Below are 56,510 nucleotides of genomic sequence, written 5' to 3'. Positions count from 1 at the left end.
CGCTCCTCTTAATGCCAATATACAATAACCCTTTCATTATAATGTATAAGCGTAAAATATTTAACAATTACCTATATGGTAAAAATTTCATTTCATTTTAGTTTAAAACGAAAAAAGAGCACTTTATTAAGTGCTCTCGTGACGAGATTCATTTTGTAACGACTATTTTACAAAGAAAGGAACGCAGAATATTATATGCGCAATCAGTTAATTGAGTGCTTTTTACAAACAAAGAGCAGCTAGCAAAAGCTAACTGCTCAATACAAGGAGATACAGAGAAAAACTAAATGGATTTTGGCATACAGCCTATCAACATTATGGACATAATATTAAGTTTTATTCGAAGGAATTCATTTTTTATAAATTAGATTATGATAGTCGATATTCTCCATATTGACCAGAAAAGAACCAAGAATTCTAGTGAAATTCCAAGTGTCCTTTTCCTAGTTTTTTGAAATTCTTTTACTAAATAGCCGACAGCACTAATTGCTATAAGAATGAAAAGAATAAGTTCAAGTGTAACTGGCATTTGATCTACTCCTAATCCTTTATTTTAATTTAGTATATAACGATTATAAGATATTTTTGTGGCTAATGGTGAAAAATTAAACAAAACAATCTCTATATGAAAAAAGGTCCTGTTGTCTCCAACAGAACCCCTTCTAAAATGGCAAAGAGTAACTCTTACCTTACTCTTTGTTTATATACTACAGGAGTGTTAATCGAAATCCAAGGCTCCTTATATTGAGAAATAAAGAAGAGTCATTCTAAAGAATCTTATCATTGTTATAAGTAAAGGAGCAGTTAGCCAAAACTAACTGCTCATCTCCAAGGGGGAACAAGGAGAAAATCTAATGTCATCTATATTATTGACGGAATATTGAGTTTTATTCAGGGGTACGGAAAAGTTTTCTTTTTAACTTAATCCATATCCCACAAACAAAATAATGGCTAAAAACACGGATAATGAAAATGTCAGACTGACTGTTATTATGCTTCTGAGCATTGCTTTCCAGTTGTTTATTTTAGAGAACCCTATCATACCAACAAAAAAAGTTCCTAGTGTTAAAACTAGCAAAACGAATAAAGGATGAAAATATATTGTATTCATAATAGATTCATTCATTTTAGGTGACCATACTTCAAGATATAAAAAGAATAAAGCGACACAAACAAATGAAAAAATAAAAGACCAGAAGTTTATAGTATGTTTCATGATTGCCCCTTTATTAATATGATGTTTTTTACTAAATTTTAGCAAATTATAAATAGAATTAAAACAAAATAATCCTTTTACGAAAAAAGGCCCCGTTGTCTCCAACAGGACCTTTCCTAAAATGGCAAAGAGTAACTCTTACCTTACTCTTCCGCTATATAATACACAAAATACTTAAAAATTTGTAGAACAAGAAATTCCAATATAATTATTTGGATATATAAAATAAATGTGTTTTAACGGAATTGAACATCAGGAATTAAATTACAAATGTTGATTTATCAATGAATATCAATGGTGGGATAGAAAGTGACGATTAATAAAGTAATATTATGATAATAAAATATGAAATATTGCATATTTAATTGAAGTAGAAAGCGAGGAATAACAATGGGACTAGGGAATCGCGGAATGGCTTTTGAGAAGCTTATCAATTTATCGAATGAAATGTATCAAAGAGGGAGAGTGGCGCTTATAAACAAGCGTCCGACTCCTGTGAAGGTGCTAAAAAGTAAAGGTGGCCGTGTATTAAATGGATTCTATGAAGCTAAAAGTACAGTAGACTATGACGGCGTGTATAGGGGACGAGCTATCGCATTTGAAGCGAAGTCTACAGAGAATGCTACACGATTTGATTTAAAGAACATTGCGCAGCACCAGTTAGATTACCTGGAGAAGGCAGAGAAGATGGGAGCAATTTGTTTCTTCCTTATAGAGTTCAGTAAGGATAAGTCAATATTTGTAGTACCACTATCAGTCATTCAATCTTACGTAAGGATGTCCCATCAACCGAAGGGCAAGAAGTCTATACCAAGAGCAGACTTTGATATTTATGGATACTTAGTAGAACAGACAGAACGAGCGCCAGTTGATTACTTACAATACATTGATGAAGTAGTAGCACCAGTTATGTTTGATGGGATGATTCAATTTGATCAGGACCATAAGAAAGTAGCAAATAACATTGAAGCAGCGAAAGGGAAGATGATCAACAAGAAACGTAATTTATTAAAGGCTTAATGGATAGCGGAACCATGCAGAGTGGGTGGTGGGAGCTTCTCGCTATGAATGGTTCACTTATTCAACAAAGAGATAGTAAAATTTCACGTACCTGATGTGAATGTAAAAAGACAAATTCAGAAATAGGGGGATTCCTTCATGGAACAATTAGCATTCTTACCAGTAATGGACAAAGAAATGGAGAAGAAGATGCAAAAGGAAGTTGTCAGCATTCTAAAAGAATACCGCGCTTTAAAAGCACGTTTTGAGAATGAAGTGGAGCTACAGCAAGAGGGAATCAGTCTGTTTCCAGAGATAAGGGATACAAGACATGTGAGTAATATTAAGTTTAAGCAAATTGAGAAAGCACTAAAATACGTATTGGATTATGACGAGGCTGAGATTATTAAAATGAAGTATTTGAATGGAGAGAAGTTAAAGGACAGTTTTATCTATAATGAGTTATCAATGAAGAAGGATCACTTCTATAATAGGAAGAAAAATGCAATTCGAATGATTGCTACTTCATTGGGGATGATTTGAATATAAGGGGTTTTATTGGAATGCTTTCGTGTTATTATTAAAATGTAATATATAATAAAATAGATGTACAGTGTTAATAATTTAATACTAAAAATATGGAGGATTACTAGTGAAGGCGAACTTAGAAACGGTAACAAGATACTTACAGAGTAATGAAGAAGTAATTTCTACACTTTATTGTGCGATAAATCTTGGTTATATTAGTAGATCTGGAATTTTAGCTGCTACAAATAAAAGGTTATTGTTTTGTGCTGACTATATGTTTGGAAAAGGCCTTAAATGGGAATATGCATACACTGAGGTGAATAACTTCAGTCATACAAATGATATAGTTTTAGAGATGTCTAGTATCCCTTTTATCAAAAAAATAACAATGGATTCCGGTGATGATTTTATTGTATTTGATAATTTTTCTACCCCATCAAAAGTGAATTCATTTTATGAGCTAGTTCAATCAAAGATATAATCGTTAAGGAAATGTTATCTTTTTGTTTTACTTAATAGCAAGATTCTTTTTAAGAAAGATGCATCTCATGAAAAATGGGGTGCTTTTTTTATGGAATGAAAAACATCGACAAAAAACCGATAAAATAAGGGGAATTATGCAAATGAAATCGACGGTAAAGTATAGGTACAAGCCCTTTGACAACCGTATATCGAAGAGGATTAGTACACCTATAAGTGAAACGTTCTTATGCGAGAATGTCACGGTAACGTATACCGCATAGTAGGGCGGGCAAGGCGGTACGAACCCGCGTTAAGACGAGAAAACCAATGAATGTATAAAAACGACATATTCCAGTGTGACGGGTGTGAGATAACTCGCATTCGTCATGCTGTTTCTATTATATTTACCATTCAGCTTAGAGGATGTCCTGCTCTCTGGGTTGATAGTGAATATAAGTCTATTACTCTGTTATGCCGGTTCTTGAAAATGGAAATGGGGTGGTTGTTCTTGACTGAATGAACATCGCGTTTCTGGTACAAGGTTGTATACGTGATCTCGTACATTAGTAATTACTCACGATTCTTATTAATGACTAAAACGGGGGCAAAGAGTTCCACTCTTTGTTTGAGCCAACTCTACGGAGTATAAACGAGAAGGTTGCGAGTGATCTTGACCTTGGGAGATCAACTTCTTCCTTTGGTTTTTATTTCTCTCTATTAGATAGGTTAACTATGAGTAAATTAATAAAACATATTTTTTGTATTATTTAATACAAGTATATATAATTATATTGATATTTGTATATTAACTAGTTAAAAATGGGGAAATAAAAATGAAGATAAAATTTGCTGTAGTTAAAGATGAAAATTTTGATTTTACTTTATTAGAAACAAAATTGCTAAAAACTTTTAAAGAAGTGGATAATGTAGCAATAGTTGAAAAGGTTGAAGATAAAATTTTTGAAAAAGATGATGTGCCAACCCATTTAACGGAGATTACTATTAATGTTACAGGAAAGAATATCGGATATAGATCAGTTTCAGCTAGTATATTTATTGTTCTAGAAAGTCTATCAATGAAGCTATTCAATATTAATATTAGTATACATTAAGCATCCATTATGGATGCTTTTTTCTTTGTTATATAAAAATTACATATTAAACATATATTTATACGTTTTGTTCCTACACATTAAGGAATAGTAATAAAAAGATGATACCGATGAAACCGTATAAAAACAAAAAGAATCCTAAGATGGGTAGTTTTTTATGAAAGCCGAGCATAATAAACCTCCTTGGGTATATAAAGGATTATAATATATTGTTGGTCTATTTAGAATAGTAACCATGAATTGGATGGGATTATGGATGATTAAACCAATAGTAATTATCGTAGGCGCTGCTGTGATCTGGGTGGCGTCTTGTTTGTTGTTAAGGAAAGATAAGGGGAAAATAAAAAAAAAGAGCTAATGACCTCTTTTTTGAGATGTGGTAATTAATCGCAGATTGGTATTCCAAGCACTCTTAGAGCTAACGCCACTTGAAGAGAAATCTCCAATCTAGCAATTTCAATACCAGCTACTGAGAGAACTAAAAAAGGTTGTCCATTTACAAACACTACGCAACTATCCATGGTTACGCCTCCTTTCTAGTAATCTACTATAGTATATATATAAATTATTAATATGTAATAGTTTGATTAATGGGTTTAATATAATTGATAGATTAGCCCATTTAAACAAAACAAACGAACACAATGAATGAAAAAGAAAAGCAAGAATCAAATGATTCCTGCTAGGTGGAAAGCTGTGATTAATTGACTGATAGCTGCGACGAACTCAGGTGAAATACTCAGTTCTAAATTTTTAGTTTTAAATTTCATTTCCATAACCTCCTTACGTACTGATAGGCGCATTAGCTGAAGATTTTTGGGTATTCAAGGGTATATACATTGGGAAATTGATAAAGTAACACGGAAATAAGAATGAAAAACAGATGGTTAATAACGTCCCAATTAGGTCTACTCTTTTAGGATTTGTTTTGTTCACATTTTAGACATAATTTAAATCCTTGTTTTATAAGTGCTTCAATGTCCTGTTTACATGTACGGAAAATTAATGGTATTATTAGCTTATAGTTAATTTCCGGACACTTATACGGACAAAGGGGAGACATTAGATGATTCTTGGGTATGCTCGTGTATCTACACAGGAACAAAACTTAGCAAGACAACTCAAACAGTTAAATGATTATGGATGTGATTATGTATTTGAGGAGAAAACAAGTGGGGCAACAACTGATAGGCCAGAATTATTACGCATGTTGGACAATTTACGTGAGAGTGATGTAGTCGTTGTTACTGATCTAACTCGAATTAGTAGGAGTACTCAGGATTTATTCAAGCTCATAGAAACAATTAAAGGAAAAGGTGCATCGATTAAATCGATAAAAGATACTTGGTTAGATACAACAAGTGAAAATCCATACAGCACTTTCCTACTTACTGTCATGGCTGGTGTTAATCAGTTAGAGCGTGACCTAATTCGAATGCGACAAAGAGAGGGTATTGAACTAGCCAAAGAACGTGGTGTTTATAAAGGGCGCCCCAAGAAATATGACGATGATAATCCTAATATGGAACATGCTTTAGATTTACTTGCGAACCGAGAGACGAATAAGTTTACAGTAAAAAAGATATGTGAAGTTACTGGTGTAAGTCGCACGGTTCTTTATGAAAGAGCGAAAGAAAAGGGAGTTATGTAGATTTTAAAGTAGCCAATCCGCTGCTTTTTTATTTTGCATAGAAAAAGGAACCATAATAGGCTCCTTAATTCGATTCAGAAGTTGTGTAGTTCTTCTTGATGATATCTTTTATGTTAATAATTAAGGATATAAGGAATCCAGCAGCTAGGATACCGTTTACCCAGTAATATGTATTTCCTGATGAAAATTTGTTATAAAAGGAATCGACATTATAATATAATAAGCCTGCTGAAATAACGGTAGAGATTACTAACGTACCAAAACTTTTCATATTTTTCACTCCGTTTCTGAAAAATTAGATTCTTACAAAAATTATACAGCGAAATTTATAGATTTAAAATGAAATATAAAGGAATTCCCGTGAGTTGGGGGAATATGCTAGGCAGCGAATCCGCTGCTTTTTTATTTTATAAAGAAGCATTTTAAACATTTCTTATAGTGTTGAATACTTATGTAAATATGGAAAACAGATTTGGTTCTTGGAATGAGGGATCGATGTGGATATAACACATATTATGGCGAGGATAGTGGTTAATGGGAAAGATCTTTCGTTTACTTCAGTTAAGACAACTGCATGGATTAATGGACCTGCGAATGATTTAATTGTTACGACTAAGCAAAGGGTGGATGAGCTTTATCGGTTTATGTGGTCACGGGTGCCAGTTATGCTAACAATGTATTTCCTACAAGGGGCAGACGTAATGAGATTTGCTAGGGTTGCAGGAGTTGATGAAAGCATAACGGGAGAATATATATATCATTTTATTTGGTGATAAAATGAACTTAAAGTAGCCTAACAGCTGCTTTTTTATTTTATAAGGAAAAAAGCCCTATCCGGGGCTAGATACTTTTCTTCATGCCGCATTTACGGCATTCTCTTAAATAGATGAAATTTTTAACGGAACTTTTGAATGCGGTATTTCCACAATTATCACAGCGACCGCTGATTTTGTCAGGATGTTCTGTGTATGTGTATATCTTGCTTAGATCGTACTTTTGTTCAGGTTGTTTATTCTCCATTCGTTTCACCTACATATCAATCTGAATTAATACAGCTTTATCATAATAACATGAAGCGTTCATATAATGGATGTTTTTTTATTTTGCAAAAAAAACCTGCAAACCTGCAGATTCTCTTGATAATGATTTATGAAGTAAGACCCGAAAATATAATACAATGATTTGAAAATGAGTTCAAGAGTGTTTGGTGGTTTAAGCCACTCTATAATCTTTGTTTTTAAGCTTTTTTCTAATATCCATAAATCCTATAATCATTATCGCCATGCATATTAACTTAAGCCAACGAACCTCCTGGTGGTACATTAGCCCAGAGAAGAATTCATAGGCATATAACAAACCGACAATTGGAAATAGCCAAGTCATAAATTTCAAATCTTTTAGATGAAACTTATAATTATTAATTTTTTTCCACATATGTATCAACTTCTATTGTTATGAGGTTCTGTAGTTTTTCTTTTTGAAATCTCGCACGTTGAGGATAAGGAATAGAAGGAAGATAACAGCTCCGATGCCATTAATCCAGTAGTATGTGTGCCCTGTTGTGAATCCGTTATAGAATTCATAGGCATTCCAAATTACAAGAAGTACTGAGCAGACAGTAGAAATCATTAATGAGCCAAAACTTCTCATGATTTTCACCTCGATTCGAATTTTTAAAACTTATTTATAATTTTATATTTAAATGAAAGGATTTACAAGAATAGGAATAAAAAAGAACCCGCTGGAGTTCGGGTCCTTTTCAGAAGTGATGATGTATTCTCGGCTTGGGAACTGAGAAAAACACAAAAATATAATACATCGAGTTTTAGAGAATTTCAAGACCGAATTAGGGATTACCGCGAGGTGGTGAATATAGCTAGGAAACGAAGCTTAAATTGTGAAGTGAATAATTTGTTACTACATTTTGATTTTTACAAAAAATAACCATTTCCTTCAGATTTCAAGAAGGTTTTACAAAAAAATACATAGAAGTATAAATATATGGTAATGAAATGAGTCGAATTTTCATCATGACGGATATCCAGAATATGTTCATTTCAATTTACATGAAATACACATAGAGGAGAGCGATTATGAAAAGGAAAATTGGTACAGCAGTTGTAAGTTTATCTGTTTTAGGATTTGGAATTTTTGGTGTTACTCACGGAAATGGCGGAGGAATTGTTAAAGCTGACTCTGTAGGAGATCATGGAGGGGCACCATCTTATACTCATGGAGAGGGATGGTCTCCGAGTTATGCACATGGACATACAGGGGGAGCGCCGTCCTATACTCATGGGCATACAGGAGCACCAGTTTATGGATATGGAGACTATCCAGCACCGGCCTATAACGTAGGAGATACACCTGCACCTAAGTTAGAAGCTGATGGAGATCATGGCGGAGCACCGGCTTATACTCATGGACATTACCCTGCACCGAAGTTAGGTTCTGAGGGGCATACAGGAGGGGCACCTGCTTATAACGTAGGAGATACGCCTGCACCCAAGTTAGAATCACATGGAAATACTGGAGGAGCACCTGCTAACACAGAGCCTGGTGGAGGAATTTAACTAATTCTAATATGAAAGTTGTAAGTTTTATATAGAAGAAAAAGACTTTGTAATTTACAAGGTCTTTTTTCTTTGTAAAAAAGTTATTCGAAGGAAGAAATGAACGAGTTTCTTCCTATTATATAGAAGGTGGTGGGTGATATGGAGTGAAACAAAAACACGAGTTAGCTCAAGAAGATTACATGCAAGGTATGAAGTATAAAGAACTGGCTGAGAAATACGAGGTCAGTATTAATACAATTAAGTCCTGGAGAAAAAGGCATGGTTGGAATCGAAAAGGGGTGCACCCAAAAGATGAAAAAGGATGCACCCAAACCAAGAAAACAGGTGCACCCATTGGTAATAAGAATGCAGTGGGTAATTCGGGTAACAAGAACCCTAAATGGGGTAATAAGAATGCTCTAGGGCATGGCCCACCAAAAGGAAACCATAACGCTATGACGCATGGATTGTTTAGGAAGATAATCCCGAGTGACGATCCGCATGCAATGGAATTGCTAGATGAAATACAAAACCATACTGAATTAGATATACTATTCCACTCTATTCAACTGCAATACTTCAATATCCTTAATTCACAACGTATTATGCATGTTCGCAATCAAAACGATATGTCAAAAGAGATGATTAGCGAATCACTGAATGGAGACGCGTACACAGTGCAGTTTGCATGGGATAAACAAGCTAATTTACTTACAGCTTATTCGCGCGCTATGACAGCGTTATCCTCTATGATTGAGAGGTTCGATAAGTTAGCAAATGCTGATGATGAGAGACGATTGAAGTTAGAGCAGATGAAAGTTAACATTGAAAAAACAAAAGCTGACACTGCACGTATTAAGGGGGAAGATGGCGATGAGTACGAAGATGATGGTTTCAAAGAAGCGCTAGAAGGCAAGGTAGAGGAAGTGTGGGATGGCCATGACGACGATTCCGAAGCGTAAAAAGAAACCTGCTCCATTCAAATTTAAGCCATTCTCCAAAAAGCAGCTGAAGGTATTAACCTGGTGGAAGCCTAACAGTCCCGTTAAAGATTATGACGGGATTATTTGCGATGGTTCTATTCGTGCGGGAAAAACAGTATCGATGGCTCTTTCCTATGTTATGTGGGCAATGGAATCATTTGAAGGTGAGAACTTTGGTATGTGTGGTAAAACGATTGGATCACACCGTCGTAACGTTATAACGCCACTTAAAAAGATGCTGAAGTCACGCGGGTATAGGGTTAAAGATCATAGAAGTGAGAATATGCTTACCGTTACTAAAGATAGTGTAACAAACTTCTTTTATATTTTTGGTGGTAAAGATGAAAGTTCCCAGGATTTGATCCAAGGAATCACTGCCGCTGGCATGTTTTTTGATGAAGTGGCACTTATGGTACAAAGTTTCGTTAACCAAGCAACAGGCCGTTTGTCTGTAACTGGTTCAAAAATGTGGTTCAACTGTAATCCGGCAGGCCCGTATCACTGGTTTAAAGAGAAGTGGTTGGATCAAAAGAAAGAAAAGAATCTACTGCACCTTAAATTCTCCATGGATGATAATTTGTCATTAGATGAGAAGACGAAAAGAAGATATCATCGCATGTATAGTGGCGTATTCTATCGTAGATATATCAAAGGTGAATGGGCAGCTGCTTCTGGACTTATATTCGATATGTTTGATGAAAATAAGCATAAAGTTCCTACGATTCAAAGGGAGTACGTTGAATATTTTGTCTCTTGTGACTATGGTACGCAGAACGCCATGGTATATGGATTGTGGGGTAAGTGCATCGAAAAAGGTGAAGAAGTATGGTACAAGGTGAAAGAGTACCGTTATAGCGGTCGAGAAACGGAAAAGCAGAAAACAGATCAGGAATACTACGAAGACTTTGAGGGATTTGTAGGGGATTTGCCAATCCGTGGTACAGTAGTTGACCCGTCCGCTGCTTCATTTATAGCTTTGCTAGTTAGAAACAAACGAAAAGTATATAAGGCCCGAAATAATGTCAAAGAGGGTATTGGTAATGTCGGTGTTGCGCTTAACACGGGCATTATTTATTTTAACGACTGCTGTAACGAAACATTTAAAGAGTTCGCTTCTTACATATGGGATGAGAAATCAGTTGAACGTGGTGAAGAGAAGCCACTGAAAGAGAATGATCACCATATGGACGAAACAAGATACTTTGTTAATACAATTATTTACGGACTGCGTAAAAAGAAGAAAAAGAAAAGAGGTGAAGCAGCTTAATGATGAATAAAAGGAAAGTTAGTGCCAAAGTAATTAAGGCGACGGGAACAAGTGCTCAGGTACTATCCCGCCAGCAAGAGAGTGAAAATGAGAAGTATGCTGTAAATGAAATCATTGAACCACCTTATAGAATAGAAGACCTACAGCAGATTAGAGAAAATAGTACGATTCTTGGTCAATGTATTGATGCGTACAAGCGTAATATAGCTGGGTTTGGTCATGAAATGAAGTATAAGCAGGATGATAACAAAGAAACTCCTGAAATGAGGGCGGAGTGGACGTTAGTTGATACTGAAATTATTCCGTTATTTAGCTTCGAAAAGCCATTCAAGGAGATTCTTGAAACAGGCATTGATGATAAAGAGACGACTGGCAATGGTTATATTGAAGCGATTCGTAATTTAGAAGGAAAGCCTGCTGAATTAATAAATATGTTACCGCAGTACATGCGAGTGACTCGTAAAGATGATAACCCCCAAGAAGTTACATACTTAATTAACGGAAAAGAAGTCAAAAGAAAGAAAAGGTTCCGTCGCTATGTACAACGAGTAGGATCAGTAGATACTTATTTCAAAGAGTTTGGCGATCCGCGTTTCTTAAATAAAGAGACTGGTGAGTTTTCCGATGTTTCGTTAGGAGAGAAAAACGCTACCGAAGTCATTCATTTGAAGATTGGTAATGGACCATATGGCATTCCGCGTTGGGTATCGCATGTTGTACACATGGTAGGGGCTAGAAAGGCAGAAGAATTAAACCTTCGCTATTTCAAACAAGGTAGGCATATTCCGATGGCTATATTGCTGAAGAATGGCATTTTATCAGAAGAAAGCGAAGCTGCTCTTACCGATTATGTTTCAAATGTCGAAGGTGAAGATAATCAACATAAATATCTCTTACTGCAAGTTGAAAATGCAGATGAAGGTGTAGTTGGTGATACACAGCCAAACATTGATATAGAGTTGAAATCACTAGCGGATGTATTGCAAAATGATGCCTTATTCCTTGAATACGATGAGAAATCACGCCAAAAGGTACAATCAGCATTCCGTTTGCCAGATGTATATGTTGGTTACATTAGAGACTTTAACAGAGCAACTGCTGAATCTGTGCGTGAGATTACAGAAGAGCAGGTGTTTGAACCTGAGCGTAACAGCTTAGAGTTCATCATTAATAACGTTCTTTTGCTTCCATATGGATTAAAACACGTATATGTGAACCTACGTAAGTCAGAAATTAGTAACACGGAAGATATGGTTAAAACCGTTGAGGTATTGGCTGATAAGGGCGGTTTAACATTCCGAGATATACGTAATATCGCTGGTAATATGCTAAATAAAGAGTTCTCTGACTATGATATTCCTGAAGCAGATCAACCGGTTGCTTTAGTTTTAGAAAGACGTCGTAAAGTAAGTGGTTGGCAAAAAGGATTAGGAGAAACTCTACAGAAGTCAGCTGACAGCAATTCAAATGAAGAACTAGTCAATGTAATGAAAGACCTACGTGACTTACTGGAGTCGATGCAAAATGCAGAAGATTGATAAGCTCTTAGTTTCTCTTAATGAATGGATTGCAAAGGCTGATACGGATGACTTTATAGCTTCATTGCCTGCTGATTTAGAAGTATTGGACATGTTACCAGGATACGTTGAGGAATTTGAAAAAGAAATTGCTAAACTGCTTCGGAAACAGAAGAAGTACCTTGTTGATGGAATTAAGAACTATACGAAAAAAGATGCTGTGGAGAAGGAGATCAAGATAAAGGACATTATTGACTTTGTCACTAGTAGCCTATTTGGGGCGGATACCTTTGCTAAAAGCCTGAGCAAAGCAGCAAGGAAGTTTCTTGATTACACGATGAAAGATATGACAAAAGCTTTTATGGATGCCATTGACCCGGATATCCAGTTTAATATCTTTTCAAAACGAACTACAAAGTGGATTGATAGTTGGTCGGATGAATTAGGTAAGATCATGAAAATTAATTCTCACAAAGCAGTAGAGCGGATTTTAAACGAAGGATTAGAGAAAGGGAAAGGTATTCGTGAAATAGCAGGAGAGCTTGCGAAGCTTCCGGAATTCGACCGTAAAAGAGCGAAGAGGACAGCGCAGACTGAAGTCCTTGCAGCATGCTCCGCTTCTCAATTTGAATCATATTGCCAATCCCCCGCTGTTACAGGGAAGAAGTGGCGTCATAGCGGTGCAAAGAATAACCAGCCACGCGATAATCATGTTGCGTATGACGGCACAACGGTTCCGGTAGAGGAAGAGTTTAAACTGCCCGGATCTGGTGAGAAATGTATGTTTCCTCGTGATAGTTCGTTAAGTGCGAAAGAAAGAGTGAATTGCAAATGTGTTCTTCAGCCTGTAGTAGATAACAACATATTAGGGCTATCTGAAGAAGAGAAGCAGAAGATTAGGGAAGAAACTTTGAAGGAGTTGAGTAGAAAATGAAGACTTCTAAAACTATGCCGATTCATATTTGAAAGGAGGTGAATAGAACAGATGACAAAGCGAAAATTGAAGAATCTACAAGTCTCACACGTTTCTTATGTAAATGCAGGTGCAAATAAACGTGAGTTCTTTTTAACTAAATCTGATGAAAAACCAAACTTTGAAAAAGAAGTACGCGTTATCAAGTCGGAAGATGAAGAGAAACGTTTAGTATATGGAATTGTTTATGAACCTTGCGTTTTAGACAGTCATAACGATTTCGCGGACGAATCAACTATCGAAAAAGCAGCTCATGAATTCATGTTGAAATATCGTCAAATCGATAAGGACCACGATTTCCAAGCGGGTGTTGGTGAAGTTGTAGAATCCTATATCGCTCCTGCTGATATGGAAGTGAATGGTGAGACTATTACAAAAGGTACATGGATACTTGTCACTAAAGCAACCGAAGAGGTATGGGAAGCAATCCAGAAGGGTGACTACAAAGGTTATTCTTTAGCGGGAATCGCTGAAACAGAAGTAATTGAGGAAGAAGTAACGAAAACTGAAGAGAAACAAATGAAGTCCTTCTTCCAATTGTTGAAGGGCTTTTTTAGTGGAGAAAACGTTCAAAAAGGCGAGGTTAGGGATAAATTTAACCAGAATAAACACCGCCGTGATGTTAACGCCTCGTTCTCTGCATTAGAAGATACTTTCTATCAATCGTTATGGAATGCCCCTACTGCTGATGCTATCGACTTAGATCGTATTGAAGCAGCCGCACTTGAATTTGTTGAGATTATCAATGAATTGAAGGACACAGAAGCAGTTGTAAAGGCATGGGAGGAAAAACCTGTTGTATCTCTTGCTGAAGAAGTAGAGAAAGCAGCTAAGAAAATCAGTGTTCCAAACATGGGAGATATCGACGCTGCTATTGAGTCATTAACAAATCTAAAAACACGCGTCACACCTTCAATGGAAGGCGCAGAGAGTGAGGGAAACCATATGGAGTTTAACCAAGAACAATTAGAAAAAACATTAACTTCAGCAGTAGAAAAGGCTGTTGGTCCAATTAAGGAAGAGTTAGCTACTGTTAAGAAACACCTTAATCTCGACGAGGAAAAAACAGAAGAAGATATTAAGGTGGAAAAAGCTGTTGAAGCTGCTACTGCTCCTTTACGTGAAGAGATTGAGGCATTAAAGAAATCTCAAGGTATTAGTAACCAGCAAGATACTGATGTTATCGAGAAAGCAGAAGTTAAAAAATCTGTATGGAATGGCTTACTGTAAGCCTGAAGGAGGAAAATATATATGACACTTAATAACAAAACAATTATTGAAAAAGCGGACGTTACTCTTGCCACATTAGCTAGTGGTGGTTTAATGAATCCTGAACAAGCTGATACATTCTTACGTATGGTGCAAAATTCTCCTACTATTCTAAAGGACTCACGTTTTGTTCAAATGGCTTCAGACACACTTAAAATTGAAAAAATCGGCTTTGGTTCCCGTATTCTTCGCCCTGGAGTTGAAGGTGTACCTTTAAAAGACTCTGATCGCTCTGCTCCATCAACTAGCACAATTACGTTAAATGCTAAAGAAGTAATTGCGGAAGTGCATATTACTTATGATACGTTGGAAAACAATATTGAGGGCGGTAATCTTCAAAATACTATCATGCAGATGATAGCAGATCGTGCTGCATTAGATATCGAAGAGCTAATTTTAAATGGTGATATAGCGTCTACAGATTCATATTTAGCTTTATTAGATGGGATTCGCAAACAAGCAACTTCGCATGTTATAGATTGTGCTGCAGGTGCATTTACTAAAGATGTATTTAAGAAAGCCTATAAAGCTGTTCCTGCTAAGTACTTACGTAACCCTAAAGACTGGAAGTTTTACACATCGCATGGTTTAGAAATTGAATGGAAAGACCAAGTAGCGATGCGACAAACTAACTTAGGGGATGTTTCACTCCAAGGTGGTTTAGCTTCTGCTTATGGTGTTCCAGTAGAGGGAATTGCTATGTTACAGCCATATAATGATGGAGAAAATAATGTATCTGATATTTTATTAACTCCGCCTAAAAATATTGTGACAGGTATGAGCCGTAATATTCGAATTGAGGTAGATAAGGATATTCGCTCTCGGAAATTCATTATTGTTTTAACTGCGAAGGTTGATGTGAAGTTCGAAGAGGAAGATGCAGTTGCAAAAGTTATCAAAGTTAAGGAGTGATGACTTTTGAATTATTACGTTAAATTAATTGTTGGTAAAACATATGACGTCCATGAACGTCTATTTTTATTGGACCAAGAAGAGAAGGTTACAAAGAAAATCTATGATTATCTAAATGGTAATGAACAATTTGAAGTTCGAAAAGATGGTAGTAAAACTAAAGGAGAGGAGTGATAAGTATGGCACTTATTACTCCTCAAGAATTAATAGATTACACTGTACTGCCTGAAGTGAAGAAACGTCCTGTTCCTCTATTGGAGCAGGACATACTTGAGGCAGATACAGAGATTTATAATCTCTCTAAAATGGATTTTACGGATAAGACGAAGCATCCTGAAGTTCCAGCAGAAGTGAAGTTAGCTTGTAAGAAGTTAGCCCAGTACTATGCGTATATAAACACTGATACGAATGCGATGAAGGGGATTAAGTCTGAAAGTGTTGGTGGTGGAGACTATTCTTATACAAAGGATAGCTCAAGTATCACTAAACCTGATGTGCTTAATTTATTAAAGGGATTTATACCTAACTCAGGTAAAAGGAAAGTCACATTTAAAATGAGGACGATTTAATGTCTCTACCAGGATTGATGGTTCACGAATGTGATATTTACCATTTACAGAAAGCAACAAAGCCAGGTAAGTATGGGCAACCAGGAGAAGAAGTGTATTCATACAAGGATACTCCTGATATAGCAGAACAAAGCTGCTACTTTATAGAAGGTACCACTGCTTCTGTACAATCAGTACCAAACCAATTAAACAACCAAGAAATCAGAGTGTTGTTTATGCCAGATGCTGGTGTTAAGCATAATGATAAAGTAATCAAAAAAGATACGAGAGTAACTTACTATATACGCAATCCATTTCCAGTAGTACATCCACTTACTGGTGAGGTTTCACATATAAAGGCCACTGCGGAGAGGAAGAGTGAGCCATGGCTAGCCAAATAACAACTAGGGGATTCCGTGAGTTCAGTGCAAAGTTGAATCGTATGGCAAGCGGATTAGATCGGAACGTTGCGTTATGGCTTGAAGCTAGCGGATTTCAATTTCTAGAAGAGGTTCAAAATCAAATCATTTCATTAGCAGTTGTAGATACTAGGCTTCTTTTGAATTCATTCACAAAAGGAGATGGAGAGAACGTATGGCGCTCTTCTGACGGTGGGTTGATACTTGATGTGGGGACTTCGGTTTCTTATGCTAAGGTCGTGAATAACGGACATCAACAAGTTAGACGATTCGTTCCAGGAAGATGGGAAGGCCATAATTTCGAGTATGATCCACATGCACCTACTGGAATGATGCTAACTGCTAAATTCATAGAAGGCCGTCCTTACTGGGATAATGCAGTTGCTATTTATGAACGCATGTTTCAACGTTCATTTGACCGCCAATTTAAGCAATGGGTACAGAATGGAGCGAGATAATTATGTATGAGCAAATACATGGTTCTATGAAAGCTTTTGTATACGACAGTTTACCTGCTAATACATTTGCTTATCATGATCAAGTTCCAGAAGAACTAGTTATTCCATCGGTATATTATCCGGTTTTATCTATAAATGATGATAAAACTTCAAAAGATCATTACACCTTACTATACACAATGGTAGTAAGATTTTTTAATGCAACGACAGATAAGGCAATGCAAGAAGCAGAAAAGGTTGCTAACAAAATCAGAAGTAACGGTTACACAGTACATCTGCGAAATGAAGATGGTAGTGAATCGTTTGAAACAATATATTTTCGGAGAGTAACAACTGCTCCAAGTGGAGTTGGCTCTGCGCAACTAACAATGATTTTTGAATATCAACAAGCCTATGTAAATTAAGGAGTGTGAAATATATGGCTGAAACACCTGGAACAGTTAAGAACAAAATGTACCGTGGTGATGAGTTTATTATCGCTGCCAAAATAAAGGATCAGACTAATCAATCTGTATTAGTAAGGCCATTTGACCAAACCGAAGACTCTCATAATATTGAAGCTGATGAAATTGAAGCAGAGTCTAAAGATAGATCGTATTCCGATTATGGAAAAAGAAAAGAAACTCGTTCGTTCTCTTGTACGCTAGCAGAAGGGGACCCATATTATCCTGCTGTTAAGGCTGCCATTAGAAATGGTGAATATATGGAGATTTATGAAATTAATATGAGAACGAAAGAAGCAGAAGCTGGTAACTATATGATTACTTCTTTTGAACGTTCTTCATCTAACGGTGAATTTGTTTCTTATTCAGTGGAAGTGAAATTATCTGGATCTGTAAGAACAGAAACACTCACAGAAATTCCTAAAGGTGCAGGTCAGTAAAGGACGGTTTTTACCGTCCTTTTTAAATTTGAAAATAACATCCAATTAAAAGGAGATTGATATAAATGCGTTTTGAAATCGATAAAAAGGAATACGAATTAAAACTTACTTTTGGAAACATCTATGAATTAAATAAAAAATATGAGGGCGGTTCAAACGAAGTTGTAATGGCTTGTATGCAAGGAGATTTAGAGTTGTTTGTTGATGCTATCTACTTCGGATTAATGCATACAAAAGAAGGCTTTACACGAGATAAAGTCATGGAGAACATCGAAAAACAATTTGAAGAGGGAAAAATCTCTCAAGAATTCATTGAAGAACTTTTAAATGAGGTGGTAGCAGAAAGTACATTCTACCAAAAGACAACAAAAAAGTTGAGAAAACAAATGAAGAAGCAGTATCTAGCCAAGAATCCAGAAGCAGCGGAGAACCCAGAGATGATGGAAATGGTAGAGGAAATGTTCGGGAAGGTAGAAGAATAAGAGAATTTACCCGAGAGGACTTAGATAAAATTCAACAAGATGGGTTTAGATATTTAAATTTATTGCCTAGAGAGGTTATGGAGCTTACCCCTCGTGAATTCGAAAATTTGATGATAGGTCGGAATGAGCAACACCTTGATGAGTTGCAAACAAATAGCGTGTTTGCACTTATGATGCGTGTAGCCTATCATCATGACCCTAAAAAGAAATTGAAACCATCTGATTTATTCGACCGAAATAAGTTGAATGGAGAAAACAATCAAGATTTAACGATAGAAGAAAAAATGCAAAAAGCGCAAGAACATATGCAGTTCTTACAAACTCTCAACTTCAATTAGAAAGGAGGGAGGGATTTGACCACACAAGAAGAATTAGTTGTTCAGTTTAGGGCTGAAACTGATCAAATGCGTCGCGAGATTCAACAGATGCGTCGTGAAATGAACGATTTTGTTACATCAACCAGTCGAAGCTCTAGAGAATATCGACGTAGCATTGAAAATATGGGGAATGCTAACAGTGAATATAGTCGTAGATTACGGCAAATGAAATACGAACAACGAGAAGCTATGAAGCCTCATATTGAAGAGCTAAAACGAACTAAACTCGCTTATTTAGATGCTGCTATGAGTATGGCAACATACTCTGGTAGCGCCCAGGATTTAATTGCTCAAGTTAACAGAATTGGTAAGGCAGAAAAAGCTGCGAATGATGAAATTATGAGACTAGACAGAATGAAACAAGCTAGTATTTTGCAAACCATCGGTATGTTGAACAATATGTCTACAACATCAAGTAAACTACAAGGTAATTTACAACGTATGGGTAATCCATTATACAACGTTTCTAGAGGTGCTTTGGCCGCGACTAATGCAATGGAACGATTAGCGAATAGAAGTAGTGCTGCGCAGTTAGCTTTAGAATTTCTTGGGCCTACTGCGAATATGAAGCAGTTAAATGATCAAATTCGTATTATTAACCAATCTGTTATGGGAATGGGACAAGCGTTTTTAGTCGTTGGTGCTGGGGCAGTTATGTTTTATGGCAAATTGCATAAAGCCAATATGGAAATGAACCCTAAATACGCAAAGGCATATAAAGACATGATGGAGTCACTTACTGAAGCTTTACAGCCAATGAGGGATGCATTTGCCGCTTTAATGATACCTATTTATAATTTTGTTAACACAATGGCAAAAATGGTCATCGCATTTAACGAAGCACATCCTACTTTAGCAAAATTCATCCAAGGGACAATGATGTTAGTTCCAGCCTTAACACTCCTATTGCTGCCATTAGGTGCAGGAATGGGATTATTAAAAGGGTATAGAGCGGCGTTTGCTGCTTTATGGATGATTATTAAACCGGCAGTAATGGTGTTAGCCATGGCGAGTCCTGTAGCATGGGCGTTAGCAGCTGCGATAACAGGCTTAGCTTTAGGGTTTACTTATGCTTATAAAAATATAGAACCATTTAGGAACGCAGTAAATAACGTGATAACCGTTTTTAAAGCGTTTTGGCAAGTTTTACAAGGAAATAGTGATGGTGCAGCTAGTATGCTCACTTCACTAGGAATGTCACCAGAGAATACTAGAGCGATCATATCATTTGGTGAAACAGTTCGAGGGGTAATTGAAACAATTAAACAAGTTTTTTCAGGCTTTGCAGTATTCATGCAAGGCATTTTTGCGTTGTTCGCAGGTGATGAAGAAAACGGAACAGCATTATTAAAATCGTTAGGGATGAATCAGGAAACAATTACAACGGTTGTTAATACTGTATCGTCTATCAAGCAGGCAATAAGCGGATTTTTAAGCGAAATCTGGTCCTTCATGACTGCAATCGGAACCCAAATAGCCCAGTTTTGGCTAGAAAACGGCAGTCAGATAAAACAAGCCTTTTCCGATTGTTGGTCTGTAGCGAGTGAAATAATAAAATCGGTAATGCCGATTTTAGTCGCAGTTTTCCAATTTGCGTGGCCGATTATTAAAGAGATTGTGATTGGAACGCTAGAAGCGATACGTGATTTTATACAAGGAATTCTAAAAGTTATACTTGGAATCGTGAAGGTTTTTTCATCCCTTTTTACCGGCGATTGGGCTGGAGTGTGGGAAGGGGTTAAGGAAATTTGGTTCGGAGCACTAGAAGCGATTTGGGGTTACCTGCAATTATGGGGTGCTGGGCGAGTCCTAAATTGGCTTGGTAAATTTGGAAATGACATAGGTCGGTTATTCGGTAAATTTTGGGGAGATATAAAGAAAATTTGGAATGATGCCCTTGCAGATTTATATGTATTCTTCGGTTCAAAATTAGAAACTATAACCCGTCTAGCGCAAAGTTGGGGCGGTATGTTCAAAAATTTCTTTGTTGGAATTTGGGACGCTATTATAGGCGGAATACAAAATAAAATGAATAACGTGGTTTCGGCTATTGGGTGGATACTAGGGCAAGCAGTAAATACAGTCCAGCGTTTTGTAAGTTACTTTTTCACGATTGGCCAACAAATGATTTCTGGTCTTATTAATGGTATTTACAGTTATGCTAATAAACTTATAGACCAGGTTTTTAATATTGGTCGTTCCATAAAAGATACTATTACCGGATTCTTCCGTATCCACTCTCCTTCACGTGTGATGAGAGATATAGGGGTATACGTAGGTCAAGGTTTAGATCAGGGAATGGATAGTATGATAAACCCTCTAGTACGTACTGCGTTAGATATGGCATCTGCTGTTAAAGATGGATTTTCAAGTTTGACAGATTCAATTCAGATGGGTGATATTCTTCCTGGTAATGTAGTAGCTCCTGTGATTCCTTCAATTTCAGGAAGTTACAATGCCCCGTCGTATGTAACTGGTGTTAATTCATCGTCAGATTTCGGGCAACAAGCAATGATTAACTCCCAATCAGCTAATGTCGCAAGTCAAAATGATACTAGATTAGTGGCATCTGCAGTTAAAAATCTAGGTGACAAATTAGATAATCTACAAGTTGTTATGGAAGGTGAAACAGTAGGGCGTATTGTACGGCCTCATGTAAATGAAGGGAATGCAGTCGAAAACACAGTAAGGAGGTATTTCTAATGGACGCACAAATCACAAGAATAAATGGACAAACTATGAAACTATCTGACATAAACGTTCAGGCGCAGGACTTCCGTGTGGGATCGATTGAAATGCGTCCTACCTATATAGATGTAGAGGGAGCGAACGGAAGAATTAGCACAGGATCTACTTATGGGGTAAAGACTATAACCGTACCCTTTTATTTTAAAGCGCAGGATTTACTAGATGTAGCAATAACGCGAGATAAACTATTTGAAATGATACTTAGTACAGAACCTTTCTATATTCGCGAATTACGACGATTAGAGTATCAAAATGGAGATAATCTAATTGTTAGTGGCAAACGATATAAAGTAAATATCTCCTCTACATTCGATATAGATCAGCAACTCAAATATGGATTTGGTGAATTGGAATTTGAAACAGCAGACTTGCCATTTGCTGAATCGATTGGTAAGTCATCAGATATTCAACGTGATGGAATTAGCCCAGGGAGTGGATTATGGGGAGCAGGTATGGGCATTATCAGTGATCCTGCGTCAAGGATATATAAACATAAAGCTCTATCAGGGCAGCGATTTCAAATTTTCAATCCTGGTAACATTCCGGTTCATCCTTTTGAACAAGAATTAAAAATAACAATTAGTGACGTAGCAGGTAGTACAGCGGGATTTATACTTAAGAATCATACAAATCTTAGCACAGCAACAATAACGTCAGCTTTATATATTACAGACACCATTATTTACTCAGGTCCGAATATAGGTAGGAACGGGTTATCCTTTTTAAGGAATACAAAGAAGGATTTCATTGAGCTTGTACCAGGGTGGAATACCTTAGAAGTGTTTAATTGCACCTCAGCAACGATAGAATTTGATTTTAGGTTTTACTACAAGTGAGGTGATTTAATATGTATGTACGTGATTTAGAAAATATAGAGTATATCACACATATAACCTATCTAATTGAAGAAGAATTAAATGGGAATAGCGTGTTTTCTGCAAAGATACCACCTAATAAAGTGAACTTGATATATCTTAATAGACTCTCAGAAATGTGGACTTTAGTTGATGATAATGAAACGGAATATAAAGTTGTTTACCTGAAGAAGCAGGGTGAAGGGCAAACGTTAACTGCTGAGATTAAAGCGGTACCGAAATTTTATGATGACTTCGACAGTGGCCGTGTGTATGAAGAATATAATCAATCTTTTACTGCGAATGCTTGTTTTGCAACCATTTTTAGTGGAAGTGGCTATGCTTATCAATTGAATGGAAGTTACAACTCATTACAATGGGAAGGATTTGGTGGTGGGTCTACCCGACTTGAAATGTTTAAAGATGCATTGAATCGTTATGGGGCAGAATTTAAGGTGCTCGGAAAGGTTGTAACCATTGAACCTCAAATAGGATTTGACTTAAACGTCATGTACCGCCATAGATTGAATGCTTCTAATATAGTTCAAGAAGTTGATGCATCAGGGTTTTGGACATACGCTAAAGGTTATGGTGATTTTACAGAAGAAGATGGATGGCAAGGTGCTAAATTGATTCGTGAGTATATATCACCACTTGCAAGTATCCCTGGAATCGGAGTGCGTCACGCTCCACCTTTAAAAGACGGTCGTATAAAATTAAATGCAACAATGGAAAGCAGTTTAAAAAAGATTGTGAATGAAAGTTTAAAAATTAGCGTAACTGCTGATATACAAGATTTAACGAAACAGAAATACCCGATTGCTCAGAGTGGACTTGGTGATCGGGTATTTCTTATTGATGAAAGAATTGGGTTGGATGCAGAAGTACGTGTTGTAAATCGGAGTGTATTACGTGATTGGCGTGGTAATATACTGGATATTCAATTAACCTTTGGGAATCAAGACATTACCAAAAGGTATCAGTCTAATTTAGATCATGCCGCTAAAACAATTAATGATTTGATAGAGGGGCGAGAAAAGCTCCCAATCAATGCGATGGCAGAAGAGGTTGCAAATATCACGAGTATGATTTTAGGCGTAACAAGTGAATTGGATATCACGCCACAAGGGTTAATTGCGAAGGATAAGAACAATCCCAATTATGTTGTAGTTTTGAATAGTGCTGGATTAGGTGTAAGCACTGATGGAGGAATGACCTTTAGGAACGCGATTACAGGCAGAGGTATTGTTGCAGAACGGATTTTAGCAGGAGAAATTAAAGGTTCTACACTGCGTACTGATAGTGGATCTAACTACGTTCACATCGAAAAACAATTTATACGCTTAATGGAATCAAATTTAACACGAATGTATTTTGGTTATTACTGGAATAAAAATGGAAGAATGCAACCTACAATTTTACTTCATGAGAATATTGATACTAGTAGATTTTCTGATGGAACATTAACAATCTCACAACAAAATCTTGGAAGTTATTATACGGGAAGTATAGGAATAGCAAAAGGGGAAACAGCTCCCGGCGATACGTATTATCCAAGTACGCTTTACCTCAATTCAAATGGAAATACTCATCTATTTGGAGACAATAAGACAACAGTTACCGGTGAAATGGGAATAGATTTTCGTTCATTCCGACAGGTAAGTACTTTTGCAAGTCTTATCCGTTTAGAGGCTTCTGGTAGCGCGGATATTTTATCCGGAAATCGTTTATTTATAAGGGGAACAAACGGAATAACATTCAATACTAGTAGCTTCGTAGAATTTAATTCTCAAGTAAGTACACAAGGAGTAAATATTGCTGGTAATGGCCCGGACGCTTTAGGGACTATCAAATATATGAACGGAAGTAAAGGATGGGGTGCTTATCTTCACATAGGTTCACAAGGATGGGCATTTATTAACATTTCATTATAGGAGGTATTTATGACATATCAATACTTAGGAGTAACAGTAACAATTTCTGAAGACGGTTCAGTAAAAGTACCATTAGATAAATTATCCGATATTGGCGTTAAACCTGGTGATGTAGTTGAGATTTTCTCAGATCATGACCAGGTTTATTTGCGTAAAACAGATACATTTTGTGAGTTGTGCAAAAAGAATGCTCATTTGCATAAGTTAGGCACATTAAATGTGTGTTCTGATTGTTTAACTAACCTACAGCAACAAGCAACGCAAGTATCACAACAATAAAAGAGGTGAAATCAATTGGCAGAAATACTTAAAATAAGAGAAATAACAATTGATACTATGCAGCATAAGGAATTCAATATAAAAGAAGAGGAACTAAAGCTCATCCGGTTTTATCAGAATGATTTAAACTCTGCCAAACTATTAATCAATGTTACTCACGACAAAGTGGTGACAGACTTTTCATCAGCAATAAGTATACAAATCGCATTCTTAAAGCCTGATTGTAAGCGAGTGTTTCAAGATGTACAGAATGTGAATCAAATGCAGGGTAAGTATTATGTTGTTTTAAGTACACAAACTCTGATTGCCTATGGTAATGTCATTGCACAATTGAGGTTCACTTTCCCGAATAACAAAGTAATTGAAACTTGTAAATTCGCATTTACAGTAGATGAATCAATAATGTCTGATGATGCGATGAAATCTACAAATGAATTTCCCGTAATCCAAAAAGCTATTGAAGCAGGAAAGAAGTTTGAAGGTGTAGATATTGACGGGATTATTGCAGCTGGTGCAAAAGCGGATGGAGCAGTAAAAAGAACAGGAGATACCATGACAGGGAACCTGACAGTCCCTAGACTATATGCAGGCCCTTCTCCTGATAAGCAAGCCAATGTTGGTACAGGTAGCTCAGATGTTTACCTTGCTAACACTTTAAGCAAGAAATATCTCCAGTTGAAAGATGATGGGGCTCTTCTTTATAGCAATGTCCCCGTAGCATTATCAGATACAGCTCAGATGAAGAAAATTACCAAGGATAATGGTACTCAGACGATAAGTACGTCTGATCCAGCATCTGACATCTTGTTGATTATTAAAAATGCAGGCGCAGGGATGAACACTATCTACTGCCATGGTTCAGTACTCAATTCAGTTCCTTCAAAGGCTTCATGGAGAGGTATTTCATTTTTAAATGCAGATGGATACGGGCTTGTTCTCGCTAAAGACTTTAAAGGTGGTTTCTTCACTAATTATATTGATAATGGAAATTGGATTGGATGGGTAAAACACTCTGATGACTCTACTACTCAGAATGTAAAACTAACAAACGATGACGGGCAAGCTCACCCTTGTCACAAATTAGACTGTAACGACTTAACTACTGTAGGTAAATACTTTGGCAACGAACTGAAAAACTCACCAGACGGGACTACAGCGTATTACTTAATAGAGACCTTCCAAGTGGCTAACGCTTCTAGTTGGGTACAACATGCCACTAGATGGAGTGCCCCTCAACAGTATTACCGTACAAAGGTTAACACTGGTAACTGGTCTGTATGGAAAGAGTTAGCTGATAAGGATAAAACTGTTCAGAAAACAGGGGATACTATGGATGGCCCTCTTAAGTTTTCAGGGATTAACTTTGTAGAGACAAACGGTTCAGGGCTAATTCAAGGGGGAGGCTCTACAGCTATTCGCTGGAGAATATACCAGTCAGGTAATGGGGAGTTATCTTTCGTGCCTAGTGCTACAGTAGGTGGAGCTGATTGGGAGTGGAATAAAGCATTCAGAATAAAACCTGACGGAAGTGTCTCAACCCCCAAAGACGCCACAATTGACTTAGTTATCACGAGTGATTTCACTCCTACAAGTGGGACAGTTCAGAATATCGTTAGAAGAGGAAACATTGTCACTTTAATGTTGGACGTAACTCGAAATGCCGACTCAACGAATCCTATAGTGACAACACTTCCTGAAGGAGTGCGTCCTATAGGTTCACTCACTACAGATATAGCATCACCAGATGGAACTATGTCGAGATTATTAATTAGATTCAACGGAGAAATCCATTTGGATACTAAAGGAAAACGTTACAGAATACTTCAGACTTTTGTGACTCCGTAAAGAGGAGGAAGTTAAATGACTCAATACTATGGATACTGCTATAACTCTGAAGGGCGATTCATCGAAATGATTCCCTTGGAAGAGAAACCGATTTATGAGAAACAAACCTTATACCGAGAAGAAACGAGAGAGATTGTCACTGAAGAGAAACTTTGTCAGCTACATCAATCCATTCAGGATGGTACTTATATACCATCTCAAGAAGATGGGGAATCAATTAGTAAATACGACTGCCCTAATTGTGTAATGGAACATGTAGAGTCTAAAACTATTAAAGTGCCATACGAGGAAGATGTTGTTATAGGCTATGGTCCTGACATTCCTGCAAATTGCACTTTAGAGGTTTGTCCTGATGGAATTTACTACCCATTATTCAAAGATGGTAAATGGGTTAAAACGGCAGAACCGGCACCTGAGGAGCCAAAGCCTGAGGAACCTTCTGAGCTAGAAAAAATCAAGCAACAATTAGCTGATATTCAGAAAGAACTCGAGGATATCAAAAATCAGAAGCCACCAACTCTTGATGAAACAGAAGCTCCAATAGCGTTTGCAGCACCTATACAAGATACACCAGATTATGAACATGAAATTAATAAAATAAAGCAAGTCATTCCAGATTTAGGAGAACAAATTGTTGATTTAAATAGTAGAATAGCTGATTTAGAGAACAAAGAGCAGGTGTAATTCACTGGTCTTTTTATTTTGAACAAAATACGGCTTTTATAACAAAACGAAGCGTGCTTATAGCAGGCTTTATTATTTTTAGAAAAGGAGTGAAAAGATGGATCGTATTGATGTATTAATGAAAACATTTATAGCTACCTTCGGAGCTTTGTGCGGGTACTTTTTGGGAGGATGGGATACAACATTGAAAGTTCTAGTAATCATGGCAGCTATCGATTATATAACAGGCGTATTTGCAGCAGGGTATAACGGAGAGTTGAAAAGTAAAGTTGGTTTCAAAGGCATCGCCAAAAAGGTGGTGCTTTTTCTTTTGGTTGGAGTTGCAGCGCAGTTAGATTCAGCGTTTGGAAGTAATAGTGCCATTCGTGAAGCCACAATTTTCTTCTTTATCGGTAATGAGTTGTTATCTCTTTTAGAAAATGCAGGACGTATGGGAATTCCTTTGCCATCTGCGCTAACAAACGCAGTTGAAATTTTAGGTGGTAAACAAAAACAAGTAGAGAAAAAAGGAGAGGTTGAATGATGAGAGTATCAAGCCATGGAGGACACAATGCTATTGTACCAGGAGCTAACTGGGGTGACCGTAAAGAACATCTAATGGATCGTGAGTGTAATAAGGATTTCATTAACAAGTTGCGCGCCCTAGGTCATTCTGTAGAGGATGATACTGATGATGTGGGTCGCACAGCGAGTACTATCGTAGGTAACCAAGTTAGGAATATCAATGATAGACCTAATGACGTAGGATTCGCTTGGCATCTTAATGCATCTAACGGAGAAGGTCACGGAGTAGAAGTGCTTTGCTACTCTTCAAAGGAAGCGCCTATGGCAGCTCGTATTTCAGCAGAAATTGCTAAGCGTACTGAATGGAAAGACCGTGGAGCTAAGATACGTCCAGACATTGGAGTAATTCGTTCAAGTAACTGCCCATTCTTTCTTGTGGAGGCAGGTTTCATTGATAATGATTCAGATATGGCCAAGTGGAACGTGGACGCAATTACTTCAGCGGTAATCTTTGCTTACTTTGGACAAGAATGTGGAGGAACAAGCTCAAGTGTTGCACCTGCTCAACCAACTAAACAGAATATCATCCAAACAGGAGCGTTCTCACCTTATGAGGTACCTGACGTAGCAGGAGCACTTTCTTCTTTGAAGATGACAGGTACGTTTCTACTTCAAGGAGATGGATTAGCTTTCGTAGTAACAGATCCAACGTCAGATACCCAATTAAAAGCAATGAAAGAATACCTTGACCGTAAAGGTTGGTGGTATGAAGTTAAGTAAAAATAAGAGCCGATTCTAATTCAGGAGTCGGCTCTTATTATTTTAACTATGACAACAATTCCTCTACTCCGACACCATCTATTAACAATGCTTTTAATGAAGGAGCTATTTTAATTGTTTCTTCAATATCTAAATCTCCAAAATCCACTGTATATAATCCGAATCCTTCTTTTCCATCTACATATAATAATGCTTTTCCACCTTCATCATCACCGATTGCCAGTGAATCTGGTATATATTTTTGAATATCATGTGCTTCATTCATCTCTATGCAATCATTAGGGCTCCAAATACGTATGTAAAGTTCATTTTTTACATTAATCTCTGCATTTGTACAATGTTGGATTACTTCTAAATAATCTAATGGTACATCTATTGATGAGAATTTTTGCAATTCTTGAATGGCCTCTTTACTCGCTGGTGATTCCTGAGCTTCTAATGTGAAGGAATCATTTAATTTTTCTAGAATATTCATTAATAATCAATCCTTTCATACTTTACTTTTAATTTATCAAGCATTTTATATTGTTGTTCTAAAGTTTCTGAAATGTTTTCTTTAGAGAATCCTGCACGTTCAAAATCAGATACTAGATTTTTTAATTCATCTTGTAAAGTAGAGCTCCATTTTCCATTACCTGAACTTAAACGCTCATCACGTCTTAAATTCTGTGCATTAGAAATAATGGTGTGAGGTAATCCTTTTCCTGTCTCAATAGTCACTGTTGGTGCTAGCTTCGGGTCATATCCGTACTTACCTAAATTTTCTTTTGCCCATTGTTGCTGTAAGCCGTGATGTGATTGTAAATTACCCCCGTTTGGTCCTCGACCCTTAGGCTTAGGCATGGAATCACGATGTGTTTTATTAAATAATACATAATTTGGTTTTGCGCTGGCTGCAGCTTTAGTAGCCTCAACTGCCTCAGTGGTCATTTTTACACCTTTTCCAACTTTAGCGAGTTTTCCAAGAGGTGTGATTCCAGCTACTACCATTCCACCTGCAAAAATTCTATCCCAGGTTGAAAGTTTTTCGCCAGTAGATGGATCGACACCATCCCAAGTACGTCGAATATCATACTCACCAGTTAATTCACCAGTAATATCTCGAGCGAGTTTACCACTATCAAATCCTTTTTCTTCAGAAGAAGGCTTACCACACATTGCACCTTCTTCTATTGTAACATCTTGATTATCTGTGTTACGGAATTTTTCGGCAATTCGTTTCAAATCTTCTTCCACTTGTATAATTGAATTGATAGATGTAAAAGCTTTTGGTCTCGCATCATTGAACATTTGAACGAATTGTTGATTAGAGGCACCAATCCATTGAAAACACAAATGATCTATTTCATTACATAAATTATTATGTATAGATTCTAATGCGATTCGGGTATTACGAGCACGATTAGCAACTTCTTCTAGCATTTCAGGTGTCACTTTGATTTGAACCATTTCTTTCCTCCCTTTCCCAATTAAAATTATGAGATAAAAAGAAAAAAATGTAAATACAGAAACTTTAGATTAGTATAATAATATTTATGTGAAATAAGGAAAATCTGCCCTATTAGATTATCTTTTTATTTTGCATCAATAATATCGATAAATTTCAACGTCATATTATTGTAAAATGCATCCGTACACATTATAGATTTATTCAGCGGATCAATATCAACGACGGTCATATAGTTAGTAAGTAAAAAACCACCTTCGTAATATGTAATTAATATCTCTTCTTCAGAAAGTAACGAACATAATAGCATGTTCTCAATAAGTTCTTGTTCATCCTGAGTTAATGTAGGTCGTTCTACCTTTGTCTTTTCTTTAACAATTTCACGGATACCAGCGAATTGCTCTGGCATCGCTGCGAATGGAGTCCATTTAACCATTCCTCTTCCCTTTGGCATATTAGCGTTGTTCATGCTTTATGTCCCCCTAACAATGTGTTTCTGTATCTTGCTGTTGCACTATTTGTATATGAAATTCCTCGTAATATGCTGTTCTTACCAAATTTAGTGCGTATTTCGTCCATTACTTTAGTTAGTTTCATTTCTTTTTCTCGTTGTATTACATTATCGAATAGTGAGATTTGTTCTTCGCCTTCATTGATTAAGTTATTTAAAGAAACATTGATGGTTCTAATGGGTTCCCCAGTATAAAACTCATGTAAAAAATATGTACAAATCTTATAAATATCCATTGTTAAATTGGTTGGTCGGTTCATAGTGTGAGTTTTTCTGAAACCACCAGTGTAATTTTTACTGTAACCAATAGAAAAATGAATAGTTTGAGCTAGTTTGTTTTGCCTTCGCATTCGATAACAAACTTCCTCGATATGTTCCAGTAGAATAATTGGGAATTCCTCTATGGTGTAATCACGCATGAGTATTTGACTTTTACCAATAGAAGTTGTTGCTGGAACGTATTTTTCTGAAATACGGCTAAAATCAATGCCGTTGCTATGTAAGTGTAATTCTTCGCCAATGACTCCAAAGCTCTGTTTTAAATATTTGAGTGGATATTGTGCCAAGTCTCCGATTGAATGAATTCCTTTTCGGTTTAACTTCGCTTCTGTTTTCCCTGAAATCCCCCAAAATTTGCTGAGTGGTCGTATTGGCCATAATTTTATGGGTACATCTTCGTACTTCCAGTATGCTATACAATCTTTCGTTTTCTTTGCTTCCACATCTAAGGCAACCTTGCTCATTAATGGGCTTGGACCAATTCCTATCGTGCATTCGATTCGAGTCTTTGCATATATTTCACGCTTGAATTTCAATGCAAATTCATACGGATCGTTAGCAAATAAATGAATACTATCCGTAATATCCATAAAGAACTCATCGATGGAATATTGGTGGAAATCCTCAATAGGTACGTATTGTAGAGCCAACTTAGTGATGAAATTAGAGCATTTTATGTAAGTACTCATAATTGGGTTTACCACAAGGATATCTTTACGATGTGGTATTTCATACAATCTCGCCATTTTCTTAACGCCTAATGTTTTTAATGGTGGAGTTGCAGCCAATACAATTGAACCACTCCTGTTCACATCACCAACTACAGCTAACTTTGTGTGCAGTGGATCTAAGCCCATTTTGATACAACTGACTGAAGCATAAAAGCTACGAAGATCTACACATAAAACAATTCGATTTGGCAATATTGAATAGTCATACACCGTTATTCCCCCTAAATAACAGAACGTTAGTTCTTATTATATACGAATGTATGTTCTTTTATGAAGAGGTTTTTTCAAAAAAAATAAAATCGAATCAATATGGTCGGTTTTGAGTCAGTTATTTTTCTAATCAAATCAGTGTCCTATCCAATTACATCCGCTGTGGCGCTATGCGGTGGTTTGTTTATAATGATTGGTAGCCAGGAACGGGGATTTTCCCTTATATCAAGGGCAGGGATTGGTTATATAGTGGTTCAATATGCGATTACTTTTTGAAATTGCTAAAGCTATATGGCTATATTTGTGAATAATTGTAAAAAAATATAAATTCCTTCTTTTTCTAATTTAAAAATAGTTATATAATGATTCTTGGAATGGTATTATTGACGTTTAAAATTAAGGGGAGAGAATAGTAATGAAAAAATTAATAATTTCTGGTGTATGTGTAGCAGTATGTGGTACAACTTTTTTTGCAAATAACTCTATGGCTGAGACATCAGGGAATACCACAAATCAGGGAATACAAGCAGCGAGTGCTCAAAATAGTAAATTTATAGATGTGCCCGATTGGAGTTGGGCATATAATGAAATTAACTACATGGTTGACCACAATATAATGTTGGGATACCACAATGGTTATTTTGGAGCTTTAGAAGAAATAACGCGTGAAGAATTAGCGGCATTCTTATATAGAACGGTGGAAATTCCCGATTATGATATGTCACAGCCGCTTCCTTTCAATGATATAAATGATTCAATGTTTAAAAAGGAAATTGCAGCAGGATATAAAAGTGGAATTTTCTCTTACGAATTTAATGGTCATTTTAACCCAAAAAGAATCGTAACCCGAGCAGAACTTGCTCAAACTTTCGTAAACGCTTTTTGGTTAAACAAGAAGTTTGATCATCAATTTAATGATATGCAAGGACACTGGGCTAATGAAGCCGTAGAAATTTTATATAGTAATGGTATTACTGGTGGTGTAGGTAATAATAACTTTAATCCAGACGGTACAATTACGCGTGAACAATTAGCAGTATTTCTATATAGAACTATTCCAATATCCATCAAAGATCTACGAGATAACGCTAAGTAAAAATAATTAAAAGACTGACTCTTATGAGTCGGTTTTTTTATTTGCAGTTTTTTTTACTGCTGGTTCTATCATATTCGTTATGGCGTTATGCAGCGGGCTATTCATGATGGTGGGTAGCCAGGAACGGGGATTCTCGCTAATAAGCCGTGCTGGGATTCGTTATATAGTGGTTCAAATGATTCCGTTGTTTATGAGACTGCTTGTTGAGATTGCTAAAGCTATTTAGTTGTCTCTAACCAGTATTGTTCTTTATATAAAAATAACTGTTTATCGTTATTAACAAACAGCATATCTTAACTAAACATTCGAAATTAACTGTTTTATATTTCTAAAAATTCTATATATTTACAATAATTATTTTTAAAAATATGATTAGGTGGTAAGCTATAAAACTATAAAAAGGGGGATTTTTTATGTTTAAAAAGTTAATAATAGGAACACTAGTAACTGGTATTGTATTAACTGGAGGAATTGGAGCTTCGGCAACTACATTTGAATCAAATTCATTAGCTGATAGTAAAGTAAAGAAAGAAATAGCTAGATATGACATTAAACTTGAGGTAGGGGAGAAAAAAAGAGTATCTGGAAGTTGGGCTTATTCTGAATTTGGAGACGGAAGCGTTTTTGAATTAACGATAGAAAACGGAAAATATTATGTTAAAGGTTTAAATCCAGGCACGGGTGGTATAGTAGTAGATGGAAAAGGAAAATCAATTCTAGTCACTGAATAACATAAGAAATAGCATACTTAAGTTAAAAGCTCTGTATAATCAGAGCTTTTTTATTTGCAGGAATTTCTCAACCATCATGGAATACTCTCACTAGGAGGTGTTGTGACGCTATGACGGACGAAATTGTTTATTCTGCTAGTGAAGTATACAAACGACTAGGAATAAGTGATAGCACCCTTAGAAAGTACATGGAAGTATTGCAACGTGAAGGATTCGTAGTGAAGAAGGATAATCGCGGCAGACGCCAGTATACAGACAGTGACATTATGGTTATTGAGAAATTAATCGAACTGAGTAAGCATGACGGTATGACGCTAGAAAAGGCAGCGAAGATGATCGCGCAGCAAATAGAAAAGGTTAATCCGGATCTGATTCAAGAGGAAGCTGAGGAAACGGATTTAGTGCCATTCCACATTAAACAGCAATTACAGGAACAGTACAGCGTTATGGCGCAGGAAATGAATCAAAGCATGTTAGCGATGGAGAAGCGATTGAGTGAGCAGGCGAAGCAAAGTAACGAGGAAATCAAAGCGAGTGTAGAAGCACACAATGAGCGAGTGGAAAAACGATTAGAAGCAAGAGATGAGACGCTTATGAAGACACTACGTGAGATGCAGGAAACGAAGAGAATGATGCAGGAGTTTCGGGATGAGGTTGCAGCTGCGAAAGAAAAGAAGCCGTGGTGGCGTTTTTGGTGAAAGCAAGTAGAGGGACTACTGGCCAGTGGTAGTAATGTATAAAAATAGAGTTGTAGAAAAAGAAAGAGTGGATTCCTTGTGAGAGTAGGGATCCACTTTTTTATATTTAGACTATATGTAATTACCCTCTTGAAGCAGTCCTTCTTAAAGACTTACCCCTTTTTTTAATGTATATAAAGTGGCTATCTCTGATAAAGATTAATAAAAATCCTGCTGTTTCTAAGAAAACCCACGGCGTAAGAATATGATTTCCTATAATAATAAAGCCTATTGTTGTACTGATAATCAACCATAATCCTAATGAAGTACATTTCTTGAATTTTATCACGCCAGCCAATGCGATTAAAATAACCAAACAGCTTAGAATTATTGCAGAAAAAGGCACATCTTTTGTTTTTATTTCATCTATCAAGAAGTAGATAGACATTATTGCAAAAAATCCTGCAGTGATTTTTCTAATATCCTTACCAAACTTGAATAAAACAATAGTCATCCCGCACGCTGCCATAAATCCTACGATATTCATTTGAATTTTATTACTGATAATACTACCTTCCATATAAAGATTAGCTGGAAAGTATCTTTCTGCAATTTCGAAATAATGTTCTAATGGGTATTGAATTAGTCGATAAGCGAACCAACCAATTACAAATAATACAAACATCTTCCCTATCAAGTAGATAGATGTAATCATATCAACAATATCAAACGAATCTTCGTAGGATAAACCACGATAATCCAGCTCTGATTCAATTTTTCTAAGTAAATCGCTATCATACGTATTATGATATAATTCTATTAATTCAATATCCGTTTTGTTACGTAAATAATCCATTTGTTACACCTTCTTATTATAATTATTTCTCCTAATAAAAACATTGCATTCTAACATATTGTTATTAATATGTAAATTTCATAAATGAGATGCCATATTGAACTTACATAAATATCCTATTTGTTCAAATTTGTCCTTGCTGATGGTACTATTAGGATAACGGAGGAATATTATGGGATATCTTAATCAGCTTTATGTAATACTGTATTTTATAATCGGCATTGCAGTATTCTCATTCTTCAATTCTGATTCACCAAAAACTAAGGATAAAAATCTAACATTCATAATGGTCAGTTTAGGGGTAAATCTATGCACAATTCCAGTGGCCTTATTTATAGGTGTGATGGCAACAGACTCACCATATAGTACGGAACTTGATTTTTGGGGAGGATTTCTCTTCATTCAGGCAATACCGCTCCTCATACTGCTTGTAGCTTTGATATGGTGGTTTATCTGCAAGCGCAAAGAAAAAATCGACACATAGAATTTTAAAATGACTTCTGCTAACGAAAAATCTGTAAATGAGCTAGTTGTAGAGGTTCTGGTAAGAGGTCGCATAAAAAAGAAGTATCCTTAATGAAAAACAGGGACACTTCTTTTTTATTTATTTATTCTCTAACGTCTCATATAGGCGTTTATACATGTCTTTATATGCTTTAGAATGTCGGTTGACTAGTTGGGAATCTACATAATGCTCAACAAGCATGTCAATGATGTTGTTAATTGATGTTTTATCCATACCTTCTTGCTCCTGTATAAATGGTTTAAGAGTATTTAGCTTTAGCAAAACAGCAGGTGAAAGTTTTGCTGTTTTAGATGGAACTAAACGTTTATCTGGTGTTTGAATTTCCTTTTTCGTATTAGTTTGATCGTTTTGAATAGTTAAATCTGAACTTTCAGTAATAGGTGTCACAGTTACTACAAAAGATTTACTTTCATTCTCCAAAGGTACCACTCCCATTTAGTTTTTTATCTTAAATTGTTAAAACTATTTATCACTTGTATAGGTAACGATAATGTTATTATCTGATGTTTTACCCGTGTATTCAAGTGAGTTAAAGAGCTGGGAATAAGTAAAAATATATCAAAGAAAAGTGGAAATATAGAAATATCCCTATTTCTAAATAGGGATATTTCTATATTTTTTAAACCTCTGTTAAAAGCTTGAATTTCCTTTTCTGATCAGGTGTTAGCTCATTTTCTACATAACGATCTATAAGTAGATCGATGATCTCATACGTGAATTTTGTGTTCGTAAGCTTCATTAATACTTCAAGTTCTTCTTTTGATTGATTAGAAATTTTAATACTACCTTGTTGATTTTTAAATTTCTTTTTCGGTTCAGTTTTTTCGTTTCTTTTTTCTTTTCGAGTTACTTGTTTTTCTTCTGTCTTAGGTTGAGAAGGAGCAGCTGGTACTTCGTTATTTTCAACTACAGTTTGTCCTTGCTCTGGTACATAGGGTTCAGTAGGTTCAAAGTTACTTTTCTTTCTACCTAACAAACCAGGAGTTCTCGCCATGTTACACACCAACCTTCATTTTTTCGAACATATCAATACGAGACAACAATTCATCACTAATCGTTTCGTATAGTTCAATTACATTCATATCATGTCTATCTTTTTCAGTAATACCATTCACATCAAATCGTTTAATACGTTCCATTTGAGGGACAATGTTTTTGAAGAGATTTTCTTCGCCGAAAATTTCACGAGCATTTTCCATAATGTATTCGTCAACTTTACCATTGTTTTTTAATAGGACAGGAAGAACGCCAACTACTTCAATATCAAGATCATATTGTTCTTTTAACTTGATAAGTTCAGTAATATAATTCTCGGCACCAGTAAGAGAACGTTCTTGTGTTTGCAGAGCAATTAGAACATAATCAGAAGCTACAACTGCATTTTTTGTAACTTCTAGCGACATAGGAGGCACGTCGATAAATATGTAGTCGTATTTATGCTTTATCTTTTCAAGTAATCCCTTAAAGTAATGATCTTCTTCAGCTTCCGAAGAACAATTTTTATAAAGGAATTTTGCGAAGTCCTGAAAATCAACGTAAGAAGGTAGTAAATGTAAATTCTCCATAATTTCCACTTCTAAGCCGTCTAGGTTTCCCTCTTGTATTCCTTTCATTAATGTTTTTTCAACAGTAACAATTTCATCAGGATTAAGAATGGATTTTGTTAGCATCAGAGATTTTGTTGCGTTACTTTGTGGATCAAGGTCAACAAGTAATGTACGCTTGCCCTTTTTAGCAAATTCATAAGAGTTCAATACAGCATTTGTGGTTTTACCGACTCCACCTTTGTAATTACCTACCGTAATTGTAATAGCCATTTTTAACACTCCAGTTATAGTTTTTGAAATTTCCCTATATCCCTTTATAGAAATAGGGAAAAATAGAAATAGGGAAATAGGGATATTTCTAACTATAGAAATAGGGATATTTCTATATCTTTAAAGAAATTATAACAATGATATTTGGGTTATGCAATAGAATCATAGAGTTAGTAATTAATAACAAAAAACGTTGGTATTAAAAGCTTCTTTTGATGTCTGAAATAGAGAGAGTTAAGAAATAAATATGTAATTTCGTAGAGAAGTTAGTAGACGAAAAAACAAAGAAAATAGGGAAATATAGATATAGGGAAAAGGGGAAATATCCCTATATCTATAAGTGGAAATAGGGAAATAGGGAAATAGGGATATTATTCGTAAAGTGCGCAAATTCGCTGTTTACAAAGGGTAATGCTTGTTGTAACGTAGTACACAACAAGCACCATTCTACAAAACAAAACACAATTTGATATTTTACATAAATGAAGATCATGAAGATCGATAGAGCAAAATTAAAAACAATTGAATATGAACACAAAACAAAAAGCCACTCCCGTATGCTAATGGCTACCAACCTTTAGCGGGAATGACTCTTCTAGCTAGTGTACCACCACTTTGCTAGAAATTAACTGTATTTACCCACAGTGTTAACGTTTAAGTAGTGTACCACCACTAACCTTAAACAACTATGCCTTTTCACGAGGCTTCTTTGATATACCCATTTTATCATTGTTTGGATAAATATCAACTAGTAAATACTAGTTTTGATTATTTAATAGTCCAAAAGATATATAACGGGCATCTCTAATCCTAGAAGTCTTGTGATTGTACAGGCCATTTAGGAATTTGGGATGCCTTTTTGTTTTTGTTCGCGTGGAATTGCCTGAAACCACGTAAATAAAAACTGATAAGCCGTAATTTCGTGCTGCTATACATATAGGAGGAACGTGTTACGTGCGTGGCTAGCTGTTGGTCGTGCAGGGGGTACAAAGTATACGCCTACAAAAACAGCACCCCTCATTGGAATCCTGTTCTTCTGGTGAGGGAGGGCGAGAACTTGCCCAGGGACGATTCTCTAAAAGGTTCGGGTGGTTATCGTTAGCATTACGGTGCTAGGGAGTACATTCAGTTTGTCGTGTAGGGACGATATTACAAGGACAAGCCATAGTAAAAGGATGTATGCGGTGAAGATCGCTGAGTGAACAGGGTCTATACATACGGATACCTTATAAGTGACCGCATGGCGAAAACAAGACGCTTATCCATCTATTTTGATTGATTATTTTTTTTTGTAGTCTTTCAAAGTAGGGGATAAATCTGCCTTCCAGCCGTGTTCCTTAATCGTTCCCACATGATAAAAACCCTTAAAACCTTTAGTCAAGCTTAATTGTGAAGAGAAGATGAAAAAATATGAGATTGTTTAAGTCCTGGGGGATCTACTCACTAAGATAGAGGAATAAATAAGTGATTTAAGACTTACTTAGCTAGAGGATAAGGGGACGAATGGTAGAATAGTTCTTATCGTAGAATTTGGTTTTACACATTGGATATAGTACGTGAAATTTTTATTGGTTAAACACTAAATAAAGGATGTGACTTGAACTTTGAAATCTATTTCGTTTGAAATCCCTAAAAAATTTATAAATTCTATTTCAGCTAAACCTGGTAGTGAATATCCGTATTATTGGCACATTAATATACCGTTGTTGCCTGCTTTTTCGGTTACACATTTTTCAATACAAGTAGATGCGCAGGTAACTTTTTCAACTCGTAATGATAGAATACAAGGAGATTATTTGATAGTGGAATCAGAATCTTCTTCTAGGGTTTTAAATAGTATTTTAAGGGAAAATGAGAATGTTATTGTTGTATTATATTATCATGGTATAAGAGAGTATAGTTTATTATTCCCTTGGATCACTGATATAGCTTTACGAGATCGCATTGGATTATTTTATGAAGAAGCTGATAAGAGTTTTGAAACAGAATCTTGGCTTTCGTTAGCTTTAATGTGTGGTGGAGTTTTTGAAGGGATGTTATATGGGTTATTACAGCCTTCTACAAATAATCATACTTTTTCTAAAATGTTAAATTTGGCTAAAGAATCAGGGATTTTAACTAATAATCAATTTGCTATTATGGATAGAATAAGAGAATTACGAAATTTGGTTCATGGTAATAAATATAACTCCTCTTATATTTCAAGAAGAGAAGCAATGGATATTAGAGCGACATTGGATCAAATAATTAAAGATGTAAGTTTACTTAAAAGTACTGTGAGTTCTTAATCATATGAAATCATGAATTTAATAACAGTTTTATTTTTTTGTTATGTTTTTTAATATATTAAGATTATCGTATTCATGTACAAATTATAGATTTTGTGTTATATTATACCAGTAATGTTAGTTAAATGAGTGTGATTATCAACCTACCTCTGGTAAGTTAACTAAAATCAAGCAACATATAGAGCTTGTTGATTTTTAGTTCTTATTGGAAGGAGGTGATACATGTGAAAGAATTGATAGTGACTTTATTGTTGTTATGCGTTGAAAGGTACATTCTTGAACCTTTCGTTGAGTATATAGAACAAGTAAGTTTGAGTTTATCTATTTTTACATATGTAAAAACCACTCAAGCTATTGACGTAGCTGTAGAGTGGCTAAGGGTACTAAAAATAGTGGCTTTTAGCTATGTTCCGTTTACTCACTGATAAGTGAGCATTACATATGAAACAGGGTGTCTCTACCACTCTGTTTCTTTGCTATTTTATCTCTGTCTAGTTTATATTATACATTCATTTAAAGAATTTTGCACTTTTTATAGAATGTGGGGGAGGAATTGCTATGAAAATCGATTTTCTTAAAATGTTTATAAAATCAACCATATTATTTGTTTTAGTATTATTTATAGCAGATAAATTTTTAGATTATAAAGGTATAAAAACAATGGTTTATGCAGTAAGTTTAGCGGTAAGTATTCCGTTTGTTAGTCTAGGAATAGATTATCTTAAATATTGCCTTAGGGAAAAACACGTTTAAAAATTAATTTAACGTGTTTTTTTAGTATTATGCATAAAAGAAGACACCCTAAGGTGCCTAGATTTAACTCGAATGATATTATGTAATTTTAAATTTTAGGGATAGAAAAAGGATAATTTTTAGGTATTATTCCTATTTCTTTGGCGAATATAATTAGATCAGGATTACACTCAGGGGCAATAAGTTTAATCATTTTCATGGTTATTCCCGTTAGTAGTGTTCTTGTGTATTTAACCATTTCATCAGATATTCCGTTTCTTAGAGGTTTGAGTGCAAAGTCATCTTTCGTTAAATCTTTATTGTTAGATGCACTCAATGAGTGATAACCGTGAGCTTCCATTGATAACAGGCCATAAAGAAGGGAAATTTCATCATCTGCTACTTTATCAACAAGCTTTTTTATTGATGTTGGTCCATTAAATAGGGAATGCCATTTAGGTTCATATTTTGATTTTTTATTAGTTCGTTCCCATTCATTTAGTACTTTATTAAAACGTCCCTGGTTTAATATTAATTCAGATTCTTTAATATTAAGTTCTAATTCTTTTTTATTTATAGGTTCATCATTAAAATTTAACTCTAGAGAATCTTTAGCAATCTGTAATTCTGATTTTAAAAAGCAAACATAATAAGAGAATGCCCTATCTTGAATCCATTTTTTTTCTTGGAGAATGTACTTTAGAGCTAAGACTGTTTCCATTGCAGATCTTATTAAAATTCTACCTGGTCCTTCAAGTTTGTGATCAGCCAAAATATAAATGCCGTCAACTTGCTCCAATAATTTTCTGTAAAGAGAGAGAATTATTTTATGCTCTATTTCCAAACCGTTTTTTCTTTCTATTTTTTTTAGAGTCTCTTCTCCGAACTGGATGCTTTTACTTAATACTTCTAAGTATGAATTCATAAATGCTATATGCCCTTTCTATTAAGATAATAAAAGCACCGATTAGAATGCCTTTGCTCCTTATCCAATAAATTTCATAGATTAATTATATGATGACTGTTTTAACTTGTTAATAATTAATTCTAATATGTTAAAACGATATAGACAGGAATACTAGATATTATAGGCGTTAAATCATAAAGAAAAGACACCCAAAGGTGCCTTCCTCCAACCTGAACTATCTTAATTTTAATAATATGTTAAGGAATATCGGTCATTGAGAAATATGATTCAAATCTATATTTCTCAATCATTATAAAAAGCGTTTTAATTTTTAATTACATTTGAGTGATTACTTGTGTAGTGTTCTCTATATAGTTCGGATGTTAAATTTAAAAAAACGGTAACAGATGTTTTTAATAGGGCCATATAATCTTCTATCATTTTGTTCGAAATATATAATGAATTACTATGAATAACCTTATTCCTAATTTTTCGTAAGTCATCCCATAAAGCGTAAAAATCTTTGTCATACTCTCCTATATATTGTTCTAGATTTTTAGCTCTATTAGCATCTAAATATCTAATTTTCCTATGGAGCGATAAAAATTCATCGCTATGTTCTTTTATTTTTCCGATTTTAATTGCATCTTTATAGTAAAGATTAAATAGTAATTCAATAGTAGAGGCTATTAATATTACTATAGGCTTCCTATAAGGTGTTTTTATCAAAGGGAGTGAAGAAACGATACTTATCGCTAAATCAGTTGGATAAAATTGTACTAATTTGTCTTCTAAATTATCAATCACTCTTGATTTAACATCAATACTATATTCTACTTCATCTTCAAGTAAACTATCTAATATGTGATAGATTGTGGTGTAATCTTCTAGGGATAAATTTTCATGAGTACCTTCAATTTCATTAAAAATTTTGTAGGTGGATGTTAAATTTTTAGTTAAATCATTCTTATTTTGATTGTATAGTTCTTGAATAGTTTTTATGAAATCATTTACTGAAAAATGGGGATAATAGCAATATTTTAGCCTCTTTTGAGCCCCACAGAACGTACATTCAACACCATCAACTATTTTTTCTTGCACTGTATCAAAATTAGATTTTTCAATTATTTCACCACATTCATAGCAAAAGAAAGAAACCGTCAATAACTTCACCAGCTTTCATCGAATTAAATGCTATCTAATTATTTTCTCCATAACCTCTTTATATTTTGTAGTATCATTCATTTGTGTTAGGTAAGATTACTACTAAATCATAACAAATCCAGTTATAACTTTTTTGTCATATTCTGTCGAAGGTAAATAAAAAAAGACACCCTAGGATGCCTTCCGACTTGAACCACTTTAATTCTAATAATATGTATTGGACTCCCATCCAAATATTATTTTACCATGTTAAGTAATATCTGGGTACCGCCAGCATTTCGGAAAAAACCCACGCTAAGAGCATACAAGATTTTATACAGTTTTTCGAATAATCCAGTAATAAACGAGAAACCTAAAAACGCGTCATAGTAGGAATGTATAAAAAGATGAATAGCTTTATAGAAAATAAAAAAGGGAATTCCTTCTGAGAGTAAGGATTCCCCTTATTCATTGCTACTGATAAGATACGTTATGTTAATTAGATTTGGATATTGTATACATCGTCTTTTCTTCAATTAAGAGTGCAAATTCATACAATAAGAATTATTTTTTTAATTATAAAATAAGAAAAAGTGAACCTATATTACTACTGATAGAGCTATGTTATAATCAAAATAAGGGTTTTACCCTTATTCCCTTTTTATAGGAGAGTGTTTAACATGATTATCAAGTTCATTCGTTTACGTTAATTTTAAAACACAATTCGTTATGCCCAACTTTTTTTTCAAAATATGTGGGTTTATTTGATTGTGTCTTTTTTTATTAACTAAATACGAATGAAATGAGGAGTTAATCATGACTGAAAAGATTATTAAAATTAATGAAATTGATATATGTACAGAGAGCTTTGGCAATTCAGCAGATCCAGCAGTCTTACTGATTATGGGAGCCATGTGTTCAATGGTTTATTGGGATGAGGAGTTTTGTCAACAATTAGCTGATACGGGCCGATATGTTATTCGTTATGATAATAGAGATGTCGGACGGTCAACTACTTATAAACCGGGGAGTTCCCACTATACTGTGGTAGATATGGCTGATGATGCGATTGGAGTACTCGATGCATATCATATTGACGAAGCACATATTGTTGGAATGTCATTGGGTGGAATGATTGCTCAAATTGTAGCCTTAAGGAACCCTCAGAGAGTTCTAAGTATAACTTTGATTGCATCAGGTATTTTTGGTTCTGAAGACAACAACCGGAATTTACCTCCGATCGATGAGAAGATACTCGCTTACCATGCTAATGCGGCCAAACTAAATTGGTCAGATGAAGAATCTGTTGCAAATTACTTGGTTACAGGATCAGCTTTACTCTGTGGTTCAAATCATAAATTCGATGAGAAGAGGGTTTATAAGCAGGTAGAAAAAGAAATAAAACGAGCAAATAACCTACTCAGTATGTTTAATCACTCCCTTCTTAAAGGTGATGATTCTTATGAGGGGAAGTTAAAAGGAATCAATATACCTACTTTGGTTATCCATGGTACAGAGGATATAGTGCTTCCATACGAGCATGGTCTTGCTCTTGTTAATGAAATTCCCCATGCTTTGTTACTAACCCTAGAAGGATCGGGTCACGAGATTCACTGTGACGATTGGAATCATATAATCAACGCTATTTCGAATCATACTTCAGTCCTATAATCATTATAGGAACCGTATAAAACAAAAAAGATTTAGAAAAAGGGTTACAATCGAATTTGTAACCCTTTTTTTCTATTAAAAATCAGTTTTGGAACTGTTACTCAGTTAAAAAATATTAATGCTCAGTGATTGACATAATTATCGTTATGAGTAGTCTATGTATCTAGAAATTTGAAAAAACTCTTCAGTTTTTCTGAAGAGTTTTTTTCAAATTTGAATAATAATAAATGAACTGAATTAATAAAGTTATTACTGAAATTCCAGTTAAGGTTACAAAAAAAGTTAATCCCAAATCTAATAAATAGATTACTATTAGAGCGATAATTACAAAAGGAATTGAAAATAAAACATTATAAAAACGTTTTTTATAAAAAAGATGACCCTTTTTATTTATATAATTATCAACCATAAAAATCCCCCTTTTCCTTATTTTATCATTTATAAGAAGCGATTTGTTATGAAAATTAAATGTATATGGCATACATTCATGGTTAACATAACGTCCTATTATTGATAGCAATAAAAAAGCGGATCCCTTCTCTAAAAAGGCATCCATTTATTCGTTATGTGTTTTTATACTTGTTTTGTTTTCTTTTCTTTGCTCTTGTAAACTTCCAAAAAGCTAAAAGTAGTATGAGGAGCGGTATTCCCTGAATGAAGAGAAATCCTCCTAAAAAATAAAGTACATGACTAACTAGAGGAGGAGCTGTTGCCGAATCGCCCGCAACATAAGCTCCATAATTAGCCACTACACCTGCATAATCAGCTATCCCGTCTATAAGCCACTGGACTTATGAGTAGATTTATCCCTAAACAGACCATTATCAATGATAGGTTTTTAGCCTTAATTTTTGATGAACTAGACAAGAAAAATAAGAATATTGCAGTGCCGAATATAAGAAACAGCAATACATAATAAATTCCCATAATATCCCTCCATGATTTTGATTGTACCATCAGCAAAGACAACTTAGTACAAATTCTCATAAATAGAGTATTCATGTGAGGTTAACAAAACGTCTCATTATCGGTAGCAATGAAAAGGACTTTAAATTTAATTCGCAGGATCTCTTTCTTTTACAAGATCTTCGATGTTATTTGCTTCTTTAATTTCTTTTGACGATAACCAATTTTCATTTATTGTTCCTGTCTTATTGGTTAAATAGATGTTAAAGTTTTTATTATATAGTTCTTCTTTAAGGATTGTGGTTACTTTGATTAAATCCTCAATTAAAAGGGGATTGTTTTCAAATATATTATTGGTGGTATTAATAACTAAAGTCACTAAATATTTTCGACTATCCTCTTCATCTGAACTTGAATAAGTAATACTTTTAATTGCAAATCGATCGTTTTGTATTTCATGTAATCTTTCTTCTACTTTGGTGTGTGTTCTAATCCAGTTTTCCCAATATTTATTTATGGCATCTGACATCGTAGATTTCATTGTTCGTAACAGTTCTTCTTTTGTTATCATTTCTTGTACATTTTTAAAAGGTTCACCTAAAGATTGGCCAGTATGATCCTTAATTTCAAGTTCTGTTATCTTTTTATTATTCTCCTGAATGAGTTGAAATAGAGCATATAAACGATCTAATTCTACTGAATTCAATTGACTAAAGTCAATTGAATTACTCATTTGCAAAGTTAATAATAATTCATTAGTTGGTTTTCCTTCATCTGGATCTTTATTATCTAATATATATTGAAGAGGATTTTCCGTTTCAGATTCCACGTAGCCTAATTTTTTTATTTCTTCTAGAGTTGGTTTGAATTTCTTATATTCCTCAAATGTTTTTTTTCCGTATTGGTATTCATCACCTACTGGATTTGAATAGAGGAGACCTTGTACCTTTACTCGGAATTTTAGATATTTGTTATTTTTTTCTTGCACAGTATGGTAGGTATTACCACCATTATTTTCATTTATCGAGCCCCAATCTGTTACAACTACATCAATACCGTGTTTTTCTTTTATATATTCTTGTACCTCAGCTCCATTTTCTTGATTACAACCACTTAGACATAAGAAACATAATACTAGCAATATTACATGCTTCAAACTTTTCATATAAGCACTCCCTACGTAAGAATTAATCCTTGAATGTGCAGCACACTACAAAACCTTCTTTTCCTTAGTTGTATACTTTAACTTTTATATAGTTTGAATCTTAAATCATCTAAGTTCCTGAACTTTCCGACTATACTGCTTAAAGTATTACCGTCTTAAAATATATAACTCATTTGTTTTTAGGTCTTTCTCAATTCTATAAGTCTATGGTTCATTGGGCTCATATCTAAAACGTACATTCATACCATGGTATCTATTTTACTATAAAATCTGGTTCTATTATTAAAATGTTCCTTCTACTTCAATAGAGGAGGATTTATGGAAAGACATTATACAATCTCAAGTCATGCACCATACACCATATATAAGAAGAAACATATATATAAATATAATATAATAAATTTATATATATGAATAATTTCATTCTAAATCACTAATGATAATGTTATACTAAAATTAACCAAGAAGCATCCAACAAATTATGATTAATCACTACATTTTCTTTCATAATATGTCAACGTAAAAAAAGACACTTTCTATAGTGTCTTTTTTTACGTTTCTAGATGAATACATTGACTACAACTTATATTGGGGTACCGCCACATGCCTATCAACTTAAGCAATTTATAACGCCCCAAAAACAAAAAAATTGTGCATTTTTACCTAAATATGCCAATCTTCTCATTTTGGGGTATTTGCTTTTCTTAGCTTGATAGCAATGTAGTTCTACCTCTTATAAATGTTACAAAAATCTTTCAAATAGCTCTAACTTGCACAATGCTTCCCGTTAATATAATACGCTGATTCTGTGAAAACCGTAAAAACAACCTCTACTTCTGGAAGTCCAAAATCCATTACATATGTAGTAATGGCCTTGGCAAATCGATCACGAATTTCCTGTCCACGCTCGAACCATTTTACTTCAATAAGAGGAAACGCTTCTATTTCTTCTCCATTAAATACAAACGTAGAACTTGGTAGTTCCAACGTAAAATTATCCGTACCGCACTCACAAATCTCTGCGAGCTCTTCTACTAATGGCTTGCTTATGTGTTTTAATTGTTCAGTTGTAATTCCACGAAACACAACATGCGGCATGTGAATCCCTCCGTTAGATAGCTTTATATTTGTTCACATCATAGCACAATTTATTTTGCTGCACTAGAATCTATTGGTACATTTCAATGACATTCTTAAGAATGATCATATGTAATTGAAGCAATACATGTATTGTAACTATTTGAAAAATTTGAGAGCTCGGTAATTGGGTAAATAAAAAATGCCGTATCATTCTCCCTGTAAGGAGACATGTGGGTGCCACCTTATTTACGATGTTTTGAATGTATACTCTTATTGCTAATTTTAGGGAACGTGGTTAAAGTAAGATGGATTCGATAAAATCAAGGAAATGAAAGTAAACTAATGGCTAAAAGTTTACATTGAATTATTTTGTCTTTAACGCGAAAAATCAACATAATAATATATACAGAATTCACTAGTAAGATATACTCTTGTTAGAAATGCGACAAGAGTGGGAGTGAGGCTATATCATACCTTACATGATCTCTGGTGTACTTAATGAACATCCACGTGTCGCCATGGCTTACCGTGATAGCGCCGATTGTGACAAATTCGTAGATTTTTATGACAAGGTAACATCACCCGAAGTCGCTCTGGCTCCAGCATCGAAATAGGTTAGATTGCTAAAGGTACCTCTATTGTTTCTCGTAGACGAAGCATACACTTCTCAAACATGCCCTTGTTGCCAAAGAAGAAAGAAAGTGCGGACACGTAACTACGTTTGTGTGTGCGGCTACGAAGAACACTGGGACATTCACGATGCCCGCAACATTTTGGCAAAAGAACTGTACGGAAAGATGTGTCATATCCCGGAAGAAACGAAGAGAAAGTATTTGTGGATTGCGTAAGCAAAAAGTAGTAGACGGTGTGTTCCCACCCTTCTGCATGTGCAGAAGTTGCTTAGTCAAATGAAGAAAAGGATTCCCTGCATAGGTGCAGAGAGGAGATGGAAAATCCGCTTCTCATGGGACCTTGTCTTTGTTGATGCTAAGAAATCCCCACTTCAAGCGGAAGCGAGTAAGTGGGGGAGGTTCATAGTGAATTATTTTTGTACTTAAATCACTTAATCTCTAAAATCATTGCTAGATCGATTGCATAATTCGTCCGAGTTCTTTTTCTAAAGCAGCGGGCTCGTTTGCATAATTGTAAATCCCTAAAAACTTCTCTATAGCCTCTGGATGGGAACTGATTAGCTTGTTGACAGCATCCTGTTGTTCAGATATGCGTTCATTCTTCGAAATTTGGCATCCCATGTGAAACCGAACCATAAACTCATCTTCTATTGCTTTTTGATATTCTTCAGACATTTGATTTGATTGATCGGATTGTCCCTTATATTTTGATAGAATATTGGATAATATACGTGCTCCACATATAGCATCATGGATACCCTGCGCCATGCCAGGATCTTTAAAACAAACTGCATCTCCAACCAACGCCCATCCTTTTCCCATTCCTTTATACCAGTAATTATCATATCCGAGAATGCCTTTGACCGGTTCTACTAGTTCTGCATTTTTCAAGCGCGCCCCAATGGTTGTATTCGGAAAGTTATCTGTAAAGAAATTGCGTAGACAGCTTTCCGGATTTAATTTCAACTGTTCTATCAATTCCTTATTTTCTAATGAGAAAATGCCGACAATTACATATAAATCATCATTCGTCGGAAAGAGAATGGCTGTGTTATCTTTTATCTTGTATACTTCAAATTTAGGGACATTATCGTGGCGAAATCCAGAGAAATACCCGAAATAGATGCCGACTGTTGCCGGAATACTTATTTTGAGTTCACTTTTTACCAGCTTGCGAATAATAGAGGATCGGCCGTCTGCCCCGACTACCAGGCGAGCTAAAAATTCTTGTTTCTCGTTGTCGCCGTCTAAACCTTTCACGCCTATCACTGTTTCGTCATCACGGATGACATCCGTCACACGAAATCCTTCTAAAACAGTTACATTCATTTGGGATTTGGCTTGTTCAAGTAGAATATGATCGAGATAAGTTCTTCTAATACAATAACAACTTTCCTCTCCGTAAACCTCAGGGATGAGACCTTCTATCACGGTATCCTCAAATTGAAATTTAATATCCCGTACCGGCGGTGCTTTTGTTTCCAATAACTTGTCCAGGACACCGGTTTCTCGAAGAAGAGCGACAGTATTATTGAAAAAGGTATGGGTTGATAATGTGTCCCTTGGAAAATTCGCTCGGTCCACTAACAACACATGGAAACCTGCCTTAGCAAGATAAATTGCCAGGGTAGAGCCGGCACATCTAGCACCGGTAATGATGACATCATACGTCTTATTCATCGTATCACTCCATTTTCAAGTATAATTATTAACTTGCTTATCCATTAGCAGAGTTCTAAAGTTAATGCCCCTACGAGTTAAAGTAATGGGGAAAATTGATAAGAATGCACTACATACATAAAGTATGGAAGCTAAAACGAAATAAGTACAGAAAATTCCCACCTGCTATACAATTAAAAAGAATTTGTGGTAAAAATCGGAATGATAATTTAAGTATTAAATAAAGGTCCGTTTACTTGTCTCGTGAAGAGTTAATAGGGGTATCGCCAGCATTTCAGAAAAAACCCACGCTAAGCAAAAAATATAATAAGCTGTCCATATGGACAGCTTATTTACATAATGATCGAAAGCGGAAGTTAAAAGTTTTTAGTTTCTTGCTCAATTAAAGCTACCCATTAGTTTAAGTAGAACTCTTCACATACTTCTTTAAGGTATATTTTATATAGACACAGAATAAACATATACTTCTTTTCCCCATTTATTTATGGTTTTCACCACCTGCATACCAATTCGTTCAGCGACTTTAGTTGAAGGAATATTGTTTATATCGGGCAATGAGACCATCCTATTTAATTTTAATTGTTCAAATCCGTAATGCTTACACGCTAAAGCCGCCTCTGTTGCATATCCATTTCCCCAGAAACGACGTATAAACAAATAACCTATTTCCATCTCTATTACACCATCTACTTCTTGAGGTACAATTCCACATTGTCCAATAAATTCTCCAGTTACTTTATCCTCCACTATCCATAAACCTACCCCATACTGATCATAATTTTTTTGCGTCCATTCAATCCATTCTATTGTCTCATTTTCGTTTTTGGTTGAAGGATAGAACCTCATTGCTACTGGATCTGAAAAGATTTCCATCAAATTTTTAGTATCATCTTTAGTCATTTTTCTTAAAATTAACCTCTCCGTGCTTAATACTGTATTGTCCATCCTTTAATCCTCCTAGGATTATTTCTATGTGATATCTACATAATTAAACTTATATATTTTAGTAGGCCCTTATTCCTCTAATCTGCCATTTAGTTGAATAAGGAACAGTGTATATCCTATACATGTAAGGTTAACATAACGTCTCATTATCGGTAGCAATGAAAAAGGGGAATCCTTACTTTCAGAAGGAATCCCCTTTTTTATTTTCTATAACCCTATTCATCTTTTTATACATTCCTATCCTGGCATGGGTTTTAGGGTTCTCGTTCGTTACTGGATTATCCGAAAAATCGTATAAAATCTTGCATACTCTTAGCATGTTTTTTTCAGAAATGCTGGTGGCCCCCGTATTATGCATTGAGAAATACGGTACTTATTTAAACGTAAAAAGTCCTAGAGGGACTAGGACTTTTTGACAGAATGAAAATGATTCAAAAAAAGACTTGTATAACGTAATGTATTAATATTTTATAAATACATCGTAAAAGTGAACAAAATCTATATTCTATTTTTAGCTTGATGTAATTTGAGATTATTCCGATGATATTTTCTCTAATAAAATTGTGTGATAGACTGTATGTAACTGTATATTGTGAGGGCGGGAGGTTGCTATCCTTTCTCTGATTCTAGAGAGAAAGGAGGTGACCGAATGGATTCTTTATTTAATTTATTGTATGACGCTGCTAAGGTATTCCTTACAGTATTTGCAACAGCTTATGCGAATGAGCTAGTGAAGAAGATTAGCAGTAAACGAAATAAAAGAACCGCCCCAAATGCCGGCAAGCGAAAGGGCGGTTCTAAACGCAAAAAATAAGTTTAAGCAACCGACCACCTTGCGGTAGCAGTTACTTGAAGAGATGTTAGCGCATCTCTTCTTTTTATTATATACACAAGGTATTACTGTAATACTATTACAATAATTATATCAAACGTGCATAAAAAATCAATGAGCACGTAATGGATATAATGTACAAAAGAAAAGACACCCTTAGAGTACCTCCCTCTGATTTGAAACATCCTAATTTTAATAATATGTATTGGACTCCCATCCAAAAATTATTTTACTTGTTAAGTAATATCGATCATGGACAAAAAAGAAAAGACACCTTTTCAAGTGCCTTTACCATAAACCATTTTACTTCTAATAATTAAGCTTTGTTATACAGTTTGATAGTAAGTACAATAAAATTCATTTAACTTTAATACAGCAAATAGTATTTCTTCTGGATCATCTTTTTCAAGCATTTGTGTTATTGATAAATAATACATCCTAGTATTTAATTGTTTCAATTTCATAGTCATTCTTAAGCCTTTTAGTTCTTCTAACATTAAATGATACCTTTTAGCTTCGTCAGGATTACTAGGGATGTTTTGCTGAATAATATGCTCACAATCTAGAGTCAACTTTATAAATTCATAATCTTTTTCCATGCTGACCTCCTAGAAATATTTCATTGTAGCCAATTGTTATTTACGTTATTAATCCAATATTGAATTGCTCCACCTTTTCTATATTCTTGCACTGCATCTGTCCCATTAAGATATTGAGTTTGGGGGGCTGTTAATCCTTTAAGCATTTTAATACTCTTTGGCACTTGAATTTTATATACCGTATTAAGTGGATTTCCCCATGCTTCTAATACGGCTAATTCATTTCTTGTCTCTTCAATACTCCTATTCTTATCTCCCCACCAATATCCAAGACCATATTTAGATTCAACCTCACCAGCTTTACTTCTTCTATATAACATAATAGGCTCATCAATTTCTATAATTTCTATTCTTAAATCCTTAAAAGCTAAAACATCAGATTTAGTACCTTTAAAATCAAAATTTGAAAATCCAGATTCCCTAATGATTTCTCTTTTTAAAGTTGCTCTATCCATTATATTTAAACCAATATTATCTACTGTATCTAACAGTTCATTTAAATCTTTATTATTCCATTCTACCAATTGCTTTCTTTTTATATTAGAAATGATTTCTTCAACATTGTCTCCATCCTTAAAAATGCTAAAAACCGTACTATCTTGATTTGAAACTAAATTATTTACCTCAGCATAAGTATTATTACTAAAAGGATTAAATATCCCTAATAAGATAAAAAACAATACAACAAATGTATATTTCTTCATAACTGACTAAAATCTCCCCTACAGCTTATAATTTCTAACCATTTTATGACATGAATTTTCTAGATATAAACTTCCATATAGATTCTTCTCCTGTTACCACAGAAGCTGTACCTAACATTCCTGTATGTAATTCATTTAATTCCTTTGTATTAATTGTTGCTTCTAATTCATACATATAACTTTTAGATTCTTTATTAAAAATAGGATTTGCAGATACATATAGTATCTCTCCTGTTTGTTTATCCGTTTTCTTTAACTTAAACGAGTATTGTACCTTATCTCCTTTTTTAACTCCCTTAATTTCTTCAGCTGATAAAAAAACCTTAACCTTTTTTTCATCTTCTTTTGGAATAATTGAAACTATTTCTTGACCAGAATCAATTAGATCACCTGGCTGTATAATAGCAGGGAACTGTACAATTCCATCCTTATTTGCTCTTATAGTTGTTGTTTCACTTTGACTACGTAATCCATCTAGCTCTTGTTTCTTCACAAATATCTCTTGCTCTAAAGGTTGAATTCTTTGATTAACTAAAGTAATAGTATTTTCTTTATATTGCTTTAAAGAATCTTGCTTTTGTTCTTGTTTTCCTTTTTTAGTGCTATCAACCTTTTTTCTATTACTTTCTAAAGACTCTATTCGTTGTTGTATTCGTTTTTTAACACCATTCTTTTGAGATTCTAAAGAATCTACTTTATCATCTAACAATTGTTTTTGTTCTTCTAAAATATTCTCTTTTGTTATTTGTTTTTTTATAGATATTATTTCTCGTTCAATATTTTCTTTTTCAGCAATTAATCCTTGTAAAATCTCATCTTGTTCATTTGATATCTTACTTTCAGCTATAACCTTTATCTCATTCTCTTTTTCATTATCCAAAGATTGATAACCTTGCTCATATGCTTTATATTCTTCTATAATCTTCTTATCCACATCATCTGAAAAAGATATTTTATGAGATTGGATACTCTTTTTTAATTGTTCTAACATCTCTTTTTGTAATTCTAAATGCTTAACTATTTGATCCAATTGATTTTGCTTACCCATCAATTCCTGATTTTTTAATTGAATCAACATATCCCCCTTTTTTACTTCATCCCCTGATCTAACAAAAACAGTATCTATAGTACCTGTAACCTGAACACGAGATATACTTATATCTGATTTTCCCTGTATCGTTGCTGTTCCTTTACTGACAATATCTATCTTCCCAACAAATGCCCAAATTAAAAAACCTATAAAACTTAAAAATAAAAAACATATTAATACGGCAATAAAACGAGGAGGTTTTCGTTCTAATAATTCTACACTATCTGTTAATTGATCAAAGGAATAAATCTTACTCATATTGGCCACCTCTCATTTTATGAAATTGTGACTCTATATGCTCTACGTGAATTGTTTGATTCTTCCAAAGTCGATAATATTCTCCTTGATAAAATAATAATTCTTCATGAGAACCTTGCTCTATAATATTTCCTTTTTCCATTACAAAAATTTGATTTGCATGTTGAATTGTACTTAATCTATGGGCAATCATAATAACAGTTACTCCTTGCGAACCTAATTCTTTTAACATATCCGTAATGTTTTTTTCAGTTGTAGAATCCAAATTACTTGTTGCTTCATCTAAAATCAAAATATCTGGTTTTTTTAATAAAGCTCTCGCAATTGCTAAACGTTGTCTTTGTCCACCCGATAAATTCGAAGCATTTTCTTCTAGATAAGTTTCATAACGTAATGGCAATTCACCAACGAACTCATGGACACAAGCTTGTTTACATACTTCTATAATCTCTTCTAATGTAACTAATCGTTCTAATCCAAAGCATAAATTCTCATAAATAGACGCACTAAAGAAAAATGATTCCTGAGAAACATATGCAATTTGATTTCTTAATGCAATACGATTTATTTCTTTAATATGATAATCATCATAATATATGTCACCTTCTTGAGCCTCGTAATAATGCATTAATAATTTTGAAATTGTCGTTTTTCCAGAACCACTTTCCCCTACAAAAGCTACTTGACTACCAGGTTCAATAGAAAAACTTATATTATTTAAAACATTTTTACGTGTTCCATAGCGGAATGTAACGTTAGAAAATTCAAGTTTTCCAGATAACTTTTTAGGAGAAACTTTATTGTATTCTTTTTCACCCTTTTCAGCCTCTAAATCAAAAATTTCATTTAATCGTTCTCCAGCAACTAATGCAGATTGCATAGTAGGTTGAATTCCAATTAAATTTTCAATTGGATTTAAAAAATAGGCTAAAAGTGCATTATATGTAATTAATTCACCTATTGTCATATTACCTTTTAATACTTGCAAAGCACCAACCCATAGAATAACTGTACCTCCAATTAACTCAAGTCCCATCTTAATAGATCCCTGTAAATTAGATAACATTCCTCTTTTAAATACATTCTTTAATAAATTAACAAAACGACTTTCAGTTTGAAAAAACACTTCTTTTTCAGCATTATAAGACTTTACTGTTGAAATCCCATTTAAAGATTCAACTAAATAAGAAGTTAATTTTGCATTACTTTCCATCTCTTCTCGATTAATAGATTGATAAGGTTTATGAAAAGCAAAAATAATACTTATATAAAAAGGTATTAATAATAAAGTAACACTAAATAAAATTGGGCTATGTATATATAACAGAATCGCTCCCACGGTAACCATTACTGTATCAATCATTAATGTAACGGTTACTGTGGATAAAGCATCTCTTATTTTACTAGCATCCATAAATCTGGAAATTATTTCTCCTACTTTTCTTGTTTCGAAAAAATTCAATGGTAAACCTATAACATGGCGATAATATCCAAGTATTAGTTGAATATCTATCCTCCTACTCAAATATAAAATTATATGTGTACGAAAGTAAGAAAGAAGAACTTTAAAAATATACAATATAATAATCCCTATTGATACGATATGAAGTGTTTGTAATAACTGATTAGTCACAATATCATCAATTAAAAACTTAAAATAAAACGCTCCTAATAAACCAAATAAATTAAAAAAGATAGAAGTGAAAAATAAAGGCACAAGCAAACTCTTTTGTTCCTTCAATAAAAATAAAAAGCGGGAAAGTGTATTCTGAGATTCATTTCCTTTTTGAAAGTTTTTACTAGGACTCATTAATACCAAAATGCCAGTCCATATTTGACAAAATTCATCTAACATATAAGTTATTAAACCTTTTTCCGGATCCGCAATATAAATTTTATTTTTTTTAATTTTATGAATCACTACATAATGTAATAAACCGCCATTTACTACTATATGAGCAATGGCAGGCAATTGAATTTCTTCTAAAGCATTTTTATTCGTTGCCTTTACACCTTTTACTTCAAAACCCAATCTCTCTCCAGCTTCTATTAATCCTTTTATGTTTGTACCTTGTAAATCTGTACCAGCTATTTCTCTAATTTTTGAAATAGGCATAGTTAATCCATAGTAACGTGAAATCATTGCAAGACAAGCTGGCCCACAATCTTTTAAATCATTTTGTTTTATACATGTGAATTTTCTAGATATCATATATTACCTCTTATATATTTTTATTTTAATAAAAAAATTATATTATTATATCTAAATATACTTTTCTGATTTTATGAGTTATATAATTATTTATATTGCTAAATAAATGTTAATCAGATAAGTACGCTTGAATATATTAATTTTTTCTATATAATTATAGGTATCCATTAAAAACAGTTAATACATTTTATTTTCCAATTATTACCTCTTAAATAATTTTAAGGAGGAATAAAGATGAACTCATACACAAATAAACAAAAAACAGTATCACTCATAATAGCTACACTTATCTTTTTCGCTTTTGTGTTAATTGGTATATACAATTTTACAAAAACGAATCTCTTTTATGTGAATTTAGGAGGTTTAGTCCTCAGCAGTTTCATGTTACTTATAGCAGCTACAACACTAATGAAACAAATTAAAAACTAAATGTATAACAAAAAAAGATAAAATAGGTTTAAGGCCTATTTTATCTTTTTTTACTATATATTTTGTCTTAATTTTTATAAAAACACCAAAGATTTAATTATCTATACAGTATTAAAT

General features: G+C 34.5%; 65 protein-coding genes and 3 pseudogenes. 42 read left to right on the top strand and 26 right to left on the bottom strand.

Annotated features, from left to right (window positions below; genetic code table 11):
• Positions 1-916 precede the first annotated feature (916 nt).
• On the bottom strand, positions 917-1,216 hold the full coding sequence (locus tag DN390_RS31370; RefSeq protein ID WP_143880585.1) for a hypothetical protein: 300 nt from the start codon (positions 1,214-1,216) through the stop codon (positions 917-919).
• Between the two features lie 390 nt (positions 1,217-1,606).
• Here DN390_RS31370 and DN390_RS23550 point away from each other — a divergent pair, with 390 nt between their 5' ends.
• From DN390_RS23550 to DN390_RS23535, 4 genes are all read left to right on the top strand, one after another.
• Positions 1,607-2,236, top strand: a complete 630-nt coding sequence (locus DN390_RS23550; RefSeq protein ID WP_147808625.1) for a Holliday junction resolvase RecU — start codon at positions 1,607-1,609, stop codon at positions 2,234-2,236.
• Positions 2,237-2,374: 138 nt separating this feature from the next.
• A complete protein-coding gene (locus DN390_RS23545) occupies positions 2,375-2,758 on the top strand; it encodes an ArpU family phage packaging/lysis transcriptional regulator (protein WP_098555535.1) in 384 nt (127 codons plus the stop codon).
• Positions 2,759-2,867: 109 nt separating this feature from the next.
• Positions 2,868-3,224, top strand: coding sequence for a PH domain-containing protein (locus tag DN390_RS23540; protein ID WP_098555536.1), 357 nt, complete (start codon positions 2,868-2,870; stop codon positions 3,222-3,224).
• Positions 3,225-4,038: 814 nt separating this feature from the next.
• Positions 4,039-4,317: a hypothetical protein gene (locus DN390_RS23535; protein WP_063222575.1), complete on the top strand. Its 279-nt coding sequence runs from the start codon at positions 4,039-4,041 to the stop codon at positions 4,315-4,317.
• Positions 4,318-4,700: 383 nt separating this feature from the next.
• Here the strand turns inward: DN390_RS23535 and DN390_RS23530 are convergent, their stop codons facing one another.
• Positions 4,701-4,838 (bottom strand): DUF3956 domain-containing protein, encoded by a 138-nt coding sequence (locus DN390_RS23530; RefSeq protein ID WP_000376554.1) that lies wholly within the window; start codon positions 4,836-4,838, stop codon positions 4,701-4,703.
• Between the two features lie 545 nt (positions 4,839-5,383).
• On the opposite strand from DN390_RS23530, the gene DN390_RS23525 reads away from it, so the two are divergent.
• Positions 5,384-5,968, top strand: coding sequence for a recombinase family protein (locus DN390_RS23525; RefSeq protein ID WP_097851695.1), 585 nt, complete (start codon positions 5,384-5,386; stop codon positions 5,966-5,968).
• Between the two features lie 64 nt (positions 5,969-6,032).
• Here DN390_RS23525 and DN390_RS23520 read toward each other — a convergent pair whose 3' ends face one another.
• Positions 6,033-6,239 carry a hypothetical protein gene (locus tag DN390_RS23520; RefSeq protein ID WP_098238654.1) on the bottom strand — a complete coding sequence of 69 codons (207 nt, stop codon included), beginning with the start codon at positions 6,237-6,239 and terminating at the stop codon, positions 6,033-6,035.
• A gap of 226 nt (positions 6,240-6,465) precedes the next feature.
• Between DN390_RS23520 and DN390_RS23515 the strand changes: the two genes are divergently transcribed.
• A complete protein-coding gene (locus DN390_RS23515) occupies positions 6,466-6,741 on the top strand; it encodes an anaphase-promoting complex subunit 10 family protein (RefSeq protein WP_147808624.1) in 276 nt (91 codons plus the stop codon).
• Positions 6,742-6,808: 67 nt separating this feature from the next.
• On the opposite strand, the gene DN390_RS31365 is transcribed toward DN390_RS23515, so the two are convergent.
• The 3 genes from DN390_RS31365 to DN390_RS31355 all read right to left on the bottom strand — a co-directional run bounded on the left by DN390_RS31365 (position 6,809) and on the right by DN390_RS31355 (position 7,618).
• Complete coding sequence (locus DN390_RS31365; protein WP_071742293.1) at positions 6,809-6,988, bottom strand: DUF8096 family protein; 180 nt, start codon at positions 6,986-6,988, stop codon at positions 6,809-6,811.
• A 192-nt stretch (positions 6,989-7,180) separates the two neighbouring features.
• Positions 7,181-7,402 (bottom strand): hypothetical protein, encoded by a 222-nt coding sequence (locus tag DN390_RS31360; protein ID WP_063222571.1) that lies wholly within the window; start codon positions 7,400-7,402, stop codon positions 7,181-7,183.
• Positions 7,403-7,420: 18 nt separating this feature from the next.
• Entirely contained in the window at positions 7,421-7,618 is a 198-nt protein-coding gene (locus tag DN390_RS31355) for a hypothetical protein (protein ID WP_143880498.1), read from the bottom strand.
• A 443-nt stretch (positions 7,619-8,061) separates the two neighbouring features.
• Here DN390_RS31355 and DN390_RS23495 point away from each other — a divergent pair, with 443 nt between their 5' ends.
• From DN390_RS23495 to DN390_RS23385, 23 genes are all read left to right on the top strand, one after another.
• Entirely contained in the window at positions 8,062-8,541 is a 480-nt protein-coding gene (locus tag DN390_RS23495) for a hypothetical protein (protein WP_147808623.1), read from the top strand.
• 146 nt (positions 8,542-8,687) lie between these two features.
• The gene (gene terS, locus DN390_RS23490; RefSeq protein WP_147808622.1) at positions 8,688-9,485 is read left to right on the top strand and encodes a phage terminase small subunit; all 798 of its coding nucleotides are present in this window, start codon (positions 8,688-8,690) and stop codon (positions 9,483-9,485) included.
• Positions 9,457-10,773 carry a PBSX family phage terminase large subunit gene (locus DN390_RS23485; RefSeq protein ID WP_147808621.1) on the top strand — a complete coding sequence of 439 codons (1,317 nt, stop codon included), beginning with the start codon at positions 9,457-9,459 and terminating at the stop codon, positions 10,771-10,773. Before terS ends, DN390_RS23485 begins: the two co-directional genes overlap by 29 nt.
• Entirely contained in the window at positions 10,773-12,311 is a 1,539-nt protein-coding gene (locus DN390_RS23480; RefSeq protein WP_147808620.1) for a phage portal protein, read from the top strand. Before DN390_RS23485 ends, DN390_RS23480 begins: the two co-directional genes overlap by 1 nt.
• Complete coding sequence (locus tag DN390_RS23475; protein WP_147808619.1) at positions 12,298-13,224, top strand: phage minor head protein; 927 nt, start codon at positions 12,298-12,300, stop codon at positions 13,222-13,224. Before DN390_RS23480 ends, DN390_RS23475 begins: the two co-directional genes overlap by 14 nt.
• Before the next feature lie 51 nt (positions 13,225-13,275).
• Positions 13,276-14,493 carry an XkdF-like putative serine protease domain-containing protein gene (locus DN390_RS23470; RefSeq protein ID WP_147808618.1) on the top strand — a complete coding sequence of 406 codons (1,218 nt, stop codon included), beginning with the start codon at positions 13,276-13,278 and terminating at the stop codon, positions 14,491-14,493.
• 21 nt (positions 14,494-14,514) lie between these two features.
• A complete protein-coding gene (locus DN390_RS23465; RefSeq protein ID WP_147808617.1) occupies positions 14,515-15,444 on the top strand; it encodes a phage major capsid protein in 930 nt (309 codons plus the stop codon).
• A gap of 6 nt (positions 15,445-15,450) precedes the next feature.
• Positions 15,451-15,618 carry a YqbF domain-containing protein gene (locus DN390_RS23460; protein WP_071736987.1) on the top strand — a complete coding sequence of 56 codons (168 nt, stop codon included), beginning with the start codon at positions 15,451-15,453 and terminating at the stop codon, positions 15,616-15,618.
• A gap of 5 nt (positions 15,619-15,623) precedes the next feature.
• Complete coding sequence (gene yqbG, locus DN390_RS23455) at positions 15,624-16,013, top strand: protein YqbG (RefSeq protein WP_147808616.1); 390 nt, start codon at positions 15,624-15,626, stop codon at positions 16,011-16,013.
• Positions 16,013-16,393 (top strand): DUF3599 family protein, encoded by a 381-nt coding sequence (locus DN390_RS23450; protein ID WP_147808615.1) that lies wholly within the window; start codon positions 16,013-16,015, stop codon positions 16,391-16,393. The genes yqbG and DN390_RS23450 overlap by 1 nt, the downstream gene beginning before the upstream one ends.
• A complete protein-coding gene (locus tag DN390_RS23445; RefSeq protein WP_147808614.1) occupies positions 16,378-16,869 on the top strand; it encodes an HK97 gp10 family phage protein in 492 nt (163 codons plus the stop codon). Before DN390_RS23450 ends, DN390_RS23445 begins: the two co-directional genes overlap by 16 nt.
• Before the next feature lie 2 nt (positions 16,870-16,871).
• The gene (locus tag DN390_RS23440; protein WP_147808613.1) at positions 16,872-17,273 is read left to right on the top strand and encodes a phage tail terminator family protein; all 402 of its coding nucleotides are present in this window, start codon (positions 16,872-16,874) and stop codon (positions 17,271-17,273) included.
• Between the two features lie 14 nt (positions 17,274-17,287).
• Entirely contained in the window at positions 17,288-17,752 is a 465-nt protein-coding gene (locus DN390_RS23435; RefSeq protein ID WP_063222560.1) for a phage major tail protein, TP901-1 family, read from the top strand.
• Positions 17,753-17,817: 65 nt separating this feature from the next.
• On the top strand, positions 17,818-18,234 hold the full coding sequence (locus tag DN390_RS23430) for a tail assembly chaperone (protein WP_001210040.1): 417 nt from the start codon (positions 17,818-17,820) through the stop codon (positions 18,232-18,234).
• A 77-nt stretch (positions 18,235-18,311) separates the two neighbouring features.
• Positions 18,312-18,572, top strand: coding sequence for a hypothetical protein (locus DN390_RS23425; protein ID WP_143880485.1), 261 nt, complete (start codon positions 18,312-18,314; stop codon positions 18,570-18,572).
• Between the two features lie 15 nt (positions 18,573-18,587).
• A complete protein-coding gene (locus DN390_RS23420) occupies positions 18,588-21,314 on the top strand; it encodes a phage tail protein (RefSeq protein ID WP_147808612.1) in 2,727 nt (908 codons plus the stop codon).
• The gene (locus DN390_RS23415; RefSeq protein ID WP_147808611.1) at positions 21,314-22,195 is read left to right on the top strand and encodes a phage tail domain-containing protein; all 882 of its coding nucleotides are present in this window, start codon (positions 21,314-21,316) and stop codon (positions 22,193-22,195) included. Before DN390_RS23420 ends, DN390_RS23415 begins: the two co-directional genes overlap by 1 nt.
• Positions 22,196-22,206: 11 nt before the next feature.
• On the top strand, positions 22,207-24,147 hold the full coding sequence (locus DN390_RS23410; RefSeq protein ID WP_147808610.1) for a phage tail protein: 1,941 nt from the start codon (positions 22,207-22,209) through the stop codon (positions 24,145-24,147).
• Positions 24,148-24,156: 9 nt separating this feature from the next.
• Positions 24,157-24,426, top strand: a complete 270-nt coding sequence (locus DN390_RS23405; protein ID WP_147808609.1) for a transcriptional regulator — start codon at positions 24,157-24,159, stop codon at positions 24,424-24,426.
• Positions 24,427-24,441: 15 nt separating this feature from the next.
• The gene (locus tag DN390_RS31350; RefSeq protein ID WP_255444164.1) at positions 24,442-26,271 is read left to right on the top strand and encodes a BppU family phage baseplate upper protein; all 1,830 of its coding nucleotides are present in this window, start codon (positions 24,442-24,444) and stop codon (positions 26,269-26,271) included.
• A gap of 15 nt (positions 26,272-26,286) precedes the next feature.
• Positions 26,287-26,955, top strand: a complete 669-nt coding sequence (locus DN390_RS23395; RefSeq protein ID WP_147808608.1) for a hypothetical protein — start codon at positions 26,287-26,289, stop codon at positions 26,953-26,955.
• Positions 26,956-27,052: 97 nt separating this feature from the next.
• Complete coding sequence (locus DN390_RS23390) at positions 27,053-27,478, top strand: phage holin family protein (RefSeq protein WP_147808607.1); 426 nt, start codon at positions 27,053-27,055, stop codon at positions 27,476-27,478.
• Positions 27,478-28,239 carry an N-acetylmuramoyl-L-alanine amidase gene (locus DN390_RS23385; RefSeq protein ID WP_147808628.1) on the top strand — a complete coding sequence of 254 codons (762 nt, stop codon included), beginning with the start codon at positions 27,478-27,480 and terminating at the stop codon, positions 28,237-28,239. Before DN390_RS23390 ends, DN390_RS23385 begins: the two co-directional genes overlap by 1 nt.
• 46 nt (positions 28,240-28,285) lie before the next feature.
• Here DN390_RS23385 and DN390_RS23380 read toward each other — a convergent pair whose 3' ends face one another.
• The 4 genes from DN390_RS23380 to DN390_RS23365 form a co-directional block, all read right to left on the bottom strand.
• Positions 28,286-28,714 (bottom strand): SMI1/KNR4 family protein, encoded by a 429-nt coding sequence (locus DN390_RS23380; protein WP_147808606.1) that lies wholly within the window; start codon positions 28,712-28,714, stop codon positions 28,286-28,288.
• Entirely contained in the window at positions 28,714-29,688 is a 975-nt protein-coding gene (locus tag DN390_RS30990; protein WP_147808627.1) for a WXG100 family type VII secretion target, read from the bottom strand. Before DN390_RS30990 ends, DN390_RS23380 begins: the two co-directional genes overlap by 1 nt.
• A 125-nt stretch (positions 29,689-29,813) precedes the next feature.
• Complete coding sequence (locus tag DN390_RS23370; RefSeq protein ID WP_147808605.1) at positions 29,814-30,155, bottom strand: YolD-like family protein; 342 nt, start codon at positions 30,153-30,155, stop codon at positions 29,814-29,816.
• Positions 30,152-31,417: a Y-family DNA polymerase gene (locus tag DN390_RS23365; RefSeq protein ID WP_147808604.1), complete on the bottom strand. Its 1,266-nt coding sequence runs from the start codon at positions 31,415-31,417 to the stop codon at positions 30,152-30,154. The genes DN390_RS23370 and DN390_RS23365 overlap by 4 nt, the downstream gene beginning before the upstream one ends.
• A 108-nt stretch (positions 31,418-31,525) precedes the next feature.
• Here DN390_RS23365 and DN390_RS31700 point away from each other — a divergent pair.
• From DN390_RS31700 to DN390_RS23345, 4 genes and pseudogenes are all read left to right on the top strand, one after another.
• Positions 31,526-31,724 (top strand): annotated as a pseudogene (locus tag DN390_RS31700) (hypothetical protein); the annotation flags it as partial.
• A gap of 108 nt (positions 31,725-31,832) precedes the next feature.
• Positions 31,833-32,513, top strand: coding sequence for an S-layer homology domain-containing protein (locus tag DN390_RS23355; RefSeq protein WP_147808603.1), 681 nt, complete (start codon positions 31,833-31,835; stop codon positions 32,511-32,513).
• Between the two features lie 413 nt (positions 32,514-32,926).
• The gene (locus DN390_RS23350) at positions 32,927-33,244 is read left to right on the top strand and encodes a hypothetical protein (protein ID WP_147808602.1); all 318 of its coding nucleotides are present in this window, start codon (positions 32,927-32,929) and stop codon (positions 33,242-33,244) included.
• A gap of 110 nt (positions 33,245-33,354) precedes the next feature.
• On the top strand, positions 33,355-33,942 hold the full coding sequence (locus DN390_RS23345; RefSeq protein WP_147808601.1) for a DUF3967 domain-containing protein: 588 nt from the start codon (positions 33,355-33,357) through the stop codon (positions 33,940-33,942).
• Between the two features lie 121 nt (positions 33,943-34,063).
• On the opposite strand, the gene DN390_RS23340 is transcribed toward DN390_RS23345, so the two are convergent.
• Positions 34,064-34,777, bottom strand: coding sequence for a hypothetical protein (locus tag DN390_RS23340; protein WP_147808600.1), 714 nt, complete (start codon positions 34,775-34,777; stop codon positions 34,064-34,066).
• A 172-nt stretch (positions 34,778-34,949) separates the two neighbouring features.
• Between DN390_RS23340 and DN390_RS23335 the strand changes: the two genes are divergently transcribed.
• Positions 34,950-35,261 carry a hypothetical protein gene (locus DN390_RS23335; protein WP_147808599.1) on the top strand — a complete coding sequence of 104 codons (312 nt, stop codon included), beginning with the start codon at positions 34,950-34,952 and terminating at the stop codon, positions 35,259-35,261.
• Between the two features lie 120 nt (positions 35,262-35,381).
• On the opposite strand, the gene DN390_RS23330 is transcribed toward DN390_RS23335, so the two are convergent.
• The 3 genes from DN390_RS23330 to DN390_RS23320 form a co-directional block, all read right to left on the bottom strand.
• Positions 35,382-35,723 (bottom strand): hypothetical protein, encoded by a 342-nt coding sequence (locus DN390_RS23330; RefSeq protein WP_098555580.1) that lies wholly within the window; start codon positions 35,721-35,723, stop codon positions 35,382-35,384.
• Between the two features lie 199 nt (positions 35,724-35,922).
• Positions 35,923-36,297, bottom strand: a complete 375-nt coding sequence (locus tag DN390_RS23325; protein ID WP_147808598.1) for a hypothetical protein — start codon at positions 36,295-36,297, stop codon at positions 35,923-35,925.
• 1 nt (position 36,298) lies between these two features.
• A complete protein-coding gene (locus tag DN390_RS23320; protein WP_147808597.1) occupies positions 36,299-37,120 on the bottom strand; it encodes a ParA family protein in 822 nt (273 codons plus the stop codon).
• Between the two features lie 1,604 nt (positions 37,121-38,724).
• Between DN390_RS23320 and DN390_RS23315 the strand changes: the two genes are divergently transcribed.
• The 3 genes from DN390_RS23315 (at position 38,725) to DN390_RS23305 (ending at position 40,161) form a co-directional block, all read left to right on the top strand.
• Positions 38,725-39,408 (top strand): DUF4145 domain-containing protein, encoded by a 684-nt coding sequence (locus tag DN390_RS23315; RefSeq protein ID WP_147808596.1) that lies wholly within the window; start codon positions 38,725-38,727, stop codon positions 39,406-39,408.
• A gap of 224 nt (positions 39,409-39,632) precedes the next feature.
• The gene (locus DN390_RS23310; protein WP_218944382.1) at positions 39,633-39,833 is read left to right on the top strand and encodes a hypothetical protein; all 201 of its coding nucleotides are present in this window, start codon (positions 39,633-39,635) and stop codon (positions 39,831-39,833) included.
• Between the two features lie 133 nt (positions 39,834-39,966).
• On the top strand, positions 39,967-40,161 hold the full coding sequence (locus DN390_RS23305) for an ABC transporter permease (protein WP_147808594.1): 195 nt from the start codon (positions 39,967-39,969) through the stop codon (positions 40,159-40,161).
• An 88-nt stretch (positions 40,162-40,249) separates the two neighbouring features.
• Here DN390_RS23305 and DN390_RS23300 read toward each other — a convergent pair whose 3' ends face one another.
• Together DN390_RS23300 and DN390_RS23295 are read right to left on the bottom strand one after the other, a co-directional pair.
• Positions 40,250-41,065, bottom strand: coding sequence for a DUF5677 domain-containing protein (locus DN390_RS23300; RefSeq protein WP_147808593.1), 816 nt, complete (start codon positions 41,063-41,065; stop codon positions 40,250-40,252).
• Positions 41,066-41,371: 306 nt separating this feature from the next.
• The gene (locus tag DN390_RS23295; RefSeq protein ID WP_147808592.1) at positions 41,372-42,220 is read right to left on the bottom strand and encodes a hypothetical protein; all 849 of its coding nucleotides are present in this window, start codon (positions 42,218-42,220) and stop codon (positions 41,372-41,374) included.
• A gap of 786 nt (positions 42,221-43,006) precedes the next feature.
• Here DN390_RS23295 and mle point away from each other — a divergent pair.
• Positions 43,007-43,861 carry an alpha/beta fold macrolide esterase gene (mle, locus tag DN390_RS23290; RefSeq protein ID WP_147808591.1) on the top strand — a complete coding sequence of 285 codons (855 nt, stop codon included), beginning with the start codon at positions 43,007-43,009 and terminating at the stop codon, positions 43,859-43,861.
• Positions 43,862-44,045: 184 nt separating this feature from the next.
• Here mle and DN390_RS23285 read toward each other — a convergent pair whose 3' ends face one another.
• The 4 genes and pseudogenes from DN390_RS23285 to DN390_RS23270 form a co-directional block, all read right to left on the bottom strand.
• Positions 44,046-44,270: a hypothetical protein gene (locus DN390_RS23285; protein ID WP_147808590.1), complete on the bottom strand. Its 225-nt coding sequence runs from the start codon at positions 44,268-44,270 to the stop codon at positions 44,046-44,048.
• A gap of 154 nt (positions 44,271-44,424) precedes the next feature.
• Positions 44,425-44,788 (bottom strand): annotated as a pseudogene (locus DN390_RS31345) (hypothetical protein).
• Positions 44,789-44,915: 127 nt separating this feature from the next.
• A complete protein-coding gene (locus DN390_RS23275; RefSeq protein ID WP_147808589.1) occupies positions 44,916-45,932 on the bottom strand; it encodes a hypothetical protein in 1,017 nt (338 codons plus the stop codon).
• A 765-nt stretch (positions 45,933-46,697) separates the two neighbouring features.
• Positions 46,698-47,030, bottom strand: a complete 333-nt coding sequence (locus tag DN390_RS23270) for a DUF1904 family protein (protein ID WP_001120954.1) — start codon at positions 47,028-47,030, stop codon at positions 46,698-46,700.
• A gap of 413 nt (positions 47,031-47,443) precedes the next feature.
• Here DN390_RS23270 and DN390_RS31340 point away from each other — a divergent pair.
• Together DN390_RS31340 and DN390_RS23260 are read left to right on the top strand one after the other, a co-directional pair.
• Positions 47,444-47,626 (top strand): annotated as a pseudogene (locus tag DN390_RS31340) (nucleoid-structuring protein H-NS); the annotation flags it as partial.
• A gap of 6 nt (positions 47,627-47,632) precedes the next feature.
• Positions 47,633-47,860 carry a zinc ribbon domain-containing protein gene (locus DN390_RS23260; protein WP_370513486.1) on the top strand — a complete coding sequence of 76 codons (228 nt, stop codon included), beginning with the start codon at positions 47,633-47,635 and terminating at the stop codon, positions 47,858-47,860.
• 234 nt (positions 47,861-48,094) lie between these two features.
• Here the strand turns inward: DN390_RS23260 and DN390_RS23255 are convergent, their stop codons facing one another.
• Positions 48,095-49,324: an NAD(P)/FAD-dependent oxidoreductase gene (locus DN390_RS23255; RefSeq protein WP_147808588.1), complete on the bottom strand. Its 1,230-nt coding sequence runs from the start codon at positions 49,322-49,324 to the stop codon at positions 48,095-48,097.
• 438 nt (positions 49,325-49,762) lie between these two features.
• Positions 49,763-50,269: a GNAT family N-acetyltransferase gene (locus DN390_RS23250; RefSeq protein ID WP_147808587.1), complete on the bottom strand. Its 507-nt coding sequence runs from the start codon at positions 50,267-50,269 to the stop codon at positions 49,763-49,765.
• A gap of 649 nt (positions 50,270-50,918) precedes the next feature.
• On the opposite strand from DN390_RS23250, the gene DN390_RS30775 reads away from it, so the two are divergent.
• The gene (locus DN390_RS30775; protein WP_179955775.1) at positions 50,919-51,083 is read left to right on the top strand and encodes a hypothetical protein; all 165 of its coding nucleotides are present in this window, start codon (positions 50,919-50,921) and stop codon (positions 51,081-51,083) included.
• A 344-nt stretch (positions 51,084-51,427) separates the two neighbouring features.
• On the opposite strand, the gene DN390_RS23240 is transcribed toward DN390_RS30775, so the two are convergent.
• Genes DN390_RS23240 through DN390_RS23225 form a run of 4 tightly spaced genes read right to left on the bottom strand, consistent with a single transcriptional unit; the run spans position 51,428 to position 55,964 of the window.
• Positions 51,428-51,700, bottom strand: a complete 273-nt coding sequence (locus tag DN390_RS23240; RefSeq protein ID WP_147808585.1) for a hypothetical protein — start codon at positions 51,698-51,700, stop codon at positions 51,428-51,430.
• A 20-nt stretch (positions 51,701-51,720) separates the two neighbouring features.
• A complete protein-coding gene (locus tag DN390_RS23235; protein ID WP_147808584.1) occupies positions 51,721-52,404 on the bottom strand; it encodes an autotransporter in 684 nt (227 codons plus the stop codon).
• Positions 52,405-52,447: 43 nt separating this feature from the next.
• On the bottom strand, positions 52,448-53,752 hold the full coding sequence (locus DN390_RS23230; RefSeq protein ID WP_147808583.1) for a putative HlyD family type I secretion protein: 1,305 nt from the start codon (positions 53,750-53,752) through the stop codon (positions 52,448-52,450).
• Positions 53,745-55,964, bottom strand: coding sequence for a peptidase domain-containing ABC transporter (locus tag DN390_RS23225; RefSeq protein WP_147808582.1), 2,220 nt, complete (start codon positions 55,962-55,964; stop codon positions 53,745-53,747). The genes DN390_RS23230 and DN390_RS23225 overlap by 8 nt, the downstream gene beginning before the upstream one ends.
• A gap of 234 nt (positions 55,965-56,198) precedes the next feature.
• On the opposite strand from DN390_RS23225, the gene DN390_RS23220 reads away from it, so the two are divergent.
• The gene (locus tag DN390_RS23220; protein WP_147808581.1) at positions 56,199-56,393 is read left to right on the top strand and encodes a hypothetical protein; all 195 of its coding nucleotides are present in this window, start codon (positions 56,199-56,201) and stop codon (positions 56,391-56,393) included.
• Positions 56,394-56,510 lie beyond the last annotated feature (117 nt).

Origin of the sequence: Bacillus sp. SH7-1 (assembly GCF_008042405.1) — a bacterium.
GTDB classification, from domain to species: Bacteria; Bacillota; Bacilli; order Bacillales; family Bacillaceae_G; genus Bacillus_A; species Bacillus_A thuringiensis_N.
This window is presented reverse-complemented; position numbering and strand designations above follow the sequence as displayed.

Coding starts and splice junctions, on each gene's coding strand:
- DN390_RS31370 (WP_143880585.1), bottom strand. CDS start 1,216: ATGAAACATACTATAAACTTCTGGTCTTTTATTTTTTCATTTGTTTGT.
- DN390_RS23550 (WP_147808625.1), top strand. CDS start 1,607: ATGGGACTAGGGAATCGCGGAATGGCTTTTGAGAAGCTTATCAATTTA.
- DN390_RS23545 (WP_098555535.1), top strand. CDS start 2,375: ATGGAACAATTAGCATTCTTACCAGTAATGGACAAAGAAATGGAGAAG.
- DN390_RS23535 (WP_063222575.1), top strand. CDS start 4,039: ATGAAGATAAAATTTGCTGTAGTTAAAGATGAAAATTTTGATTTTACT.
- DN390_RS23530 (WP_000376554.1), bottom strand. CDS start 4,838: ATGGATAGTTGCGTAGTGTTTGTAAATGGACAACCTTTTTTAGTTCTC.
- DN390_RS23525 (WP_097851695.1), top strand. CDS start 5,384: ATGATTCTTGGGTATGCTCGTGTATCTACACAGGAACAAAACTTAGCA.
- DN390_RS23520 (WP_098238654.1), bottom strand. CDS start 6,239: ATGAAAAGTTTTGGTACGTTAGTAATCTCTACCGTTATTTCAGCAGGC.
- DN390_RS31365 (WP_071742293.1), bottom strand. CDS start 6,988: ATGGAGAATAAACAACCTGAACAAAAGTACGATCTAAGCAAGATATAC.
- DN390_RS31360 (WP_063222571.1), bottom strand. CDS start 7,402: ATGTGGAAAAAAATTAATAATTATAAGTTTCATCTAAAAGATTTGAAA.
- DN390_RS31355 (WP_143880498.1), bottom strand. CDS start 7,618: ATGAGAAGTTTTGGCTCATTAATGATTTCTACTGTCTGCTCAGTACTT.
- DN390_RS23495 (WP_147808623.1), top strand. CDS start 8,062: ATGAAAAGGAAAATTGGTACAGCAGTTGTAAGTTTATCTGTTTTAGGA.
- DN390_RS23485 (WP_147808621.1), top strand. CDS start 9,457: ATGGCCATGACGACGATTCCGAAGCGTAAAAAGAAACCTGCTCCATTC.
- DN390_RS23480 (WP_147808620.1), top strand. CDS start 10,773: ATGATGAATAAAAGGAAAGTTAGTGCCAAAGTAATTAAGGCGACGGGA.
- DN390_RS23475 (WP_147808619.1), top strand. CDS start 12,298: ATGCAGAAGATTGATAAGCTCTTAGTTTCTCTTAATGAATGGATTGCA.
- DN390_RS23470 (WP_147808618.1), top strand. CDS start 13,276: ATGACAAAGCGAAAATTGAAGAATCTACAAGTCTCACACGTTTCTTAT.
- DN390_RS23465 (WP_147808617.1), top strand. CDS start 14,515: ATGACACTTAATAACAAAACAATTATTGAAAAAGCGGACGTTACTCTT.
- yqbG (WP_147808616.1), top strand. CDS start 15,624: ATGGCACTTATTACTCCTCAAGAATTAATAGATTACACTGTACTGCCT.
- DN390_RS23450 (WP_147808615.1), top strand. CDS start 16,013: ATGTCTCTACCAGGATTGATGGTTCACGAATGTGATATTTACCATTTA.
- DN390_RS23445 (WP_147808614.1), top strand. CDS start 16,378: ATGGCTAGCCAAATAACAACTAGGGGATTCCGTGAGTTCAGTGCAAAG.
- DN390_RS23440 (WP_147808613.1), top strand. CDS start 16,872: ATGTATGAGCAAATACATGGTTCTATGAAAGCTTTTGTATACGACAGT.
- DN390_RS23435 (WP_063222560.1), top strand. CDS start 17,288: ATGGCTGAAACACCTGGAACAGTTAAGAACAAAATGTACCGTGGTGAT.
- DN390_RS23430 (WP_001210040.1), top strand. CDS start 17,818: ATGCGTTTTGAAATCGATAAAAAGGAATACGAATTAAAACTTACTTTT.
- DN390_RS23425 (WP_143880485.1), top strand. CDS start 18,312: ATGGAGCTTACCCCTCGTGAATTCGAAAATTTGATGATAGGTCGGAAT.
- DN390_RS23415 (WP_147808611.1), top strand. CDS start 21,314: ATGGACGCACAAATCACAAGAATAAATGGACAAACTATGAAACTATCT.
- DN390_RS23410 (WP_147808610.1), top strand. CDS start 22,207: ATGTATGTACGTGATTTAGAAAATATAGAGTATATCACACATATAACC.
- DN390_RS23405 (WP_147808609.1), top strand. CDS start 24,157: ATGACATATCAATACTTAGGAGTAACAGTAACAATTTCTGAAGACGGT.
- DN390_RS23395 (WP_147808608.1), top strand. CDS start 26,287: ATGACTCAATACTATGGATACTGCTATAACTCTGAAGGGCGATTCATC.
- DN390_RS23390 (WP_147808607.1), top strand. CDS start 27,053: ATGGATCGTATTGATGTATTAATGAAAACATTTATAGCTACCTTCGGA.
- DN390_RS23385 (WP_147808628.1), top strand. CDS start 27,478: ATGAGAGTATCAAGCCATGGAGGACACAATGCTATTGTACCAGGAGCT.
- DN390_RS23380 (WP_147808606.1), bottom strand. CDS start 28,714: ATGAATATTCTAGAAAAATTAAATGATTCCTTCACATTAGAAGCTCAG.
- DN390_RS30990 (WP_147808627.1), bottom strand. CDS start 29,688: ATGGTTCAAATCAAAGTGACACCTGAAATGCTAGAAGAAGTTGCTAAT.
- DN390_RS23370 (WP_147808605.1), bottom strand. CDS start 30,155: ATGAACAACGCTAATATGCCAAAGGGAAGAGGAATGGTTAAATGGACT.
- DN390_RS23355 (WP_147808603.1), top strand. CDS start 31,833: ATGAAAAAATTAATAATTTCTGGTGTATGTGTAGCAGTATGTGGTACA.
- DN390_RS23350 (WP_147808602.1), top strand. CDS start 32,927: ATGTTTAAAAAGTTAATAATAGGAACACTAGTAACTGGTATTGTATTA.
- DN390_RS23345 (WP_147808601.1), top strand. CDS start 33,355: ATGACGGACGAAATTGTTTATTCTGCTAGTGAAGTATACAAACGACTA.
- DN390_RS23340 (WP_147808600.1), bottom strand. CDS start 34,777: ATGGATTATTTACGTAACAAAACGGATATTGAATTAATAGAATTATAT.
- DN390_RS23335 (WP_147808599.1), top strand. CDS start 34,950: ATGGGATATCTTAATCAGCTTTATGTAATACTGTATTTTATAATCGGC.
- DN390_RS23325 (WP_147808598.1), bottom strand. CDS start 36,297: ATGGCGAGAACTCCTGGTTTGTTAGGTAGAAAGAAAAGTAACTTTGAA.
- DN390_RS23320 (WP_147808597.1), bottom strand. CDS start 37,120: ATGGCTATTACAATTACGGTAGGTAATTACAAAGGTGGAGTCGGTAAA.
- DN390_RS23305 (WP_147808594.1), top strand. CDS start 39,967: ATGAAAATCGATTTTCTTAAAATGTTTATAAAATCAACCATATTATTT.
- DN390_RS23300 (WP_147808593.1), bottom strand. CDS start 41,065: ATGAATTCATACTTAGAAGTATTAAGTAAAAGCATCCAGTTCGGAGAA.
- mle (WP_147808591.1), top strand. CDS start 43,007: ATGACTGAAAAGATTATTAAAATTAATGAAATTGATATATGTACAGAG.
- DN390_RS23285 (WP_147808590.1), bottom strand. CDS start 44,270: ATGGTTGATAATTATATAAATAAAAAGGGTCATCTTTTTTATAAAAAA.
- DN390_RS23275 (WP_147808589.1), bottom strand. CDS start 45,932: ATGAAAAGTTTGAAGCATGTAATATTGCTAGTATTATGTTTCTTATGT.
- DN390_RS23270 (WP_001120954.1), bottom strand. CDS start 47,030: ATGCCGCATGTTGTGTTTCGTGGAATTACAACTGAACAATTAAAACAC.
- DN390_RS23255 (WP_147808588.1), bottom strand. CDS start 49,324: ATGAATAAGACGTATGATGTCATCATTACCGGTGCTAGATGTGCCGGC.
- DN390_RS23250 (WP_147808587.1), bottom strand. CDS start 50,269: ATGGACAATACAGTATTAAGCACGGAGAGGTTAATTTTAAGAAAAATG.
- DN390_RS30775 (WP_179955775.1), top strand. CDS start 50,919: ATGGATTCTTTATTTAATTTATTGTATGACGCTGCTAAGGTATTCCTT.
- DN390_RS23240 (WP_147808585.1), bottom strand. CDS start 51,700: ATGGAAAAAGATTATGAATTTATAAAGTTGACTCTAGATTGTGAGCAT.
- DN390_RS23235 (WP_147808584.1), bottom strand. CDS start 52,404: ATGAAGAAATATACATTTGTTGTATTGTTTTTTATCTTATTAGGGATA.
- DN390_RS23230 (WP_147808583.1), bottom strand. CDS start 53,752: ATGAGTAAGATTTATTCCTTTGATCAATTAACAGATAGTGTAGAATTA.
- DN390_RS23225 (WP_147808582.1), bottom strand. CDS start 55,964: ATGATATCTAGAAAATTCACATGTATAAAACAAAATGATTTAAAAGAT.
- DN390_RS23220 (WP_147808581.1), top strand. CDS start 56,199: ATGAACTCATACACAAATAAACAAAAAACAGTATCACTCATAATAGCT.